Source organism: Mesorhizobium sp. CNPSo 4688, assembly GCF_057784295.1.
Window position 1 is genome coordinate 1 of sequence record NZ_JBWLUY010000010.1, and the last position, 56,447, is coordinate 56,447.

Sequence of the window (56,447 nt, forward strand, 5' to 3'; positions counted from 1 at the left end):
TCCGAGTGTCGCTTACGCGGCTCTCTTGAATTTCACAAGGGCTTATTCAGAAGCAAACTGCTTCGCCGCCTGCGGCGCACCGCCCTCGTTCGTGAGGCGTATATAGTCGCCACCCCGACAAACTGTCAACTGCCTTCGGAGATGTTTTTGAACTTTTTGCGACAGAAGTTTTGGAGCCTGCAGACTGCCCCAGGGGAACATAGGCGTCGCCAAAAAGGAGCCCTATTGCCGCCGCATTGCCGTTCGACACCAAGGCCAACAAGGAAGGCGTCGCGCGGCCCCGCGCGACGCCTTCCTATAAGAGATCAAGGCGGCGTCTGCACACCGTCGGTTCGGCCTCTCATAAGAGCGTAAAGACGCCTCTTTATAAGGGGCTGTAAAACAGAGCGTGTGAGTGGGGATTTCGCCGCTTCGTTGACTTCACCCGCCGTGACAGGCAAATGTCATGGCCCAACAAGAGCCGACAAGCCGTTCCGCCCGGGGAAGAAGCAGCCTTTCTGGATGCCAGATACGGAAGATGTCATAGCCGAACTCGGCAATGAGCCGCCGCTGATCGCGGATGGCCGCAGCGGACCGCCCGACCGGCGCGAGGTTTCGGCGCGCTGGCTGTCGGGCACCTTCCTTACTGGCGTGACCTCTAGCGTGCTGATGGGCGTGGCGCTGTTTGCCGCCCTTGACGGCCGCCAGCAACTGGCAACCCCGCCTGAAATCGCCGAACTGGCCCAGCTCGCAAACGGCGGCGATTCCGGCGAGGTCGCCAAGACCACCAGGCTGGTGGCACCGCGCCAGATCGCCAAGGCCAAGGACCGCCGGCGCATGGAAGTGTCGATGGTGACCAAGGTCGGCGACCGCGACGTTATCCACACCATGCCGTTCGTGCAGATCAAGATGGCGCTGGCCGCCGGCCACACCACCAACCGCGCCTACCCGCCCTTCGATCCGATGCAGGTGTTCGGCGACGATGGCGACTCAACGCCGACGCAGCCGGCGACGGCTTCCGCGGTTGGCGGCCAGATCTACGGCGCCAAGGTCGAAAGCGAGATGAGCCTGAAGACGGTCGATTTCCCGATCGAGACGGCCTCCTTCGATGAAAAGAGCGACCTATCCGCCGACGAGGTGGAAAAAGTGGTGCGCGAGGCCGGCACGGATCTCAGCGACGGCGCAATCCAGGTTGCCTCGCTGCATTATGTCGACCCGCAGCGATTCGGCGACGCCTTCGCCGAATCGATGGCCGGCTCCTACGACGTCAAGATCGTGCCGGAAAACGTTTCGGTGGCGCCGCGCGTCGCCATCGACGACCAGACCCCGGCTTTCGCCGAGGAAATCATCCCCTTTACTAGGGACCGCGACATTGCCGAGGCCTTTGCCGATTCGGGCTATACGGGCGATGACGCCACCGGCATGGCCGAAGCGATCGGCAAGTTGCTCAACGCACCGGCGCTGAAGGCCGGAACCGTGCTGCGCGTCGGGCTCGAAGTGCATGGTGACGCCGCCAAGGTGGTCCGCACCAGCGTCTATGACAAGACCACGCACATCGTCACCATCGCGCTCGACGATCACGGCCAGTATGTGCCGGCGCAGGAACCGGAGCCGAATCCCGAATTGCTGACCGCTTTCGATGATTCGTCGGCGCCAGTGGTGGTGCGCGGCAATCTGCCGAACGTCTATGACGGCATTTACCGCGCCGCCTATTCCTATGGCATGTCTAAGAAGCTGACCCAGCAACTGGTCAAGCTTTTGGCCTCCGGCGTCGACTTCCAGTCCAGGCTCAATCCGTCGGACCGCATCGACGTGCTGTTCTCGCAGCCGGATGGCGACGACCAGGCCTCCGACGAATCGGAACTTCTCTATGTCTCGTCGACCTTCGGCGGCCAGACGCGAAATTTCTACCGCTTCCAGATGCAGGACGGCTCGACCGACTATTTCGACGAGGATGGTTCGAGCGCTGAGCAGTTCCTGCTGCGCAATCCCCTGCCCGCCGGGAAATTCCGCTCCGGCTTCGGCGCCCGCCGGCATCCGATCCTCGGTTATGTCCGCATGCACACCGGCGTCGACTGGTCAGCCCCCATCGGAACCCCGATCATTGCCGCCGGCAACGGCGTCGTCGAAAAGGCCGGCTGGGCCGGCGGCTACGGCAAGCAGATCATCATCCGCCACGCCAATGGCTACGAGACCTCCTACAATCACCAGAGCGCCTTTGCCAAAGGCATCGAACCCGGCGTTCATGTCCGCCAGGGCCAGACCATCGGCTATCTCGGCCAGACCGGCCTCTCGACCGGCCCACATCTTCACTACGAGCTGATCGTCAACGGCACCAAGGTCGACCCGATGCGCGTGCGCCTGCCGGTCGGCAAGGTGCTGAAGGGCGACGACCTCGTCGCCTTCAAGCGCGAACGCGAACGCATCGACGACCTGCTCAAGCAGGAAGACAGCAATTCGCTGAAGGTCGCGAGCGCCAAGATCGAAGGCTGAGCCTTCCCAGCCGACGCCACAGAATCAGAATCACCTCGAAACAGAGCATTTCGATTCGGGTGCCGCCCTAATCAGGTCGGCTGATTCTCTTCGGCTCGTGACCAGGGCAGCTTTTGCCCCGAAACGGTCGCCCAGGCGATAATGGCAGCAAGCAGGCAAAGCAGCGCCGTCACCGTCGACACGGCCGCAAACGCCGCATCGCTGGCGGCGAGCCGTGTTGCATCAAGTTCGGGTGCCAGGCCGGCCAATGCCGGTTCGCCGAAGCCCGGAATGCCCGGCCTGACGCTGGTGTCGAGCATCGTCGAATAGACCCAGGCCGCCAGCGACCCCATCGCCGCCACCGCGATTAACCCGCCAATGCGCGAAACCGCATTGTTGATGCCTGAGGCCGCACCCGTATCCTTGTCCTCGACCGCCGTCATGATCGCAGTCGACAGCGGTGAAACCACCAGCGCCATGCCGAGCCCCATCACCGCCATCAGCGGAAAGGTGCCGGTCCAGAAATTGTGCATGCCGGCATGGGTGAGCATTGCAAGCCCGGCAAAGGCGATGGCCACGACCAGGCAGCCGCTGGCGATCGGAAAGCGCGGACCGATCCGATCGGACCATTGGCCAACGGGACCCGACAGCAGCGCGATCGACGCCGACAGCGGCAGGAAGATAAAGCCCACCTCTTTGGTGCTCAGTCCCCATCCGGCAATCAACAGCATAGGCAGGTAGAACAAATTGGCCGAGAGCGCGAAATAGAGGAAGAAGGTCGCGACGTTGGCGCCGGCGAAGGCGCCGATCCGAAACAGCTTGAGATCGATCATCGGCTCGCCCTGTCGAAGCTCGAAGATGATGAAGACGACGAGCAGCAGCGCGCCCGCGGCGATGCTCGGCCCAGACATCAGTCCTCCGCCTTCGGCACTCATCGCGGTCAGTCCGTAGGCAAGCGCCCCGAAGGCAAGAGTGGCCAGAGCGGCGCCGCCGAGATCGAGGCTTCGCTTCTCCGTCGGCGCGTCGGCGGGAATCTTGGCCAACAGGAGATAGATCGAGATCAGCCCAAGCGGCAAATTGACGGCAAAGATCGCTCGCCAGATGCCGCCGCCAAAGGCCGCCAGGACAAAGCCGCCCAGCACCGGACCGAGCGCCGTCGTCAGCGCCGAAGCAGCGGCCCAGATGCCGATCGCCCGGCCGCGCTCGTTCTTCGGATAGGACTTGGCGATGATGGCGAGGCTGCCCGGAACCATGATCGCCGCGCCGATGCCCTGAACCGCGCGAAAAGCAATGAGCACCAGTGCATTCGGCGCCACCGCGCAGGCAAGCGATGCGACGATGAACAGTGCAATGCCGGCGACGAAGGCGCGTCTGAGGCCAAATCGGTCGCCGGCCGCACCCCCGGCCAGGATCAGCGCTGACAGTGTCAGCGCATAGGCATTGGAAATCCACTGCGCCTCGGCCAGGCTGGCGCCGAGGTCGACGCGCATGGCCGGCATGGCGATGGCCAGGATCGAGCCGTCGATGAAGCCGAGCGCGGACGCCAGGATCGCCGCGACCAGCACGAATTTGCGCTGCACCGGCGGACAAAACGAACCATTGGCAAGTGAGCCGGTCAGGGGGATTGCTGCAGCTTCGCTCGGAGACTTCATGAGAGCCTGCTTAGACTTCCGATGCCCTGGCAACAACCAGCCAGAGCTTCGCAGTCCTTGAAACCAGATCGACCTGACCGCATGGGCAGGAACCACGCCTCGATGAATGCAATCGGCACATGGCGTGTTAAGTTTCTTGTAACGCGCAAAGCAGGGGGAAGCCGCATGAAACGACCGCTCGAACCATCAGTAGAGGCGCGCGGGCGCGTTGTCGGCATCACCGATGGCGTCTTTGCCATTGCGCTTACCCTGATCGTGCTTGAGATTCGCGTGCCGACGCACGAAATGGTCCACTCCGAGGGCGAGCTCCTTTCGGCAATCGCCGGACTCGCGCCACGCTTCCTGACCTATGCGCTGAGCTTCCTGACACTGACCATCTTCTGGTTCGGCCAGCAGGCGCAGCACGGGCTGATCGCCAGGTCCGATCGGCGGCTGGCAACGCTGAACTTGTGTTTCCTCGCCTTCATCGCCTTGCTGCCGTTCTCGACCGACCTGCTGGCCGATTTCCTCGAGTTCCGAACCGCGGTGATCGTCTATTGGCTGAACCTGTTGATGCTGGGCGTGACGCTGTTCGCCAGCTGGTGGTATGCCGACAGGAACGGCATGATCGCCGAGGATGTGGACGCTGAAGCGCGGCGCAAGGTCTACAATCGTATCGTCAAGGCACAGGCGCTGTGGGCGGCCGGCGCGGCGCTGTGCTTGATCACGCCGCTGCTCAGCATCGGTTTCATCCTGGTGGTGCAGCTGATCTATGCACTCGCGTTGCGCAGCTCACTGCTGCGTAAACTCATCGGTTGAGGTCCCGCCGACATCCGCGATTGTTGGTCCGCCGACGAATTCGACGGTGACCCCCGGCGACACGAGTTTGGCCAGTTCGCGCGCATCCCAATTGGTCAGGCGCACGCAGCCATGGCTTTCGGTCTTGCCGATCTTGGAGGGATCAGGCGTGCCGTGAATGCCGTAAGTCGGCTTGTCCAGCGCAATCCACACCGAGCCGACCGGACCGTTGGGACCGGGCGGAATGGTCAGGATCTTGTCGTTCTGGCCCTGCTTGAAATTGATGCTGGGGTTGTAGGTGTAGTTCGGATCGAGCGCGACGCGCGACACCGTATGGGTGCCGGTTGGCGACGGCGTGTCGGCTGAACCGATGGTGGCGGGATAGGCCGCAACCAGCTTGCCAGCTGCATCATAGGCGAACACCTGCTTCTTGTCCTTGTCGGCGACGATGCGGGCAACCGGCGTTGCGACCAGCCTGCCGAAATTGGCGACCTTGATGATGGTGCCGGGACGATTGAAGTCGGCCTCGGGATTGAGCCCCTTCAGGTAGCTCTCGTCCATGTGGAAGCGTTCGGCCAAGGCTTCGGTGACGGAGGTGTAGGCCATACGGTCGAGCTGCGCCTTCTGGCTGTAATCTTCCGGTATCGAGGCGACATAGGGGCCGGCCGCGTCCTCCGGCGTGATCGTGTAGTTGGCGAAAGCATCGCCGCCGGTTTGCGCCAGCGCGGCCTGGATGCCGACCGCGTCGGTCGAGCGCAGATTGCTGCCGGTAATCTGGTTGTAGGCGGCAAGCGCCTTGTCGACATTGGAGCCGAAGCGCCCGTCGATGACGCCGGGCGAAGCGCCGGCACGGTCGAGCAGCACCTGCAGAGCAGCCACATCCTGGCGCGCACCGAGCGAAAGCGAAGGGTCGACGACGGTCTTGCCGCCCTCTGTCCTGGGCGGCAGAGCGGCCTGGTCGCCGGGTGCCGCCGGTTCGGCGGGGTCGATCGAGGCTTCGTTCAGCGGTTGGCGCTTGATGGGGCGCGGCTCGGCAGACTTCGGTGCTTCCGGATAAATGTCGCCATCATTGGCGTCATCCTGTGGCGCCGCCGGATAGGCGTCCACCGAATCGCCGCTGTCAGGATCGTACTCGTCGGCCGGCGGGACGATGACCCTGCCTTGCTCTTCCAATTGCCTGCGGCGGAAACGCGCCATGTCCTCGGGATCGTCGAGATAATAGCGGTCGTCATCCTCGACCGGTGCGCGTCCGAGTTCGCGCGCCCGCATCTGGCGGCGCAGCGCACGGCGGTCGAGCCTGGTCTGCGGCGGCTGGATAGCGATGACCTTGCCGGTGTCGGCATCGACGATGACGCGGTTGCCCCTGGCGTCGTAATAGATGTCGAGATTGCCGTCCTGGGCAAGCACGATTCCGCCGCTATCGGCAGCGCGAACAACCGGCAATGCACTATCCACCGTCGGCGATGCCATGGCGCTGGACGCAAGCAGCCCGGCGGCGAGCACCGAAAAGGCAAAGATCGTGCGGAACATGGTGGTCAAACTCTCCGGTCGTAATTGCCGCAGCCCCGGCAGTATCCCTTCAGAACGCTCTCGCCACCGTTTGGATGCGCAAGCAACGCCCTGACCGTCAAAAAGCCTGCAGGCAAACCCCTTCGCCAGCAAACCAGAACATAAGCTTTCCAACATGAACCGGGCATGAAGATGGCGGATTTCAGGGTCGCTACAGGCCCAATTCCTTGCGCGTCTGTTTCGTCAGCTTGAGGACAACGAGGCGATGGCTTTCGCCGAGATAGTCCTTCAGCGCATCATCATCCATGCTCTGGCTTGTCTGACGCTGGATCCATTTCATGCCGCGCGAGGCCAGATAGGGCGCCGGCCGGCAGCCGGGCTGGTCCTTCAGAATGTCATAGGCCATTTCAGAACATTTGAAGGTGACGAAAAGCTGCTCGCCATCATTCCAGCCGCCGATGGCAAAGACCTTGCCGCCGACTTTCCAGACATGGGCGCCGCCCCATTGCACGACATGAGTCGTTTGCGGCAGCGAGGCGCAGAGGCTGTTGTAGTCGTCCAGCGTCATGTGCGCCCCCCGCGAATTCACAAGAAAACGCCGCGCGTCCATTCGGGACGCGCGGCGTATTGATCAGGCTGCGGCTTCAGTCGCCACCACGCTGGGCTTCGACCGGAAATTCAACCGGTCGGAGCCAGCGGTGACCTTGACGGTCGAGCCGTCGAGGATCTCGCCGAGCAGGATCTTTTCCGCCAGCGGATCCTGCAGGTCCTTCTGCATCACCCGCTTCAGCGGCCGCGCGCCATAGGCCGGGTCGTAGCCCTTGGTCGCCAGCCAGTCGATCGATTCCTGGTCGAGCGACAGCGTGATCTTGCGGTCGACAAGCAGGCTTTCCAGCCGCTTGAGCTGGATCTCGACGATGCGGCCCATATCCTGCCGGCGCAGCCGGTGGAACAGGATCACCTCGTCGACGCGGTTGAGGAACTCTGGCCGGAACGAGGCTCTCACCACGCTCATCACCTCGTCACGCACGGCATCGACATCCTGGTCTTCGCCGAGATTGACCAGATATTCGGCGCCGAGGTTCGACGTCATGATGATCAGCGTGTTGCGGAAGTCGACCGTACGGCCTTGGCCGTCGGTCAGCCGCCCGTCGTCGAGCACTTGCAGCAGCACGTTGAAGACATCGGGATGCGCCTTCTCGATCTCGTCGAACAGCACGACCTGATAGGGCCGGCGCCGCACCGCTTCGGTCAGCGCGCCGCCTTCTTCATAACCGACATAGCCAGGAGGTGCGCCGATCAGCCGGGCGACCGAGTGCTTCTCCATGAACTCCGACATATCGATACGCACCATCGCGCTCTCATCGTCGAACAGGAAGCTCGCCAGCGCCTTGGTCAGCTCCGTCTTGCCGACGCCGGTCGGCCCGAGGAACATGAACGAGCCGATCGGCCGGTTCGGATCCTGAAGCCCGGCACGGGCGCGCCGCACAGCTTTCGACACCGCCTGCACCGCCTCGCCCTGGCCGACGACACGCTTGCCGATCTCGTCTTCCATGCGCAGCAGCTTGTCGCGTTCGCCCTGCAGCATCTTGTCGACCGGAATACCGGTCCAGCGCGACACGATATGGGCAACGTGGTCAGGCGTGACCACCTCTTCGACCATGCCGGCCTTGCCGTCCTGGGCTTCGGCTTCCCGGAGCTTCTTTTCCAGCTCCGGGATCTTGCCATAGGCAAGCTCGCCGGCGCGCTGGAATTCACCCTTGCGCTGGGCAATGGCAAGCTCGTTGCGGGCTTCGTCGAGCTGCTTCTTAAGATCGGCGGCGAGCCCAAGCTTCTGTTTCTCGGCCTGCCATTTGGTCGTGATCTCGGTCGATTCCTCCTCGAGGCCGACAAGTTCTTTTTCCAGGCGGGCGAGCCGATCCTTCGAGGCGTCATCCGTCTCGACCTTCAGCGCCTCGCGCTCGATCTTGAGCTGCATGATGCGGCGGTCGATCTCGTCCAGCGCCTCGGGCTTGGAATCGACCTGCATCCTCAGCCGCGACGCGGCTTCGTCGACGAGGTCGATCGCCTTGTCCGGCAGGAAACGGTCGGCGATGTAGCGATTGGACAAGGTTGCCGCCGCCACCAGTGCCGAATCCGAGATGCGCACCTTGTGGTGCTGCTCGTATTTCTCCTTCAGGCCGCGCAGGATCGAAACCGTGTCTTCCACGGTCGGTTCGTCGATGAAAACCGGCTGGAAACGGCGAGCAAGGGCGGCGTCCTTCTCGACATGCTTGCGGTACTCGTCGAGCGTGGTCGCGCCGACGCAGTGCAGTTCGCCGCGCGCCAGCGCCGGCTTCAACAGGTTCGAAGCGTCCATCGCGCCATCGGCTTTGCCGGCGCCGACCAGCGTGTGCATCTCGTCGATGAACAGGATGATGCCGCCGGCGGCAGCGGTGACTTCGTTGAGCACGGCCTTCAGCCGCTCCTCGAACTCACCGCGGTATTTGGCACCGGCAATCAGCGCGCCCATGTCGAGCGCCATCAGCTGCTTGTCCTTCAGCGATTCCGGCACGTCGCCATTGACGATGCGCAGCGCCAGGCCTTCGGCGATCGCCGTCTTGCCGACGCCGGGTTCGCCGATCAGCACCGGGTTGTTCTTGGTGCGCCGCGACAGCACCTGGATGGTGCGGCGGATCTCGTCGTCACGGCCAATGACCGGGTCCAGCCTGCCGGCGCGGGCGTCGGCGGTCAGGTCGCGCGCGTACTTCTTCAGCGCGTCGTAGCTCTGCTCGGCGCTCGCCGAATCGGCGGTGCGGCCCTTGCGGACGTCGTTGATGACCTGGTTCAGCGCCTGCGCGGTGACACTGGCCTTGGCCAGGATGTCGGCCGTCTTGGCCGACTTCTCCATGGCCAGCGCCTGCAGCAACCGCTCGACGGTGACAAAAGAGTCGCCGGCCTTCTTGGCCAGTTCTTCCGCCGTCGAAAACACCTTGGCCAGCGGCTGCGCCAGATAGAGCTGGCCGTTGCCGCCTTCCACCTTGGGCATGGCCTCAAGTGCGGTTTCGACGCCGAGCTTGACGTCGCGGACGTTGCCGCCGGCGCGCTCGATCAGCGAGGCGGCCAAACCCTCATCGTCATCGACGAGGACTTTGAGCATATGTTCGGGGGTGAATTGCTGGTGATTGCGCGAGAGCGCCATGGTCTGGGCGGATTGGATGAATCCGCGGACGCGCTCGGAGTATTTCTCGAGGTTCATATCTGTCTCCTTCCATCACCGGCCCGCTTTGCGGCACCGGATCCGATTGCGGTGACGGACCCGCTCATCGGAGCCGGGTCCAGTTCACGCCAGATATGGGGCGCAAGCCATTGCCGCTCAAGACTTGCCGCACAGGATATTGCATACCTAAGCAAACGAAAACGGCGGAGATTTCTCTCCGCCGTTTCAGGGATTACCGTCTTGCTCGGTCAGTTGTTGGCGTCGACGACGAACGGGTCGACGGCAGGAGTTTCAGCCGGCGCCGCATCCACCACCTCGGTAGCTGCAGCGGTCTCGCTGGCGCCATCCACCTGCTCACCACCAGACTGATCGTCACTGACCTGATCGGCACTGGTGCGCGGGCGGCGCGGGCGCCGCGGGCGGCGGGCAGCGCCGTTCTCGGCGGCGGCCTCATTGAGTTCGGCACGAGCGGCAAGAGCCGCCGGCGACAGGTTTTCGTACAGCGGCGCCGGCTCGGAGAAACCGGTCTCGGCTTCGGGTTCAACCGCGGAAACGGCCTCCGTCTGCACCGGGGTTTCGGTAAAGCGCTGCTGGTCGCCGCGCGGGCCGTTCTGCTCGCCGCGCGGGCCGTTCTGCTCGCCGCGCTGGGCAAAGTCGCCACGCTGCTCGTTCTGGCCATAACCGCCATTGGGGCGGCGGTCACGGTTGCGGCCGTTGTTGTCGCGCCCGTTATTGTTGCGGCCATTATTGTCACGACCGTTGTTGTTCTCGCGGCCGTTTTCCTGGCCATATGCCAGTTCGGCCGGCGTGCCTTCGATCGTCGGCTGCGGACCGTTGCCGTGGTTGGCCTGCGGAGCTTGCGTCTCGCCGCCATTGTTGTTGCCGGCATTGTCGAAATCGTCGCGATCTTCATCATCGTCGAAATCGTCGCGGTTTTGCTGGGCATTCTGGATCGGCAACTGCGCCTGAGCGGCAGCGATGATGCGATTGTAGTGCTCGGCGTGTTGGAGATAGTTTTCCGCCATAACCCGGTCGCCGGAGCTTTGCGCGTCACGGGCCAGAGTGGCGTATTTTTCGGCGATCTGCTGAGCCGATCCGCGGATCTTCACGTCCGGGCCGTTGCTCTCGTAGTTGCGCGTCAGGGGATTTGGGCCCTTGCGGTTGTTGTTGTTATTGTTGTTGCCACCGCCGCCGCCATTGTTGTTGCGACCGCGCATGCGCCTGTTCTGCTGTTGTGGCCTCATTAGACTCTCTTCATTTTGAAATTTTCGAAAAACGTTTCACGTACGGAGGCGCTCATGCAGCCAGCCGTTTCGTTTCTTCACCGGCGTTCGCCCGCATCAATTGCGTTGGCGCCACGTGTCATCCTGTTCCGGTTACATCACTTGCCGGACGATTCCCGCACGAAGCTTGGGCGTCGTTTGCGCAAGAAGGCAGCTATTTCCAAGGAAAACCGAATCGCTAAGAGCACTGCCTGCTTCGTCTCATCCGGTTAAGGCGGACCCTAGCCGCATTCCCCGGCATTGCCAAGCGCTTTTTTGCACTGCGTCAAGGCTTTCCCTGTTCAAACATAAGAACCCTGTCGTTTCCGCCAAGATCGACAAATACCTCGGCCAGCCTGTAGCCGGCTGCCGCGAATATGTCTTTGACCTCATTGCGCTGCGTGTGGCCGATCTCGACCGCAATCTTGCCTTGTGCTTCCAAAAACCCTGCCGCTTCGGCGGCGATGATCCTGTAGGGGCCAAGACCGTCCACACCGCCGTCAAGGGCTCTGCGCGGATCGAAATCGCGGACCTCGTCCTGCAGATTTCCAATGTCTTCAGATGGTATATAGGGAGGGTTTGCGGCAATTACATGGTACCGACCGCAAACTTTTGCGAACCAGTCGGAGTGCAGCGCCTCAAACCGGCCGGCCAGCCCGAGTTGCCTGGCATTGCGGGTCGCGGTCGTGAGCGCATCTTGTGAAATATCCACGCCGGTGGCTGTCGCGGCCGGAACGGCGCTGAGCAGGGCCAAGGCAATGGCGCCGGTGCCGGTGCCAAGATCGAGGACGCGGCATTCCCCCAGCCTTTCGGCCGTTTCGCTGGCAAAGGGCAGGATCGCCTCGACCAGCGTTTCGGTATCCGGCCGCGGCTCCAGCGTTTCCAGCGACAGCGCAAGACGCAGGCCGTAGAATTCGCGATAGCCCAGAATGCGGTGCACCGGCTCGCCGGCAAGCCGCCGCCGCAAGGCAGCATCGATTGCGGCGAGCGCATCGGCATCGAGCGCCCATTGCGGCTCGGCGATGGCCTCTGTACGGGTCGTGCCGGAAAAATGTTCGACGATCAGCCTGGCGTCCAGTGCCGGATCGGCGACGCCGGCCGCGGCAAGCCGCTCCCGCGCTGCTCGCAGCAGCGGCCCGAGCGTGCCGGGCAGGATGTCAGCCATCGAGGCCGATATCGGCGAGCAGCTTCGACTGGTGGTCGGCGATCAGCGCGTTGATGACCTCGTCCAGCTCGCCCATCATCACCCGGTCGAGCTTGTAGAGCGTCAGGTTGATGCGGTGGTCGGTAAGGCGCCCTTGCGGGAAATTGTAGGTACGGATGCGCTCCGACCGGTCGCCGGACCCGACTTGTGATTTGCGCGCCTCGGAGCGCTCCTCGTCGGCTTTGCTGCGTTCCATGTCATAGAGCCGCGCGCGCAGGATCTGCATGGCTTTGGCCCGGTTCTGGTGCTGCGACTTTTCCGCCTGCACCACCATAATGCCGGTTGGCAAATGGGTGATGCGCACCGCAGAATCGGTGGTGTTGACGTGCTGGCCACCGGAACCCGAGGCGCGCATCGTGTCGATGCGGATGTCTTCGGCGCGAATGTCGATATCGACCTCTTCGGCTTCCGGCAGTACGGCCACCGTCGCCGCCGAGGTATGGATGCGCCCGCTGGCCTCGGTCGCCGGCACGCGCTGCACACGGTGCACGCCGGATTCGAATTTCAGATGGGCAAAGACCCCCTTGCCGGAAATGGTGGCGATGATTTCCTTGAAGCCGCCGGCGTCGCCGTCGCTGGCCGACACCGTCTCGAAGCGCCAGCCGCGCTCGGCGGCATAGCGCTCATACATGCGAAACAGGTCGCCGGCGAAAAGCGCTGCCTCATCGCCGCCGGTGCCGGCGCGGATTTCGAGGATGGCGTTCTTGTCGTCGGCGGCATCCCTGGGCAGCAGCAGAATCTGGATGTCCTTCTGCAGTTCCTCGATACGCTCCTCGACCCCGGGCAGATCGGCCTCGGCCAGCGCCCGCATCTCGGCATCGGTGCTTTTATCGGCGAGCATCGCTTCGAGGTCCGCCTGTTCATGCTCGGCTGAACGCAATTCCCTGACCTTGGCCACCATGTCCTGAAGCTCGGCATATTCCGAGGCCATCTTCACATAGGCGTCGGCCGCCGGCCCGGCCGACATCTGCGCCTCGAGCATCTCGAAACGCTTGACGACCTGATCCATACGCTCGCGAGGAAGATTGACCATGGCTGATGCTATAGCGGGATGGAGCGGTCGTCGGCAAAGGCCTGCAGCAGTGCCCGCATCGGCAGGCCATGCGCCGGCGCCATCAGATTGTCGTCGAAAAAGGCCTGCAATTCCTCAAGCGGTAGTTCGGTCAGCATCGCCTTGACCGGGCCGATCGAGGCCGGCGACATCGAGATCGAGCGGTAGCCAAGGCCGATCAGCGCCATGGCCGAGATGGGTTTTCCCGCCAGTTCACCGCACAGCGTCACCGGCGTGTGGTTGCGTTCGCCGGCATCGGCAATCTGCTTCAGCACCCTGAGGAACGGCGCCGACAGCGTGTCGAAGCGGTTGGAGAGCTGCGTGTTGCCGCGATCGACCGCCATGACGAACTGGAACAGATCGTTGGAGCCGACCGAGACGAAATCGACTGCCTTCATCAGTTCGTCGAGCTGGAACAGCAGCGACGGCACTTCCAGCATGGCGCCGAGCTTGAGGCTGGTCGGCAGATGATGGGCAAAGCGCGAGAGATGCCTGACCTCGCGGTCGATGATCTCACGCGCCTGAGCGATTTCGCCGAGTTCCGTCACCATCGGCAGCATCAGCTTCAGTTCGCGCCCGCCGCAGGCTTTCAGCAGAGCGCGGATCTGGGTCCTGAGCAGGCCCGGCCGGTCGAGCGTCAGGCGGATCGCCCGCCAGCCCAGCGCCGGGTTTTCTTCCTGGATGGCGCCCTTGAAGTAGGGCAGCACCTTGTCGCCGCCAATGTCGATGGTGCGGAAGGTGACCGGCTTCCCCCGCGCGGCGTCGAGCACATCGCGATAGAGCTTCTCCTGCGCCTCGGCGCGGGGGAAGGTCGAGGCGACCATGAACTGCAATTCGGTGCGGAACAGGCCGATGCCGGCCGCACCCGCTTCGGCCAGCTGCGGCAGGTCGACGGCGAGACCTGCATTCATCAACAGATCGACCTGGACGCCATCCTTGGTCACAGACGGCTTCTTGCGCAGTTCGCGGTAGACCTCCTGCCGGCGCGCCCGGAAGCGGACTTTTTCGGCATAGGCGGCTTCGAGGTCCGGCTGCGGCCGCAAATGGATCGTGCCTTCCTCGCCGTCGACGATGATGGCATCGCCGTTTTCCGCCATGGAAACGGCGCCCTTCATCTGGCCGGCGACCGGAATGCCCATGGCGCGCGCGACGATGACGACATGGCTGGTCGCGGCGCCGTCCTCCAGCACCACGCCGCGCAATTTGTCCCTGGGATAGTCGAGCAATTCGGCCGCACCCATCGAACGCGCAACCAGGATGGCGTCCTTCGGCAGCGACGCCGCGACATCGTCCGGCCCGCGCCCCATCAGCTGGCGCAGCAGCCGGTTGGCGAGATCGTCGAAATCGCTCATCCGCTCGCGCAGATAGGGATCGGTCATGTGCAGCATGCGGGCGCGCATGTCGCTCTGTACCTTCTCGACAGCTGCTTCCGCCGTCAGGCCGTTGCGGATCGCCTCTTCCAGCCGGCGCACCCAACCGCTGTCATTGGCGAACATGCGGTAGGCCTCGAGCACCTCACGGTGCTCGCCCTCGAAGGCGACCTCGCGCCGCTCCAGCATGTCGTCGATGGACAGCCTGAGCGAGCCGAGCGAGGACTGCAACCGGCGGATCTCCTCCTCGCTGTCCTCGTTGAACAGATTGGTGACGACGATGCGCGGCTCGTGCAGCACGACATGGCCGAGCCCAACGCCTTCGTTGAAGGACAGGCCGGTGAAGCTGACGGGACGGCGCAGGTCGAGTTCGAGGCCGGGCCGCGTCAGCCGGGCAAGATCGCCGGTGGCGATCATCTCGGCGATGACCATGGCGGTGGTTTCCAGCGCCTCGACCTCGTCGTCGCGGTAGTGGCGCATGGTCTTGTTCTGCACGACGAGCACGCCCAGCGTGCGCCCTGCCCTGAGCACCGGCACGCCGAGGAAGGAATTGTAGATCTCCTCGCCCGTTTCCGGCAGGTAGGCGAAGGCCGGGTGTTCCTGCGCATTGGAGAGGTTGAGCGGCCGCGCGCTGGCGGCAATCGTGCCGACCAGGCCTTGCCCCAGCCGCAGCTGCGCCAGATGGACGGCGTTCGGGTTCAGACCCTCGGTGGCGTAGAGTTCGAGCACCGAATCGGCGCGCAGCACGTAGAGCGAGCAGACCTCGGCGACCATGTTGGAGGCGATGTCGCGCACGATCCGGTCAAGCCGCTCCTGCGGCTCCAGCGGCTCCTGCATGAGCTCGCGGAGCCGTTTCAGCAGAACGCGCGGGCCACTGGCCGTATCACGCATCGCGGCTTCTTCTCCAATGGGCATTTTGCCCGCCGCAGTTTCCACTGCGACCGGCGCACACGCAACAACTCAAATCGTTCTCGCTACTGCTTATCCAGACCGTAGACGGAATGCAAAGTGCGAACCGCCAGTTCGGTGTAGGGACCGTCGATCAGTATCGAAATCTTGATCTCGGAGGTGGTGATGGCCCGGATATTGATGGCCTTGTCGGCCAGCGCCTTGAAGGCGGTGGCCGCCACACCCGCATGGCTGCGCATGCCGATGCCGATGACCGAGACCTTCGACATGCCGGCCTCGGACTGCACGACGTCATAGCCGATCGGAGCCTTGAGGCGCTCAAGCACGGCCAGAGCCTTGTCGACGTCGCCGGATGGCACGGTAAAGGTCATGTCGGTGAACTTGCCGTCCTCGGAGATATTCTGGACGATCATGTCGACATTGATGTTGGCCTCGGCCAGCGGGCCGAAAATGCCGGCGGCAACGCCCGGGCGGTCGCCGACGCGGCGCAGCGAAATCTGAGCTTCGTCCTTGGCGTAGGCAATTCCGGTGACGACCTGCTGTTCCACGATCTCTTCCTCGTCGCAAATAAGCGTTCCCGGAGGATTGAGCAAATCCCCCATTCCGGGCGCATCGGGATCGTCGAAGGACGACCGCACGAAAGTACGCACCCTGTGCACCATGGCAAGCTCGACCGACCGCACCTGCAGCACCTTGGCGCCGAGCGAGGCCATTTCGAGCATTTCTTCGAACGAAATCTTGTTAAGCCGCCGCGCCTTGGGTTCGATACGCGGATCGGTGGTGTAGACGCCGTCGACATCGGTGTAGATGTCGCAGCGGTCGGCCTTGACCGCGGCGGCGATGGCCACCGCACTCGTATCGGAGCCGCCACGGCCGAGCGTGGCGATGCGGTTGTCCGGACCGATGCCCTGGAAGCCGGCGACGACTGCCACCTGGCCCTCGCCGAAGCGCTTGATCAGAAACGCACCATCGATGTCCAGGATGCGCGCCGCGCCATGCGCGTTGTCGGTCTTGATCGGGATCTGCCAGCCCTGCCAGGAGCGGGCGTGCACGCCCATATTCTGTAGCGTGATCGCCAGAAGGCCGGCGGTGACCTGTTCGCCCGAGGCCACGACGGCGTCATATTCGCGCGCGTCATGCATCGGCGAGGCTTCGCGGGTCCAGCCGACGAGCTCGTTGGTCTTGCCGGCCATCGCCGAGACCACCACGGCTACTTCATGACCGGCATCGACCTCGCGTTTGACGTGACGCGCCACGTTGCGGATGCGGGCGATGTCGGCGACGGAGGTTCCGCCGAATTTCATCACGATGCGCGCCATGGAAGCGAAATGCCTTTGACTGAAGCCGGCCCGGAGCCGAAAGGGGAAGAAACGTCCGGCAGAAGCCGGCCGCTGAATGCGCGGCCTCCTTAGCCAAATGATCACCGTTTCGCAAGGCTGGCCACGGATTGCCGGCTTCAGGACAGCGGCATATTGCGTTCCGCCCCGCCGCCGCTTACCAAATGCTGCCCGCGGGGAACTCCTTTTGGTCCAGCATATCAAATGATTGCTCGTCTTCGACGTGCCATGCGATGGCAATCGCTGCCGCTTTTCATCGGCTTCGCCGTGCTGGCGTTGATCGTCGGCACGCGCGCCGTCCTGGTCGAGGGCCAGAGGGCCAATCGCGAAGCGGCGCGCGAGGCAATCGAGTACCAGGAATCGCTGTCCGGCCTGCTTTCGCTGGCGCAGGACGCCGAAACCAGCCAGCGCGGCTACCTCCTGACCGGGGATAAATCCTACCTCCAGCCCTATCGGCAGGCGGTCGAGGCCATTCCGGGCCAGCTTGCCCGCATCGACAGCATGACCGCCCCGGACGACGAACTCGTCCAGCAGATCAATCGCATCAAGGACGCGCTTTCGCTGAAGCAGGCTGAACTGACGCAGACGATTGCGCTTTACGATCACGGCGACGCGGCGAAAGCGCTGGAACTGGTTCGCAGCGGCCAGGGCAAGGCCGCCATGGACCAGATCAGGGCCAGCATGGACACGATCCGGCGCATCAGCGGCGCGGCAATCGCTGCCCGCGACGAACATACCGACCGGGTCGAGAGCTGGCTGCGTATCGGCTCATTCGCAGCGCTGCTGGCGATTTTTCTGCTTGGCGCCTACACGATCCGCCTATCGCGCCGCCGGTTTCGCGAGGTCGCTGTCGCCCAGGAGGAGCTGATGCGTAAGAACATCGAGCTCGGCAACGAGATCCGGACGCGCGAAACGGCCGAATCGCAGATCCGCCAGATGCAGAAGATGGAAGCGGTCGGCCAGCTGACCGGTGGTATCGCCCACGATTTCAACAACATGCTGGCGGTGATCATCAGTGCCATGAACCTCGCCCAGCGCAAACTCGCGCGCGGCGAGCACGACATCGCGAAATTCATCGAGGCGGCGGCCGACGCGGCGACGCGGGCCGCCAATCTGACTGCCAGGCTGCTCGCCTTTTCGCGCCAGCAGCCACTGGCCCCGCAAGTGGTCGACACCAATCGTCTGGTTACAGGGATGTCGGACCTGTTGCGGCGGGCGTTGGGCGAAACCATCCGCATCGAAACCGTGCTGGCCGGCGGCCTGTGGAAGACCCGTGCCGATCCGAGCCAGCTCGAAAACGCTATCCTCAACCTGGCGGTCAACGCCCGCGACGCCATGGACGAGGACGGCAAGCTGACCATTGAGACCGCCAACAGCCATCTCGACGACAGCTACGCCGTCACCCATCCCGAGGTCAAAGCCGGCCAGTATGTGATGATCGCGGTCAGCGACACCGGCGCCGGCATGCCGGCGGACGTCATGGAGAAGGCCTTCGAGCCGTTCTTCACCACCAAGCCGGTCAACAAGGGCACCGGCCTGGGCCTTAGCCAGGTGTTCGGCTTCGTCAAACAGTCGGGCGGCCACGTCAAGATCTATTCCGAACCGGGCGAAGGCACGACGATCAAGATCTATCTGCCGCGTTTCTTCGGTGCGGAAGAGGCCGTCCTGCCCACTGGCCGAGGCGACAATCCCGCTGAAGTCACCGAGACAATCCTCGTTGTCGAGGACGACGCCCGCGTACGCGCTTCAACCACGGACGCCTTGCGCGAACTCGGCTATACCGTCATCCATGCCGGCAGCGGCCAGGAAGCATTGCAGAAACTGGCGGACAATCCGGGCGTGGCACTTATGTTCACCGACATCGTCATGCCGGTAATGAACGGCCGCAAGCTCGCGGAGGAAGCGCTGGCGCGCCTGCCGCAGCTGAAGGTGATCTTCACCACCGGCTTCACCAAGAACGCCGTGGTCCACAACGGCGTGCTCGACCACGACGTGCATTTCCTGGCCAAGCCCTTCACCATCGAGCAACTGGCTACGAAACTGCGCGACGTGCTGGACGCGAAATGACCGAGACCCTGGAAATCGTCAATTTTCGGCTCAAACCCGGGACCGAAGCGGGCTTTGCCGCCAGCAACAGCCTGGTCAGCGACTGGCTGGCGCGCCAACCGGGTTTCGTAAGCCGCTGCCTGGCCCGGCGGGATGATGGCGGTTGGGTCGACGTGGTGCGCTGGCGGAGCCGCGAGCAGGCTCTCGCCGCCGCCGGGCGGATCATGGCCGAGATCGGCGATTGCGAGGCGATGCGCGCCATCGATGCCGCCAGCGTCGACATGCGACATGCCGAGGTCGCCCTGTTTCGCCCGCTTCATGGCCGAACGTGTCGTTGAATTGCTTGAAATGATCGACGTCGAGCATGATCACCGCCATAGACTGCCCGGAACGTTGCAGGCGCCTTAAGGGAGCGGGCCGGCTGCGCTTCGCCACAGGCCGGGATAGTCAAGAACAAACCCGGCAGCCGACACCTCCAGCACAGCATTGTAACCGAACATCGGCGCGGCATAGGCATAGCGGCCTTCATCCAGCCGCTGGTAGCTCTGCTCAAGACGCGTCAGCCTGAGCTCGGGGAAGGTCAGATAAGCGGCCGGCGCGGGCCCTGCCTGGCCGACGCCGAGGTCGATACGGCGGATCGCCAGCAGGTTCGATGCCGGCGTGAAACCGAGATCGACATCAACAAGGCCGGCGACGTCTCCCTGGATTTCACCGTTCAGCGTCCACTGGCCGGTGGCATCTCGTTCAATGACATAGTCGCGCATACCGAGAAAGCCATCGACCCGCGCCGCCCTTGTCCGCCAGACGGCATCGCAGATCACCTCACAGGCAAGGCAGCATGGCTTGTCGTCCTGGACGAAAATGGCCTGCCCCCTAAGGCAGTAGCCGTTCTTGATCTGTAAAAGCAGGCAGGAATCGTGGCCCTCCACATCCAGCCGACGCCAGAGAATCGACGCTAGCGTTAATGTCATGGAATCCACTCCGTCGAATTCGAATTCAAAAACGATGCTCCTCTTTCGCCCGCCAGGCCAACCGTGTTTCATCGCAGCGTTCGGCAGCTGACATGCCCCTGACAGAGTGTGCCGCCGTGTCAGCTCGAAAAATTGTTGCCTTGACATTCGCGGCCTCACACCCGACTTCCTAACGCTCCCAAGCAATTCCAGGAAAAGTGGGAACCGGTTTTCCGTCCGAAATTGCGCCCGAATAAAGAGCTCTAGGAGACCCGCCCCATGCCAGAGCCCCGTCGATCGACGATCGATGCCGGAGAAGTCGAGCGCTTCTCAGCCCTTGCTGCCGAATGGTGGAACCCGAACGGCAAATTCCGCCCGCTGCACAAGTTCAATCCGGTCCGGCTGGCCTATATCAGGGACCAGGTGGCGGCGCGTTTTGGTCGTGACCCGCGGGCGGCGCGACCCTTCGAAGGCCTGCGCTTCCTCGACATAGGCTGCGGCGGCGGGCTGTTGTGCGAGCCGATGGCCAGGCTTGGCGCTGAAGTGGTCGGCGCCGACGCATCGGCAACCAACATCGAGGTGGCGAAGCTGCACGCGGCCGAAGGCGGGGTGACGGTGGATTACCGCGCAACGACGGCGGAAGACCTTGCCGATTCCGGCGAGAAATTCGACGTCATCCTCAACATGGAAGTGGTCGAGCATGTCGCCGACATCGACCTGTTCATCGGCAAATGCGGCGAGATGGTGAAGCCCGGCGGCATCATGTTCGTGGCCACCATCAACCGAACGCTGAAGGCTCTCGGTCTGGCCATCATCGGCGCCGAATACGTGCTGCGCTGGCTGCCGCGCGGCACCCACCAGTTCGGCAAGCTGGTGCGGCCCGAAGAGCTGGAAAAGGCGCTGGGCAACGCCGCCATGACCGTCATCGACCGCACCGGCGTCATCTACCACCCGCTCGCCGACCGCTGGCAGCGCTCCAAGGACATGGACGTCAACTACATGGTGCTGGCCGAGAAGGGGTCGGTCTGACCCCCTTACGCCTTCTGGCCCCTCACGCCTTCTGGTTCTGCGCCTTGGTGGTGATGATCACGCCGATGGTGATGATGACCGCACCGGCCCAGGTCAGCAGCTGATAGTGCTCACCGAGGAAGATCGTGCCGGCGAAGAGGCCGACGGCCGCCGCCACATAGCCGATCTGGCTGAGATAGACCGGGCCGCCCACCGCCTGCAGCCGGAAGAAGAAGGCAAACATCGCCGAAGCTGACGCAACCTGCGCCACGACGACCAGCGGCACAGTGCCGAGCGGGGCGAAGGCGCCGACGCCGAACAGGGCGAGAATCCCGACCAGCAGCAGCGTTGCCGAAGCCAGATGGCTGCCGACGGCAAGCTCGATCGGACCGGTGCCGTCGGGCCAGTCGACGGTGCGGTAGATGTTGCCGGCGGCAAGGCTGACCGGGATCATGAGTCCGACCAGCACCCAGAAGAAATCCGCCGGCTGGCCGGCCTCGCCGCGCGTCACCGCCACCATAACTGCGCCGATGAAGCCGACGGCGATGCCTGCGACGCCGAGCATGTTGGGCCGTCTGACGCCGAGCAGGATCGAAAACACCAGCGTGATGACCGGCGACAGCGTGAACATGATGCCGGTGTAGCCGGCGCCAAGATGCGGGATGGCCGAAAACATCAAAAGGTTTGGCGCGGCATAGGACACCGTAGCGGTGATGAAGAAATAACGCAGCCTGTGCGGAGTGAGCCGCATGCGCTGTCCGCTGGCGAGCAGCGCGCACAACAGAACGCCGCCCGCGCCGAACGAGATGACGAAGGCCCAGACCATGGCAGGAACACCGGCAGCTGTCGCCAGCTTGCCGAACGGCAGCGTCAGGCCGAGCAGGCCGCCGGTGACGACCAGCAAGCCGGGTGCCGATTCCCAGAGAAATTTCATCGGATGGTCCCGTCCAGTGACGTACGAAATTGGCACTTGCGGCACTCCGCCGGTCCTGTATCTTGAGGTAACATAGCGCAAAGATTCTTAACGTCAAGATATTTAACGGTGAGACAAATGGATCGCGCGGCAAAGGCGGTCGAGCAGTGGGCGCGGGAACGGCCGGACCTGGATGTTACGCCGATGCTGGTGCTCGGCCGATTGAACGAAGTCTCGTCGCTGGTCGCCCGCGAACGCCTCGCGCCGCTGTTTGCCCGCTTCGGTCTGCAAGCCGGCGAATTCGACGTGCTGGCGACGCTGCGCCGGTCCGGCCGGCCCTATGCGCTGACGCCGACCGCTCTCTACGAGGCGACGATGGTGACATCGGGGGCCATGACCAACCGACTCGACCGGCTGGAAAAGGCCGGCCTGATCCTGCGCGGCCCGCACCCCAACGACCGGCGCGGCATTGTGGTGCAATTGACCGAACAGGGGCTCGCCTTGATCGACGAGGCACTGACCGCCCACGTCGCCAACGAACACGAAATCCTCGCCGGCCTCAGCGGCGCCGAGCGGGAGACGCTGGCTCAGTTGCTCGAGAAATTGATAGCGAGTGCAGGCTGAACAGCCGAGCCAAGCGGCGATCGGCAGCAGCCTGGAAAGGAACAGTCAATTCGGCTGGTCGGAAGCCCGTTTGGCATCGCTCCGTCCAGACCGCCGTTCAGCCTTCCGGAGCCATTGCGGCCTGGTGATGGAACTTAGTTTCGTTCGTCGGGAAAGCTCGGTATCGGCATGAACTCCACGCCGTCCTCGGCGAGGCTCTTGGCTTCGTCCAGCGTCGCTTCGCCATAGATGCCGCGCGCATCGGTTTCACCGAAATGGATCTTGCGCGCTTCCTCGGCAAACTTGTCGCCGACATAGTCGGCATTCTCGCGCACCTTCTCGGCCATCGCCTTCAGCTGCGCCAACGCCTGCTTCTGGGCTTCGCCCATGGCCAGCGCGATTGTTTCCTGCTTGCGGGCGGTGGAGACGGCCGGCGCCATCAGCGCCTTTTGCACCTTGTGCGAACCGCAGGTCGGGCAATCGACGAAGCCACGCTTCTTCTGGGTGTCGAAATCGTCATTGCTGCGAAACCAGCCCTCGAACTCGTGCTCATGCTCGCAGATGAGGGCAAAGCGGATCACGAAGCTGCACCTCTGAGCCGGGGCGCCTCGGCCGTGCCGGCATTGACGACAAAATCGCGCGCGTTCTTGAGATTGGGGATTTTTTTGCGCGCAGCCAACGACTGCGCGGTATCGATCTCGGCGACGATCACGCCAGGCTCGGCATGCGCCGCCTCAGCAATGATGCGGCCCCACGGATCGACGATCAGCGAATGGCCGAACGTCTCACGGCCGTCCTCATGCAATCCGCCCTGGGCCGCGGCAACGACATAAGCGCCGTTCTCGATGGCGCGGGCCCGCAGCAGCACGTGCCAGTGGGCCTCGCCGGTCTGGCGGGTGAAGGCGGCGGGTACAGACAAAAGATCGGCGCCGGCCAGCGCCTCGGCGCGGAACAGCTGCGGAAAGCGCAGATCGTAGCAGACGGCAAAGCCGAGCCTCGCGCCGTCGATATCGGTGACGACGGCCTCGGTGCCCGGCTCATAGGCAGCGGATTCGCGCCAGCTCTCGCCATTGTCGAGGTCGACATCGAACATGTGGATCTTGTCGTAGGTGGCAAGCGTGGCGCCGTCCGGTCCAAACAGCAACGCGCGGTTGGCGAGCTTGCCGTCGGCGCGCAGGATGGCGGTCGAGCCGATATGCAGGAAGACGCCGAGTTCGCTGGCGAGCTCACGCGCCGTCGCCACGATGATGTCCTTGTCTTCCGAAGTGAAGGAGGCAGCCCGGGCTTCCTTGTCGCGGATCAGCGCGCCGGTCATTTCCGGAGTCTGGAGGTAGGTAGCACCCAGGCTTGCCGCCTCGCGCACCAGCCGTTCCAGATCAACCGCGTTGCGCTCAGGGCTTTCGCCCGAACGCATCTGGATCGCCGCCGTCTTGAAAACACCCATCGTCATGCCCTCTGTGTCGTCGAGTCGTTGGCAAGCAGCTTGTCCAGTTGCCCCCGCGCCTCCAGTTCGTGGAGTTCGTCGGAACCGCCGACATGGGTGTCGCCGATGAAAATCTGCGGAAAGGTGGTTCGCCCGTGCGCCCGCGAAATCATTTCCTGGCGCAGTTCCGGCGAGAAGGATGCGTCATGTTCGGTGTAGGCAACGCCCTTGCGGTCGAGCAGCCGCTTGGCCGCTGCGCAATAGCCGCACATCATACGGGTGTAGATCGTCACATCGAGCATCAGTCTGCAATCCTGCCTGTACCCAACCTTATATAGTCGCGGACTCGTCTGCCCGAAAGTCCCCCGGCAGGACACGCGCAAAGGTCAGCACGTCGACCGCTGCGGCGCCGCCCTTTTTCAATGCCTTGGCGACCGAGCGCACGGTAGCGCCCGTAGTGTAGACATCGTCGATCAACAACACCCGGCGGCCGGCGATCTCGATTTCTGCTTCCGTGGGCACACGGAAGGCGGCGCGCACATTGTCCTCGCGCTCCTGCCGCTCCAGCCCGACCTGCTGGCGCGTGAGCTTGACGCGCAGGATCGCCGAGGGCGAGAAAGACAGCCCGCTGAGCTGCGAAACAGCCCTTGCCAGTTCCGCCGACTGGTTGAACTGCCGCCTGAAAAAGCGACGCCAGTGCAGCGGCACCGGCACGACGACATCGGCGTCCGCGATCAGCTCAGCCCCGGCGCGCAGCATCCAGCGCGCCATCCATGGCGCAAGATCGGTGCGGTCCTGGTATTTCAGCCCTTGCACCATCTGGCGGGCAACCCCCGAATAGGCCACGGCCGCCCGCGCCCGCTCGAAAGGCGGCGGATCGGCGATCGCCTCGGCCGACAGGAAGCCCTCGCCCATGTCGTGGGTGAAGGGCGTACCCATCACCGCGCACCATGGCCGCTCCAGGAGCCTGAGTTTCGGCCAGCAGGCGCCACATAAAACGCCAGGCTGAGAGACATGCCTGCGGCAGCCGGCGCAGACAGGCGGGAACAGCACCCGCGCCGGCCAATCCAACATCGTTTGAGCGAGGCTCTTGATCTCCATCACCGGATCGGCCACGTGGTTTGTCGTCCGCGCCACGATATCACAAGGCGGACAGACAGGGATTGTTTGCCTTGCAGCCCATCATCGATACAGAGCTCTGGCTGGCACACAAGCGCCGGGCATTGGGCCATCCCGTCGCCGGCGCCGATTTTCTGATGCGGCGGGCAGCGGAAGATCTCGCTGACCGGCTCGGCGCGGTCGAACGCCGGTTCGGCAAGGCCGCCGTGCTGTTTTGCCAGACGCCGGCCGCGACGGATGTGGTTGCTGCAAGCGGCAAGGCAGCAGAGATTGTGCGCGTCGAGGCCGACGCAGCGTTTCTGGACGGCCGGCCAGGGCTGGTGGCACCGCTGGAGACCGTGCCGTTCCAGCCCGAAAGCCTCGACCTCGCCGTCTCACTTCTGTCTTTGCAGGCGATGAACGACATTCCCGGCATGCTGGTGCAGATCCGCCGTGCTTTGCGGCCCGACGGGCTTTTCCTCGGCGCCTTCGCCGGCGCCGACACACTTTCCGAACTGCGCGAAAGCCTGCTCGCCGCCGAGACCGAGCTTTATGGCGGCGCCAGCCCGCGTGTCATCCCCTTCACCGATGTCCGCGACGCCGGCGCACTGCTGCAGCGCGCTGGCCTTGCACTGCCGGTGGCCGACGTCGAAACGGTGACCGTGCGCTACGACACGCTGTTCGACCTCACCGCCGATCTCAGGGCGATGGGCGAAACCAGCGCGCTGACCGATCGCAGCCGGCGGCCGGGTGCACGAAAACTGTTTGCCCGTGCAGCTGAAATCTATGCCGAACGTTTTTCGGACGCCGACGGCCGGATCAGGGCAAGTTTCTCTGTTGTCTGGCTGTCGGGCTGGGCACCCGATGCCTCGCAGCAAAAGCCTTTGAAACCGGGCTCCGCGAAGGTCTCGCTGAAGACCATACTGGAAGATCCCGGCGGGCGGTGACGCCGCTCCGGATCAGTGCTCGGCGAAGGCGTTGGCTAGCTTGCTGTTGGTGTCGCTGAACAGAAACTGGATCGCATTGCTGACCTTGCCGATGCCGCCGACGATGGCAAGCGACAGCACTGCGACAATCAGGCCATATTCAATGGCCGTAGCGCCTGTTTCGTCTTCCAAAAATCGTTGCAACAATGTCTTCATGATCGTCGATCCCTCTTGCCACGACCATACCGCCGACCTGTTAAGAAAGGTTAACGGCACAAGCTTAACAGGCAGTGAAACGGGGCCTGCGTTAAGGAAATCAATAAGCTTTTGTTGACCTTCTTCTTCAGCAGTCACCGCTGCGCCGGCCATCGGCACGGATGACGCAGACCGAACTGGGTGAGGGCTGCAGCACACTTCTGCGCAGTGTATAGGTGGCGCGCGAGCCGACCGAACCGGTGCTCATCGTGTCTAGGCCGGTTGTAAGGGTATCGCGGCTGGACGATCGCGTCTGTTTGTCGAGGACGGGGACCGCAATCAGGGCCAGCGCCACCGCGGCCGAGCCGAACAGCAGCGTGATGCGCAATATGCTCATACCGGCATTGGCGGCGCGAAAGCTGCGATCCGGCCGGATCGAGTCCCATTCCCTGTCGAGGCTCATGCAATCGCTCCCGGCGAATCCGCTTTACCGCAATTTTTCACGACGAGATAAATCTTCGATTAACGCTGGCTAAATCAGGCCGGCGAAAATGGCTTCTGCTCACAACAGGTCGATGAGGAACTGGATCAGCGGGGCGTCGGCCGGCGGCATCGGATAGTCGCGCATTTGCTTTGGCCGCACCCATTTCAACGCCTGCCCCTCGTTCGGCTGCGCGATGCCGCGAAAGCGACGGCAGACGAAGAGCGGCATCAAGAGATGGAAATCATCGTAGGAATGGCTGGCGAAGGTGAGCGGCGCCAGGCAGGGTAGGTCGGTCTCGATGCCGATCTCTTCCTGCAGCTCGCGGATCAGGCATTGTTCCGGCGTCTCGCCGGGCTCGACCTTGCCGCCGGGAAACTCCCACAGGCCGGCAAGCTGCTTGCCCTCGGGCCGCTGCGCCAGGAGCACGCGGCCATCGGTATCGACCAGCGCGCAGGCGGCGACCAGGAGCAGGCGTTTGCCTTTGGCAATCTCGCTCATGCGCCTGGCGGCCGGCGATAGTGGTAGCGATAGACTTCCTCGAAGCCGAGCGAGCGATAGAGCGCCAGCGCCGGCGCATTGCCGGCCTCGACCTGCAGCCAGGCTTCCCGCGCCCCGCGCAGCCTGGCCCATTTCAGCGCCGACAGGATCAGGTTGCGGCCGTGACCCTTGTTGCGTGCCGATTTGTCGGTGGCGATCTCGAACAAGCCGGCGAGATCGCCGTCATGGACGCAGATCAGCACCGCCAGCGGGTCGGTCCCTTCCTCGAGCGCAAACAGCCCGACCTCCGGCTGGATGGCGCCGATGATTTCCGAAAGCCCCGGCCGCAGCGATGGATCCGAGCCGCTGACTTTGAGCGACGCACCAAGAAAGCGGCTGATGTCCTTCAGCGGAATCTGATCCATGGCCGGCGCCAGCTGCGCATCCGCCAGCGGCAGCCGCATCACCAGCGATTCGTCGAATGTGCTCCAGCCCTCATTGTCGAGATGCCTGGCCAGGTCCGGCCCCGACAGCGGTGAGATGCGGAAGGTCAAAGGCCTGCCATAGGCGTCGAAGCGCCGGCTGGCGCGGCCGATGCGCTCGGCAATGTGCTGGGTGTCGCCGGGATCGAGCGGGTTGACCGAGTTCAGGCGCTTGGCCGGATGGCCGGCCGTCAGCCGCACCACCCAGGTGCCGTCATAGTGGACAGCCGCCGCCGGCCAGGCGCGAAAACCCGCAGCCTCGTAGCGGCGCACGATGGCGAGCATGCTTGCCGGATGCCTGGAAGCCAACTCCATCAGCTCCGGTAATCGCCATTGATGGCGACATATTCCTTGGTGAGGTCGCAGGTCCACACCGTCGCCTTGCCGCGGCCGATGCCGATATCGGCGCGGATGCGGATGTCGTCGCGCTTCATATAGGCCGAGGTCGCTTCCTCGGAGTAGCCTGGATCGCGTTCGCCTTCATGCGCCAGACGGTTGTCGCCGAACCAGATCGACAGAAGGTCGCGGTCGGCCGGTTCGCCGGCCTTGCCGACGGCCATGACGACGCGGCCCCAATTGGCGTCCTCGCCGGCAACCGCCGTCTTGACCAGTGGCGAATTGGCGATCGACAGTGCGATGCGCTTGGCCGAGCGCGCCGATTTCGCGCCGGTAACGGTGACTTCAACCTGCTTGCGGGCGCCCTCGCCGTCGCGCACCACTTGCAGCGCCAGCGATTTCAGCACCTTGCCAAGTGCGCGGCGGAAGGCGCCGAGGCGGGCGTCCTTGGGATCGCTGATGGCAGGCGCACCACGCCTGGCCGCGGCGCCGGTGGCGAACAACAGCAGCGTGTCGCTGGTCGAGGTGTCGCTGTCGACGGTGACCGCATTGAAGGTCTTGGCCGTGCCGCGCGACAATAAATCCTGCAGCACCGGGGCGGCGATCGGCGCGTCGGTGGCGATGAAGGACAGCATCGTCGCCATGTCAGGCGCGATCATGCCGGCGCCCTTGGATATGCCGTTGATGATGACGTCGGCGTCGCCGAGCTTGACCGTCGCGGTCGCCACTTTCGGATAGGTGTCTGTGGTCATGATGGCCTTGGCCGCTTCGGTCCAAAGGTCCGGCTTGCTGTCCTTGACCAGTCCGGCCAGCAGATGGCTGAATTTGCTGGTGTCGAGCGGCTCGCCGATCACCCCGGTGGAGGCGAGGAACACCTCGCCTGGCGTGCAGCCTGCAGCCTTGGCCGCCGCCTCGCCGGTCAGTTGCGTCGAGGCGCGGCCCTTCTTGCCGGTGAAGGCGTTGGCGTTGCCGGAGTTGACGACCAGCACCCGCGCCTTGCCGGCGCCAAGGTTCTGCCGGCAGAAATCGACCGGCGCCGAGGGGCATTTCGATTTCGTGAACACGCCGGCGACAGCGGTGCCGGCATCGAAGACCATGGCCAGCAAATCGGTGCGGTTCTTGTATTTGATCCCGGCCTCGGCGGTGGCGATGCGCACGCCCTCAATGGCGGGCATTTTGGGATATTTCTTCGGCGCGAGCGGCGAAATCGTTGCGGACATTGGAGACCTCGGGCGACGGAAAAACGCTGGGGAAGGCCGGTTTGCCCGATACCACGGCCCGGCGCAAGGGCGTTTTCTTGGCCGCCGGTGCCGGCAAACCACCTTGGATTAAGCTCGCATTTCAAATCCGTTGGCGCCACCGGGGCCTCTGGCGTTATGATATCGGCCATGGGCAGGCTGGCTATCTTGGCAGTGGCGTTTATGGGGCTTTTGCTCCTGAGCGCCGATGCGCAGCCGGGACGGCGCGTGGCGCTGGTCGTCGGCAACGGCACCTATGCCCAGGCCGGCACGCTCACCAATCCGGTCAATGATGCGCTCGACATTGCCGGCAAGCTGCGCTCGATCGGCTTCGACGTCATCGAGGGCAACGATCTCGGCAAGCGTGAGCTCGAGCGCAAGATCGGCGAATTTTCCGATGCGCTGCAAGGTGCGGGCGTCGGGCTGTTCTATTATGCCGGCCATGGCCTGCAGGTCGAAGGGCGCAACTACATCGTGCCGGTCGACGCCCGGCTCGACATGCCGGTCAAGCTGCAACTTGAAGCCGTGCCGATCGACGAAGTCCTCGACATCATGGAACAGCAGACCAAGGTCAGCCTGGTGTTCCTCGATGCCTGCCGTAACAATCCCTTTGCCCGCAGTCTGAGCCGCACTGCCACCACCCGCTCGGCGACGGCGCTTGCCGGCCTGGCGCAGTTCGATTCGACGCGCGGCTCCTTCATCGCCTTTTCGACGGCGCCGGGTGCTGTCGCCATGGACGGAACGGGGCGCAATTCGCCGTTTGCCGCCGCATTGCTGCGGCACATGGCCGAACCCGGCCAGAGCATCAATGACATGATGATCGCGGTGCGCCGCGACGTGGTTTCCGAAACCCGCGAGGGACAGCGCCCCTGGGAACAGGGTTCGCTGCTCGAGCGGTTTGAGTTCGTGCCTGGCGGTGAAACGGTCGCGCAGCCGAAGCCCGCCGCCGCTCCGGCGCCCGAGACAAAGGTCGCGGCACTCGAACGCTCCGTCGGCGACGACAAGACCGCCATCGAGAAATTCCTGCGCGATGACTATCTCGCCCCCGATGCCGCGGCGATCGGCGAGACCGTCAAGCGGCTCTACGCCCCTTCCGCCACCATCTTCGGTACGCGCTATGACAGCGGTGCCGTTGTCAAGCTCAAGACCGACTGGTTCGCGCAATTTGCCTCCTGGTCGTTCAGTCTCGAGCCGAGCAGCCTCGAAGTGACGCCGCAAGGCGACGACCGCGCCGAGGCCGTGTTCGCAATGAGCTATGACTATGTGTCGAAAGACAAATCGGCGGCACGCATGACCGGCAAGGCACGAGTCACCCTTGGGCTGGTGAAGAGCGACGGCCAATGGCGGATCGCCTCGGAAACCTCGCAAGCGATGAACTGATCGCTGCCGAGGGCGAGCCTCAGGTGTGCGCCGCCCTGCCCCCAAAGCATATCTGCTGCGCTGCGATTCCCGACTTTCACAATATCGCTTGAAACGGGCCGTTTCGTTTGACTGTCGGCTCACCTATATTGCCGGCGAAAGTGTTGGCGAGGACAGACATGGGCGAGGATCCGGCGCGCAGATCGATCGGGGCGCGGCGCAATCCCGACAGCGCCGAGGCTATTCTCGAGGCCGCGGAGGCAGTGCTGGTCGAGGCCGGCTATGCCGGCTTTTCCATCGAAGCCGTCGCGCGCCGTGCACGCGCCGGCAAGCCCACGATCTATCGCTGGTGGCCGAGCAAGGCCGCCTTGCTGCTGGAGGTCTACAAGCGGCAAAAGCGCGTCGCCGTCCCCGATACCGGCAATCTCGAGGACGATCTCGTCGGTTTCCTTCAAAACCTCTTCTCGCACTGGCGCGATACATCCTCGGGCAGCGTGTTCCGCTCGCTCATCGCCGAAGCCCAATCGGATGAAGCGGCGGCCGTTGCCCTGACTGGCTATGCCGATGGACGTCGGTCCCACACCGCCCGGGTCATCGAGCGCGCCAAGGCGCGAGGCGAGGTTGCCGCCGATATCGATGCGGCGCTGGTCGCCGACCTCGTGGCTTCCTATGCCTGGAAACACCTTTTGACCAACCGTCTCGACGAAGAGGAGGTTACAATCCGCGCCACCGTCCGCTATGTGATATCAGGCATCTCTCGCTAATCGCCGACAACCGCCGGGGGCGACTTGACCAAAAACGCCTTACCGGTTCTGCCCGTCAGCCTGATCGTCGTTTCCGACTATCTGACGCCGGATGGCGACGAGGAACTGCGCCGGGCAGTGCGCGCCTATGCGCAGGATGCACGCGGCGTTCCGGCTGAAATCATCCTCATGCTGCCCGAGGGCCATACCGCCGAGATTGCAGCCGAGTTTGACGGGAAACCGGCCTTTTCCTGCCCTTCGGTGATCGTCGCGACGCATGACAGCGACGAGTCCTCGCAACTGAAGGACGCAGCACTAGCCTATTGCCGCCATGACCTCGTTGCCGTGGTCGAGGCCGATTGCCTGACGCGGCCCGGATGGCTGGCGATCCTTTACGAAGCTGTGGTGAAAAACCCGAAGATCGATGCGATTTCCGGCCGCACCACTTACGGTAAGGACACCATGATGATGCGGGTGATGTCGCTGCTCGACCGCGGCTTCATCGAACGCCGCAACCGCAACGGCCAGATCATCCATGTCAGCAACAATGGCGCTCTGTACCGGCGTCCGGTTCTCGAACGCTACCGCTTCGAGGCCGACCACGGACCTTTCGTCTCCTCGCATCTGCGGCAGCACGCGATGCTGAGGGATGGCGTGGCCATGGAGGTGGCCACAGAGGCAGTCTCGATCCACGCCTATGAGGGCCTGGGCTTCATCTGGGATGTCAGGCGCAACAAGGGCTACCAGTACGCGCGCATGGATCTGCTGACGAAGGGCCGGCGTTCGAGGCCGGGTCTCGCCTGGCGGGCGGTAAAAACGTCCTTCAAGGAAAACCGCCAGACGGCGCAGGCCGTCGGCACGGCGTTTTGCCGCTGGACGGACTGGCCGCTGTTCTGGGCGATGATGCTTCTGCTGCGTATCCCCGAATTCAGCGGCGCCCTTGCCGCCGGCGATCCGGCGGCGTTCAAGGCGTCCACCCACTATCGCTGACTTTCCGCCAACTAGGGCTCGAAACGAAAAGGGCGCCAAACGGCGCCCTTTTGCATGCTTTTCGATGCTGGCCTTATTCGATGCTGACTTACTTGCCAGCTTCCATCGTGTCGACGGCCTTCTTCAGGTTCGCGTCGGGGATTTCGACCTTCGCGGCGCCGCGCAGCTGCTTGACCAGCGCGAAATACTTGTCGCGGATCACCGCCTGCTTGGCCTGGTCCTTGACGTCGTCGAACGCCGGCGGCTGTTTGGTGCGCTTGTCCTCGAGCTTGATGACGTGCCAGCCGAACTGCGACTGCACCGGCTCCTTGGTGTATTTGCCAACGTCGAGCGCGAATGCCGCCTTGTCGAATTCCGGCACCATCTGGCCCGGGCCGAACCAGCCGAGATCGCCGCCATTGGTCTTGCCCGAGGGATCGCTGGTGTGCTCGTTGGCGAGCTTCTGGAAATCGGCGCCGCCGTCGAGCTGCTTGATGATCGCCTCGGCTTCTTCCTTAGTCTTCACGAGGATGTGACGGGCATGAACCTCATTGACCGGCGGCGTGCTGGCGATTTCCTGGTCGTAGCGGGCACGCACCTCGGCGTCGGTAACCTTGTCGACGACGCCCTTTTCGACCATCTCGCCATGCAGCGCGCGCTGCTGCAGGAACGCCATGCGGCGCTGGAATTCGGGATCCTTGTCGAGCCCGGTGGTGACTGCCTGGGCGGCCATGACGCGGATCTCGATGGCCGCGGAAAGGGCGGCGGCACGGCGCTGCTCGGGCGGCAACTGCGCGAACTGCTGCGACAGCTCACCCTCGGCAAGCCCAAGGTCCGCCTCGGTCAGCTTCTCGCCATTGACGGTGGCGACGACCGCATTGGGATCGACGGGTGCGGCGGCGGGCGCTGCAGCATCGGCCGGGGCGGGAGCGGCTTCCTGGGCCATGACAGGCGACAGCGAAAGAGCCGACAGGCCGAAGACCAGGCCAAGGCTGGCGAGCGACGCACGGCGAAACAGTAAGGACATCAGGATTAACTCCAAGGGGGGATTGGTCGGGCTTGCAGATCAGCCGGATTGTGGCGGAATTTGGCGCTGCCCATAGGGCTAACGCGGCGTTGACATCAGTTGAGCCCCCTCTTATCTGTCCAACGACTTTGCGTCCAGAACCGTTTTCCGGGCGCTTTTTGCGTTTGTCTGCGTTTCACGCGGAATTGATGGGGCCGGCCGGCGCTCGTCTCAAGATTGAGAATTCTATCGAAAGGACCATTGGATGGTCAGTCTCGGCGGTCTCGCCCGTAAGGTTTTCGGCTCCTCCAACGATCGCCGCGTCAAGGCGACCCGGCCGCGTGTCGAGGCGATCAACGCCATGGAAAACGAGATGCGGGCGTTGTCTGACGCCGAACTTCAGGCGCGCACGGAAAAATTCCGCCAGGATATCGCCAACGGCGCCACGCTGGATGACCTGCTGATACCGGCCTTCGCCACCGCCCGTGAGGCGGCGCGCCGCGTGCTCGGCATGCGCCCCTTCGATGTGCAGCTGATCGGCGGCATGGTGCTGCACAATGGCGGCATCGCCGAAATGCGCACCGGCGAGGGCAAGACGCTGGTCGCCACCCTGCCCGTCTATCTTAACGCGCTGGCCGGCAAGGGCGTCCACGTCGTCACCGTCAACGACTACCTCGCCACGCGCGACTCCGAATGGATGGGCCGCGTCTACAAATTCCTCGGCCTCTCGGTCGGCGTCATCGTCCACGGTCTCTCCGACGAGGAGCGCCGCGTCGCTTACGCCGCCGATGTCACCTATGCCACCAACAACGAGCTTGGCTTCGACTATCTGCGCGACAACATGAAATATGAGCGCGCCCAGATGGTGCAGCGCGGCCACAATTACGCGATCGTCGACGAAGTCGATTCCATCCTGGTCGACGAGGCGCGCACGCCACTGATCATTTCCGGTCCGCTCGAGGACCGTTCGGAAATGTACAACACCATTGACGCCTTCATGCTGCAGCTCGGCCCGGCCGACTACGAGATCGACGAGAAGCAGAAGACCTCGATCTTCACCGAGGAAGGCACCGAGAAGCTGGAAAACCTGCTGCGCGCGGCCGGCCTGCTCAAGGGTGAGTCGCTTTATGACGTCGAGAACGTCGCCATCGTTCACCACGTCAACAACGCGCTGAAGGCGCACCGGCTGTTCCAGAAGGACAAGGACTACATCGTCCGCAACGGCGAGATCGTCATCATCGACGAGTTCACCGGCCGCATGATGCCGGGACGCCGCTATTCGGAGGGCCTGCACCAGGCGCTCGAAGCCAAGGAGCATGTGGCGATCCAGCCGGAAAACCAGACGCTGGCCTCCGTTACCTTCCAGAACTATTTCCGCCTCTACAAGAAGCTGTCCGGCATGACCGGCACGGCGCTGACCGAGGCCGAGGAGTTCGGCAACATTTACGGCCTCGAAGTCACCGAGATCCCGACCAATCTGCCGGTTATCCGCAAGGATGAGGACGACGAGGTCTACCGGACGGTCGAGGAGAAGTACAAGGCGATCGTCAAGGAGATCAAGGAAGCGCGCGCCAAGGGCCAGCCGACGCTGGTCGGCACCACCTCCATTGAAAAATCCGAGCAGCTGGCCGAGCGCCTGCGCAAGGAAGGGTTCAAGGATTTCGAGGTGCTGAACGCCCGCCATCACGAGCGCGAGGCGGCCATCGTCGCCCAGGCCGGCAAGCCCGGCGCCATCACCATCGCCACCAACATGGCCGGACGCGGCACCGACATCAAGCTCGGCGGCAACGCCGAGATGCGCATCGAGGACGAACTGGGCGACATGCCTGCGGGCCCCGAGCGCGAGGCGCGCGAAAAGGAAATCATTGCCGATGTCGAGCGCCTGAAGGACAAGGCGCTGGCCGCTGGCGGCCTCTATGTGCTCGCCACCGAGCGCCATGAGTCGCGCCGCATCGACAACCAGCTCCGCGGCCGCTCCGGCCGCCAGGGCGACCCCGGCCGTTCGAAATTCTTCCTGTCGCTGCAGGACGATCTGATGCGCATCTTCGGTTCCGAGCGCATGGACGGGATGCTGCAGAAGCTCGGCCTCAAGGAAGACGAGGCGATCATCCATCCGTGGATCAACAAGGCGCTGGAAAAGGCGCAGAAGAAGGTCGAGGCGCGCAACTTCGACATCCGCAAGAACCTGTTGAAATATGACGACGTCTCGAACGACCAGCGCAAGGTGGTGTTCGAGCAGCGCATCGAATTGATGGACGGCGAAGGCCTGTCGGAGACGATCGCCGAGATGCGCGAAGGCGTCATCGAGGAGATCGTCACCAAGAACATCCCTGAAAACGCCTACGCCGAGCAGTGGAACGTCGCCGGCCTCAAGGCCGAAGTCGCCGAATTCCTCAATCTCGATCTGCCGGTCGAGGACTGGGTCAAGGAAGAAGGCATTGCCGAGGATGACATCCGCGAGCGCCTGACCGAGGCCGCCGACGCCGCCGCCAAGGAGCGCGCCGAGCGTTTCGGCCCCGACGTGATGAGCTATGTCGAACGTTCGGTGGTGCTGCAGACGCTCGACCATCTGTGGCGCGAGCACATCGTCAACCTCGACCATCTGCGTTCGGTCGTCGGCTTCCGCGGCTACGCCCAGCGCGATCCGCTGCAGGAATACAAGAGCGAGGCGTTCGAGCTGTTCCAGGCACTGCTCGGCAATCTGCGCCAGGCCGTCACCGCGCAATTGATGCGCGTCGAACTGGTTCGCCAGGCCGCCGAAGCGCCGCCGCCCGAAGCGCCCGACATGTTCGGCAGCCACATTGACGGCACCACTGGCGAGGACGACTTCCAGGGCGGCGAGACCGCACTTCTGGTCCGCCAGGAGAGCAACGCCATCGTCGCTCCCGAAGACCGCGATCCGAACAACCAGGCGACCTGGGGCAAGGTCGGCCGCAACGAAGCCTGCCCCTGCGGCTCCGGCAAGAAATACAAGCACTGCCACGGCGCGTTTGCCTGATCCCTCTTCCTTCTCCCCGTTCACGGGGGTGAGGCGTGGGCCGCGCAGCGGACGAAAAGCCAATTGCTTGGCTTTTCAAACGACGACCGCCCGGAGCGATAGCGAAGGGCCAGATGGCCCGCAGGGAGGGGCAGCGCCGCCATTCGCTAATCTGGCTCGCTAAACAACCCTTACAACAACCCGGAATCGCGCGCCGCCGCCGTAGCCTCGCCGCGCGACACCGCATCCAGCTTGCCCAGCACCGCCGAGACGTGGTGATCGACCGTTTTCGGCGAAATCGTCAACTGCTCGGCGATCCGCTTGTTGGACAAGCCGCGTTCGATCAGCTGCAGCACCTGCATCTGGCGCAAGGTAAGGCCGGCCAGATTGGCGCGCGTCGAGCGGCGCGGGCCGCGGGCGATGCCGCCAATGCCGTTCTTGCGCATGATATCGCGCAGGCGCTGAGCAGCCGGCCGTGCCCCCAGGCCATCGAAAATGTCGAGCGCCAGCCGCTGCCCCTCTTCGTCGCCAAGGGTGAGCGCCAGAGCGCGTTCGTATGGCGCATTCATTTCGGCCCACAGTGCCGAAGCCGAACGCCAGTCGCCGGTCAGAAGCAGTCGGTATGGTGTGGCCATATCGGCAGTATCACCGGCCGGCATGTCGGGAGCGAGCAATGTTCGCCACAGCGCCAGTTCACCGGCATGGGCGCGCGAGCGCACCGGCGTTTCGGCGCGCGCGATCAGCGCCAGTGCCTCTTGCCTGTCGGCCAGCCCCAGCCATGCCTGCTCCGCCATAAGCGCTGCGTATGAACTCAGCATCTGCAGGTCTGCACCACTTCCGACCAACCGCGCCATTTCGCCAAACAGCGGCTCGGCCGACGGATCGCCGCGCCTCAGGCGCAGTTTCGCCAGGGCGAGCAGCGCCGGAAACCGGCCCACCGTCGTTGTCCGCTCATTGTCGATGACGTCGGTTGCTGTTGCGGCGGCCTCGTCCCATTGGCCCTGGCGCAGCTGCACATCGGCCAGCATGCCCCTGAGATAATCGCGCCAGGTGCCGAGGTCGTTTTCGGTGCAATAGTGGATGCCGCTCTCAAGCACCGGTCGTGCCGCGTCGTAGCTCATCTGGGTGATCTCGAAGCAGGCGCGGTTGGTGAAGGCGCGCGCGGCGTGCTCCTGGAAATTGCCCTGCAGTGCAATTTCAAGGCTTTGGTCGAGGCGCAGGCGGCCGGCGGCCGGATCCAGCCACTGCTCGACGCAGCCGACATTGTTGAGGGCATGCGAGGCGATGTCGGGACGGTTCATGCGCTCGGCCAGCGCCGCCGCCTTCTCGCCATAGAACAGCGTGTCCTCCACCCTCTCCGACAGCATCGCCAGGTGTGAAAGGTTCGAATAGGCCATGGCCAGTTCCGGACCGGCGGGGGCCGCTTCCAGCATCGCCACCGCTTCGGCGCCGAAAGCGGCGGCGGCCTCACGGTCATCGCCCATTTCGCTCAGCCTGGAAAGCCATCTCAGGCTGTCGCCTTCCTTCAGCCTGTTGCCGTTGACCTGATGCAACCGGCGTGCCTGCCCCTGCGACGCGAGCGCGTCGGCGATCTTGCCGATGAGGTGGCATTCGAAGGCATGTCTTTCGTAGAGTTCCGCACGTTCCGTGGCAGGCAGGCTGTCGGCCTGCTGCAAGGCGATCTCGTAGTAGCCGGCGGCGTCGCGATGGGCGCCGACGCGCGACGCCTCGCGCGCGGCGATCGGCGCAAGTTCGCGCACCGCCGCCAGATTGTGCGCCTCGACCGCATGATGCACCAGGCGGCCGGTGGAGACGTCGCCATTTTCGAGCAGCGCAGCCAGGGCACGCTGGTTGAATTGCCGCCTGTGTGATGTCGTCAGCATCATTTCGATGGCCCGCCGCGCAATGTCGTGGCGAAAGGCATAGCCGTCGCCCAGATCGTCGAGCAGGCCATTGGCGACGCACTCGGCAAGTTGGCCGGCGCTGGCGACGCCGCACAGGCCCTGCAGGGCCCAGGCGTCGGCCCGCCGCGGAAACACCGACACCGCGTCGAGCATTGCGCGGGCTCCGGGCGACAATCGCTCGGCCCGCGCCAGCACCGCGTCGCGCACGCTTGCCGGCAACGCCGTTTCATTTTCGGCCGACAGCAATTCGGTGACGAAGAAGGCATTGCCCGCGGTTGCCCGGTAGATGGCATCGCCGTCGCGGCCGGCCGCATCGGCAAGCGACAGCACGGCTGCCTCGCTGAGCAGCGGCACGTCGATGCGCGCCACGCTGCCTGGCGGAATTTCGCCCAGCGCGCGGCGGACCCTGACCTGTGCTTCGCTGCGGTCGTTGCGCGCGGTCACCAGGAGCAGGATCTGGGTGTTGGCGATACGCCGGCCGAGGAAGCGCACGAAATCGAGCGTTGCATCATCGGCCCAGTGCAGGTCTTCGATCACAAGCAGGCTCGGCCCTTTCGCTGCGAAGGCGTCGAGCGCATCGGAAAACAACGGCAATCTCTGTCCATGCCGGGCGTCGATCGCGCGCGGCAGCGCCCATTGCGCCTCACGGGCCAGATCGTAGAGCGGCCCGAGCGGATCGGGAATCGACAGGTCCTCGCAAGCGCTGCGCAACGTTGCCGCGCTCTGCCCGACACGGGCTGCGAACGCCTCGACAAGCGCCGTCTTGCCGGCGCCTGCCTCCCCCGCCAATACCGCGACGCGGCCATGGCCACCTATCGCATCGCTAAGCAAGGTCTCTAGTTGCTGCAGCTGCGTCTGCCGTTCCAGAAGCATCATCATCGTCTCGTATGATCGGAGTTTTCCCACCATGGCGGGCCGCTCACGATAGCCCGTGAAGAGAGCGCCGCAATGTGACTTTGCATACATTGCCGTGCCTCTTTCCACAAAGAACGACGCCAACATAGGGAATCGTCCCGCCAAATATGGGGAATCGTTCCGATGCGCGGGCCGGGCCGGCGTGGTCAACGTCCAGCCGCGCTCGATCGAGCGTGAATCAATGAAAAAGGAAGCCTTCCATGCCTCGCTATCTGATTGAACGCACATTTCCGGACGGCCTCAACATACCGATGACCGACATCGGCGCCACCGCGGTGGGCGGCGTCGTCATGCGCAATGCCGAAAAGGGCGTCACCTGGATCCAGTCCTTCGTCACACCCGACAAGAAGCGCAGCTTCTGCATCTACGACGCGCCCTCGCCCGAAGCGATCCGCAGCACCGCCCAGAAAAATTCGCTGCCGGTCGACAAGATTACGGAGGTGCGGGTTCTTGACCCTTACTTTTACCTCTGACCCTGCGTTCGGTCGCCACAATGATGAGCATCAAACTGCCCTTCGCGGCCATGGCGAACTGCCTGATGGCCTGCCGGTCGGTGCAACCGAGCCTGTCCTGGGAAAGACAGGCCGGCCAACCTCCCTGCTCGGCCGTCTATGGCGGCTCGCGACGAAGCTGCCTGCGCATCTGTCTGAAAGGCGGCGCCTGCCCCCGGAGGGCGACTATCTGAGGCGCGACATCGGGCTCTTAGAACGGGAAGTTCCGCAGGAGTATTGGCAATACTACTTTTGGGATCGTTGATTTTGCTCAGGTTTTAGCGGCGACAGCCAGAAGCTCGGCTACCGGAGCTGCATGACCACCACATGAACCGGGACGGACAAGCACGTCCCACCAATCCTACGCCCCTGGCGTTTCGGCAGGCCCCGATCGGCCGCCATCGCCTCGAGCGTCAACAAACGGACGGAAAGACCATGACCACAACTCTTTGGACGACACGCTTTGCGGCCCTGGCCGCCATCTCGATCGCGGCCGGCGCCGCCCAGGCACATGACGCCAATCCGCTGGCCGAAAAGGTGCGCGCCGCCAACAGCCGCTTCGAGAATGTGGCAGCCGCCACAGCCGAAGGCTACGCGCCGATCCCTTGCGCCAGCGGCATCACCGGCGGCGCCATGGGCATCCACTACGTCAATGGCGCCTATCTCAAGGACGATGCCGTCGATCTCGCCAAGCCCGAGGCGGTAATGTACGAGCCGATGGCCGACGGCAACCTGAAGCTGATAGCGGTCGAATACATCACCTCGAAGGGTCCGGCCTCGCTCGAAGGCCAGCTGTTCAACTTCAACAGCGCCCCCAACCGCTACGGCCTCGGCCCATTCTACGAACTGCATGTCTGGGCCTGGAAGCAGAATCCGACCGGCGCCTTCGCCGACATGAACCCGAACGTGTCGTGCGACGCAATGAAGGGGATGTAACCTCCCCGTGTGACACCTCGGGCGCCGGACGCATCCGGTGCCCGGCCTTCCCCCTTGGCGGGGGGGAGGGGCGAGCGCAACGCCGACCCGGCTCCCCAAGCTTCCCCGGCGTTCGCTCGCCTTTCGTTTGCCACCGATATACGATTGACGCACCTTGCACACGCGGCTGTCCTTGGCCGCTCGGCGCACCCGCACCTGCCCACCCTTTCTTAAGGTGTTTCGGATACACCGAAAACCTTGGAAAGAGGCGGAAAACGGAGAGACATCGGGGTGCGCTTTTCCGCGGCGACGACGGCCGGGCGGTTCTTGCCGCAGCGCTTGGCGCTGCGCATGGGGCCGCTGCTTGGCCGCATCGATGCGGTGCTGTTCACGGCCGACGAGCGCGGCGAAGCCGGGCGCATGTCGCTCATCGCCTTTGCCATCCGCATCGTCAGCGCCGTCATCGCGTTCATCAGCCAGGTGCTGATGGCGCGCTGGATGGGCTCGTTCGAATACGGCATCTTCGTCCTCGTCTGGGTGACGATGGTCATCGTCGGCAACCTCGCCTGCCTCGGCTTCCACACCTCGGTCATCCGCTTCATCCCCGAATACCGCGAACGCAACATGCTGGCCGAACTGCGCGGCATTGTGGTCGCCAGCCGCCTGTTCGTGCTGATTGCCTCAACCGCAATCGCCGGACTTGGCGCACTGGGCGTCTGGCTGTGCGCGGACTGGATCGAAAGCTACTATGTCATCCCCTTCATCCTCGGCCTGTTCTGCCTGCCGATGATTGCCATGGGCGACCTGCTGCAAGGCCAGTCGCGCGCCAATTCCTGGGCGCTGTTCGCGCTGTCGCCGACCTATCTGGTGCGGCCGGTGCTGATCCTGGCGCTGATGGCGCTGATGCTGGCGCTGGGCTATGCGCCCGACGCCAGGACCGCGATCTTCGCCTCGATCGCCGCCACCTATGCCACCACGCTCGGTCAGCTCATCGGCGTCACCTCGCGCATGGGCAAGAACATCCCTACGGGGCCAATGAAGGTGCATTTTTCCGAGTGGTTCATCGTCTCGCTGCCGATCTTCCTGGTCGAAAGCTTCTTCTTCCTGCTCACCAACGCCGATGTGCTGATGGTCGGCGCCTATCTGCAACCCAACGACGTCGCCGTCTATTTCGCCACCGTCAAGACGCTGGCGCTGGTGCATTTCGTCTATTTCTCCGTCAAGGCCGGCGTCGCCCAGCGCTATGCGCAGTTCACCCATGGCGAGCCGGAAAAGCTCGCAGCCTTTGCCCGCGAGACGGTGTCGTGGACGTTCTGGCCGTCGCTGTTGATGGCGCTGCTGGTGCTGCTGCTCGGCGAGCCCATGTTGGTGCTGTTCGGCCCCGAATTCACCGCCGGCTATCCGCTGCTGTTTCTGCTGGTGTTCGGCGTCGTGGCGCGCGCCGCCGTCGGCCCTTGCGAAAGCCTTTTGACAATGAGCGGCAACCAGAACATCTGCGCCGCCGTCTATGCCATGACGCTGGCCTTCAACATCGGCCTCAACATAGTGCTGATCCCGCTCTTCGGCCTGTGGGGGGCCGCCATCGCCACCAGCCTTGCCATGGTCTTCGAGGCGAGCGCGCTGTCCTTCACCGTCTGGCGCAAGCTTGGTATCGTCATGCTGATCTTCATGCCCGCAGCCAAGAGAGCCGCCTGATGGCCGCCACCCCGTTGATCGAGGAAACCAGTGGCGGTCCGGCCGGCGCCATGGTGTCGGGCCTTGCCGGCCTGGCGCGCGACGCCGATCCGGCGCATCTCGAGATCCTCGCCAACAACCGGCCGCAGCGCAAGCTGGCGATCTATCCGGCCTCGGCCGGCTTCGAGCTGGTCGAAGAACTCGACTTTCTTTGCACCCGCACGATCGAACCGAACGTCTTCTTCAACCCACGCTTCCTGGCGCCGGCCATGCCCCGGCTGGAGGATCGCGAGGTCAAGCTGGCGGTGATCCGCGACGGTGACGAATATCGCAACCGCCTGCGCCTGCTGGTGCCGTTGTCTGTCGAACGGCCGGCCGTGCCGCTCGGCGTTCCGGTGATGCGCACCTGGTCGAGCCCGTTCGGCCCGATCGGCACGCCGCTGGTCGACCACGACGACCCCATTGGCGTCGTCGAGGATTTCTTCGGCATGCTGTCGCGGCCGCACCTGAAGCTGCCGAAGGTCTTCGTGCTGCCCGACATGCGGCTCGACGGCCCGTTGGCCAGCGTGCTTGCCACCGTTGCCGAGACGCGCGGCCTGACAATGGTCACCACCGGCAAGGCGGACCGGCCGGTGCTCGAAAGTACGCTCGACGGCGAGGCCTATCTGAAGGCGTCGCTGCGCGCGCATCACCATCGCGAATTCCGCCGGCTGAAGCGGCGCCTGGGCGATCTCGGCAAACTGGAACACATCGTGGCGCGCGGCCCGGACGAAATCCGCCATGCCATCGAAAGTTTTCTGACGCTGGAAGCCGCCGGCTGGAAGGGCCGCGAGCGCACCGCCATGGCCATCGACCGTTACCGCGCCGCCTTCGCCCGCGAGGCCGTGCACCGGCTGGCCGAACACGATATGTGCCGCATCCATTCGCTGACGCTGGACGGCCGCACCATCGCCTGCCTGGTCGTCTTCGTCGAAGCCGGCGTCGCCTATACCTGGAAGACCGCCTATGACGAGACGCTGGCGACCTATTCGCCGGGCACGCTGTTGATGATCGAGGTGACCAAGCAGCATCTCGACGATCCCAACGTCATGATGACTGATTCCTGCGCCGTGCCCGACCATCCGGTGATGAGCCGGCTGTGGAGCGAGCGCAAGCCGATGGGCTCGCTGGTGATCGGGCTGACGCCGGATGCCGACCGCCTCGCCCGCCAGGCCGCCTCGCAGCTGCACCTCTACCGAGAGACCCGCAACATGGCCCGCCTGCTGCGCAACCGCATGAAGAGTTTGCTGGGGCGGCGCTGAGCCGTGTACCCCGCGGGGGGCCTTGAGAAAAGCCACTGGATCAACGGCAAAACCCAAGCTATGGGTCGCGGCGGCAATTTCGGCCGGCCTTCACGACAAGCCATCCTGATGATCAGAACCTTTTTGCGTCACGCCAGTACCCGTGCGGCCTTGCTGCTGCTTGTACTGCTGCCCGTTCGCGCCTGGGCCGATAGCTGTCCCGAGGCTTGCAGCGAGCCTGCGCCGCCCGTCAACAACTACAGCCACACCGGCGCCGGCCATCTCGGCCCGGCCACGCTGGGCGCGCTGCCGCGCGTCTATGTGCCGAACCGCTCTTCCAACAGCGTCACGGTGATCGACACCATGACCCTCAAGGAAGTCGACAGGTTCTCTGTCGGCAGCAAACCGCAGCACGTCGTGCCCTCGTGGGACCTGAAGACGCTTTGGGTCGCCAACAATGGCACCGGCAAGAATGGCAGCCTGACGCCGATCGACCCGATGACCGGCAAGCCCGGCCCGCAGATCGCCGTGGACGATCCCTACAATTTGTATTTCATGCCGGACGGTAGTGCTGCCATCGTCGTCGACGAAGCCCTGGAGCAACTCGATTTCCGCGACCCCCACACCATGGCGCTGAAGTCGAGCCTGCCCACGCCCAACTGCCCCGGCATCAACCACGCCGATTTCTCGGTCGATGGCTCCTATGCGATCTTCACCTGCGAATACGGCAATGGCGGGCTGACCAAGATCGACCTGAAGAACCAGAAGGTGCTCGGCCATCTCGACTTCTCGAAAATGGGCATGCCGCAAGACATCAGGCTCTCGCCCGACGGCAAGGTGTTCTACGTCGCCGACATGATGAATGACGGTGTGTTCCTGGTCGATGGCGACAGCTTCAAGGAGATCGGCTTTATCCCGACCGGCATCGGCGCCCATGGCTTCGTCGTCAGCCGCGACGGCAAGCGGCTCTATGTCTCGAACCGCGGCTCGCACAAGATGCAGCAGGGCAAGGCAAAGGGACCAGGCAGCGTAACCGTGATCGACTTCGCCGCCCGCACGGTCGTCGCGCAATGGCCGATCCCCGGCGGCGGCAGCCCCGACATGGGCAATGTCAGCGCCGACGGCAGACAACTATGGCTGTCCGGCCGCTTCGACAGTGCAGCCTACATGATCGACACGACATCCGGCGCGGTCACCAAATTCCGCGTCGGCGCCGAGCCGCACGGCCTGACAGTCTGGCCGCAGCCGGGACGGTATTCGCAGGGTCATACCGGGAATATGCGGTAGGGTGCGTCTACGGGAAAAATAGTGCTCTTAGCCGGACCAGAAACACATGAAATCGAGCACCTACAAAAAGCGGAACAAGTGACGCGCAGGACAGGGCATCATTGCAACCGCGACGATCACTCCGGCACCCCGGCGATGCCCAGCGCCTCGACGTAACGCTCGGCGAACACCTTGTCCCGCCACGGGTTGATCTGTCTCTGCAGGGCGAGCGTGTAGGTTGGGAATGCCTCCATCAGCAGCCGCGCCGCCGCCTGCGCCTCGTCCAGCCGGTTGAGTTTAACCAGCGCCATGATCACCACCCGGTGGGAGGTGCCGTAGTTCGGCATCTCCTGCAGCGCGCGTGCTCCCCATGCCAGCGCTTCCTCATAGCGCTCTAGCATCAGGTAGCTCATCCCGATGCCGGAGAGCGCGATGCCCTTCTCCGGGTCGACCGGGCTCAGCCGCATTGCCCTGTGAAAGTGCTCGATCGCGACGAGCGGGCGGCTGGAATGTGCGTTCACCCAGCCGCTGCTCGTATGGCCCTGCGCCGAATTGGGGTTGAGCAGCAGGGATCGTTCTATCGTGCCCAACGCCATCTCGTAGTCCTTCGCGCTGTAGGCGAGCACCTGCGCGGCGAAGCGTAGGCTCGTGGGGTCGTCGCGCGCTTCGGCCAGCACCTCGCGCGCCATGCGCACGGCGACCCGGCCATCGTCGGGCTCATGCCAGCACTGGCTCACGGATACGCTGCGGATATAGGCGCCGAGCCCCTTTGCCAGGTTGAAGCCAGGGTCGATGCTGAGCGCCTCGTTGGTGAGCCGGCGCACGTCGGCAAAGCCTTCGCGCGTCATGCTGTAGAAGCGCGGCAGCGCGCGAAGATAGAGGTCGTAGGCGCTCATGTAGTCGGTCGGCTTCATGCGCGCCTGCTTGATCTGCTCCAGCCGGATGCTCGGCTCGACAGCGCCGACGACGCTCTCGGTCACCTTGTCCTGCAGGTCGAAGATGTCGCTCACGTCGCCCTCGAAGCGGTCGGCCCAGACATGGTGTCCGCTGATCGCGTCCACCAGCTGCCCACTGATGCGCACCCGCGATCCTGCTCTGCGGATGCTGCCTTCGAGCACGTAGCGGACGCCCAGCTCGCGCCCGACCTGGCGCAGGTCCACCGCCCGGCCCTTGTAGGTGAAGGACGAGTTTCGGGCGATCACGAAGAAAGAGTTCACACGGCTCAATCCCGTGATGATGTCCTCTACCAGCCCATCGGCAAAGTATTCCTGGTCGGGGTCTCCGCTCATGTTGGTGAAAGGCAGAACCGCGATCGAGGGTTTCTCGGGCAGGGGAGGCGGCGCAGCCACCGAGGCGCTGGCGTCGGTCTCGACACGATAGGCGCGCACAGGCCGCTCGATGTTCTTGAGGCGCAATTCGCCGAGCGGTGTGAAGCCGAAGTCGAGCTTGCCCTGAAGGTGGTCGTAGGCCGTGCCCGAGACGATCACAGTGCCGGGATCGGCGATGCTTTCGAGGCGGGCGGCGATGTTGACCCCGTCGCCGTAGAGGTCGCCGTCCTCCTCGCAGACCACGTCGCCGAGATTGACGCCGATGCGGAAGCGAATCCGCTCTTCCTCGGGCGTCTCCGCCTCGTGCTCTGCCAGGGCCTGCTGGATCGCCATCGCCGAGGTCACCGCGTTAACGACGCTCGCGAACTCGCACAGCATGCCGTCGCCGGTGAGCTTGACGATCCGACCCTGGTGCTCGGAGACCAGCGGCTCGAGGAGATCCTTGCGGTAGATCTTCAGCCGCTCGAGCGTGCCGCGCTCGTCGCGCTCCGTCAGGCGCGAATAGCCGACCACGTCGCAAGCCATGATCGCTGCGAGGTGGCGCTGCGTGGTCATCGCGCCGCTCGGCAAAGCGCCTGCACCCGGGCCGCCCCGCGTCCATGTCCGGCCAACTTCCAGACGCCTCACCTGCATCGTATCCATCTCTCCCAGTCTCCGCCGGTCGCCGATACAGAACGGAGAACGCAGCTTGACGTTGCCTTCACCAGATTTCGCTATGCGCTTGCCAGGCGTGGAGCGTTCCAGTCGAGGCGCTAACAGCCAACCGACGACACGCTCACGCAGTCTCTAGGGACGCAGATACGCCACTCCCAGAAGGCTGGAGATATTTCCTGTTTTTGTAACCGGCTGACGTCACCGTGACGGTGTTTTTGTATCAGGCATCACCCCAGACGCTTGTGCTTAGAGGGTGGTGAGGCCGGCAAGTTGGCTAAGCGGGACTGGTCAATCTGATGACTGATGCCTTCGCCCTGTCGGCCAAGGCACAGGCTGGACGCGACCCCGTACAGTGGGTGCCAACACTGGAAATAAAGCATTTCCAGGAGAGATTTGGTGCCCCTAGCCGGAATCGAACCAGCACTCCTTGCGGAACTCGATTTTGAGTCGAGCGCGTCTACCAATTCCGCCATAGGGGCTCAGGCCTGAGAGCCTGGATGGGCGCGGACTATACGGCTGGAGGCCTGTTCGTCAACTGGCCAAATGCGCCGCCCTGCCCTGCTTGCGGCAAAAGCCCGCCTTTCGGTTTCGTGTAGCTCCTGCCATTGTGCAGCGCAGAAAATCTTTCTAGACAGGCCGCGAGTGAAAGCGCGCGCCGGCCTGAGAGATCGACGTGGCGCGCTTCGATCATTGTTTGTGCATGCCGTTGTCCCGAAGCCGCTGCGCAGTTGGGCGACCTGCATCAGGAGAGCCGATGCTTCGCGGACTTTACGACTGGACCTTGTCGCTGGCGGCCCGCAAATCCGCCGAATGGTGGCTGGCCTTCATCGCCTTCGTCGAAAGCTCGGTGTTTTTCATACCTGCCGACGTCTTGTACCTGCCCATGGCATTGGCGCGGCCCGAACGCGCCTATCGCTACGCGCTGACCGCCACTGTTGCATCCGTGCTGGGCGGCATTGCCGGCTGGCTGATCGGTTACTATGCCTACGACACGATAGCACGGCCGATGTTGGAGCACTTCGGCGGCCTCGACACGTTTGAGAGGTGGCAGTCGTCCGGCACCGGGCTGATGCTGGTGCTGCTCGTCACATCCGGTGCCGCCCACCTGCCGCCGATGAAGGTGGTCACCATTCTGGCAGGCGCCCTTCACGTCAATCTCGTCGTCTTCATCGTCTCGGCCATCCTGGCGCGCGGCGCTCGCTTCCTGCTGCTCGCCTGGCTGCTGCGCCGCTATGGCGAGGAGATCAAGGAATTCATCGAGAAGCGTTTGGGATTGATCGTCGGCGCCGGCGCCGCCGCCCTGATTTCGCTCTATATCGTGGTCAAATACGCCTTCTAACCGCCCCACGGCGGGTAGTGTTTTCAGGACTATGCCGGCGGACGGCGAATTCAACGGACGAAGACCATGACAGCGACCATGAATGCCGATACCGGACGCCAGCGGACGCGCACGGCTTTGTTTCTCGCCGTCGCCATGGCCGCCACGGTCGGCTCCGCGCTCGCCTTCCAGTACATAGGCGGCTACATCCCCTGCCATCTCTGCCTGGAGCAGCGCACGCCCTATTACATCGGCGCGCCGCTGATGCTTCTGGCGGTGATCGCCTCAATGCTCAGCGCGCCGGCCTGGCTGACGCGCGGCCTGCTCGCCATTGGCGGCCTGCTGATGCTCTACGGCCTCTACCTCGGCGTCTATCACTCGGGCGTCGAATGGGCCTGGTGGCAGGGTCCGGCCGATTGCACGGCCGGCGCCGGCCCGGTCGACACCGGCGGCAAGGGCGTGCTCGACGCGCTCGACAAATTCGTGCCGCCGTCCTGCGACAAGGCAGCACTTCGCATCCTCGGCCTTTCGCTGGCCGGCTGGAACGCCATCGCCAGCTTCATCCTCGCCGCCGTCGCCTTCCGCGGCGCAATGGTTCGCGATTAGTCAGGCGCCAGACACCCACGCGAGATCGTTCACAGAATTCGGCAGGCTGAGTCGGATGGAGTGATTATCGAGAACCGAAGCGGAGCGTACTCGCTTCAGACGGCCAGCCTCCCGAATTCTCGAACGATCTCATGGTTCCAGTTCGACATCCCAGTAGAGATAATCCATCCAGCTTTCATGCAGATGGTTGGGCGGAAACAGCCGGCCATTGTTGTGCAGATCGTGCACGGTCGGCTGATAGGGCTTCTGCAGCGGCCACATCTTGGCGTGCGCCGGCATCATGCCGCCCTTCCTGAGATTGCAAGGCGAACAGGCGGCCACGACATTCTCCCATGTCGTTGCCCCGCCGCGATGGCGCGGGATGACGTGGTCGAAGGTCAGATCCTCGGGCGTGCCGCAATACTGGCACTGGAAGCGGTCGCGCAGGAAGACGTTGAAGCGGGTGAACGCCGGGTGCCTCGACGGCTTCACATAGGCCTTCAGGCTGACGACGCTGGGCAGCTTCATCGAGAAGGTCGGCGAAGACACCGCATGCTCGTATTCGGCGACGATGTTGACCCGGTCGAGGAACACCGCCTTGATGGCGTCCTGCCAGGACCAGAGTGACAAGGGGTAATAGCTGAGCGGACGGTAATCCGCATTCAGCACCAGCGCGGGAAGCCCATCCGGAGATACGGCAACCGTCACCTTGTTGACCTCCTCGTTCTAGAACCGATCGGCGCGGATACTGTAAGCCCGACATGACAGGGATGTGAAGCGGATTGTCGCTCGTCAAAAGCGGCAAAAATGCAGGATTTTCATGCTTTTTTGCGGTTTCAGGCCGGTGGGGCGGCGTCCCTGCCCCTGGTTTCACGATAATAGGACCAGAAAAGCCGCGATGCGACACCTCGCCACGGGCTCCATGATTCGGCCAGAGCGATGAGTGTTTTCTCCGGCGGACGCGGCTCGATGCCCAGCGCATGGCCGACCGCGCTCTGCAGCGCGACATCGCGCGCGGGGAAAATATCGGGGTGGCCGCCGGCGAACAGAAGATAGACTTCCGCCGTCCACGGGCCGATGCCCGGCACCGCAGTCATCGCCGCGATCGCCTCCTCGGCATCGAGCGAACAGAGGTGGTGCAGGTCGAGCCCGTCGGCCACGGCCTGGGCAACCGCGATCAGGCCGCGCTGCTTCGGCCGCGACAGCCCGGCCTCGCGAAACATGTCCTCGCCGGAAGCGAGGATCGCCTGCGGCGTCAGCGGATCGACCAGTTTGACCAGTCGGCCGAAAATGGCATCGGCGCTCGCGCGAGAGACCTGCTGTGAGACGATGATCGAGGCGAGGCTCCGGAAGCCGGGTTCGGACAGCCGCAACGGCACCTCGCCGGCCATGCCGCGCACCTTTTCCAGCCGCGGATCGATTGTGCAAAGCGCATCCAGCCCCCGCGCAATGTCGTCCAGCGTCGCGATGCGTTGCATGGTATCCTTGTCCGCCGATGAGCAGCAAAGTAGCAATTGGCAAAGCCGCTGCACAACCGACAAGCCGCCTTAGACATGACGCTCCTGACATTCCGCTTCGCGCCGAGCCCGAATGGCGAACTGCATCTCGGCCATGCCTATTCGGCGCTGCTCAACCAGCGGCTGGCGCGCGCTGCCGGCGGCCGCCTGCTGCTGCGCATCGAGGACATCGACACGACGCGCTGCACGCCGGAATTCGAGGCCGGCATTTTTCGCGACCTCGAATGGCTCGGGCTCGAATGGGAACGACCGGTGCGGCGCCAGGCCGGACATTTCGCCGACTATCAGGCCGTGCTCGACCGGCTGATCCGCGAAGAGCTCGTCTACCCCGCCTTCATGAGCCGTGGCGAGATCAGGGCCTTTATCGCCGACAGCGAAAAGCGCGGCCGCGACTGGCCGCGCGACCCGGACGGCGTGCCGCTCTATCCCGCCGCCGACAAGGCGCTGCCGATCAGCGAACGCAACCGCCGGATCGCCGACAATGCGCCCTTCGCCTGGCGCCTCGACGTCGATGCAGCACAGGCACGCCTCGGCACGAATTTGTCCTGGCGCGAGCTCACCGACGAGATGCTGTCGGCGACGCGTGCAGTCGAGGCGCGTCCGCAGGATTGGGGCGACGTCATCCTGGCGCGCCGCGACATCCCAACCAGCTATCACCTGGCCGTCGTCGTCGACGACGCGCTGCAAGGCATCAGCCATGTCGTGCGCGGCCGCGACCTCTATGCCGCGACCGGCATCCAGCGTCTGCTGCAGGAACTGCTCGGGCTGGCCCAGCCGGACTATTTCCACCACCGTCTCGTGCTTGGACCGGATGGGCGCAAATTGTCGAAGAGCCTTGGCGATACCGGCCTTGCCGCACTCAGGCAGGCAGGCGCTTCACCGGACGATGTCCGGCGGCTGGTCGGACTCTAGCTAAAGGCGGGCCAGCCCCGCCTTGAGCAGCGCCAACGCGGCGATAAACGCGAAGGCGCCGCCCAGTCCCCAGGCAACCGCGAGCTTCAGATCTCTAAGGACGATGCCATGCTCGTTCGCGACCATGATCGCGACGAAAAAGCCAAGCGTGAACAGCAACGTGTTGCCGGTCGACCCAAAACCGTCCTCCTGCATGATGGCATCGAGCGCTGAGCCGAAGAAGAAGCCGAACACGGCCACGCTCGCAACCGTCATCAACAGCCAGCTTGTGTCGAGATGCAACAGCATGCGCGCTCCAGTAAATGCCGAAACGGCGTGTCGCCGGATCGATCGACAGAAGCCGATTGCCCTGACGCCGCCCTTTGAGTTCGGCCACCCCTTACATTCCCATGAGCTTATGTATCAATTGTTTCGCTTTGCTTGCCGGATTGAACCGCATTAGAGCAATTGCCGTATTTGTCTCTTCACTCAATCGGCCTCCCCCGGAAACGGCTTCCCCGAAAAATGCACAGTCTCAAGCGGTTCATCCCCGCCTCCTTCGTCGTCCTTTGGGCGACCGGCTTCATCGGTGCGCGTTATGCCATGCCATGGGCGGAACCCTTCACTTTCCTGGCGGCCCGCTTTGTCATTGCCGCCTTGCTGCTCGCCGGCCTGATGCTCGTGCTTGGCTCGAAGCGCGCCACAGGGGCCGAAGCGCTTCACGCCACCGTCGCCGGCATCCTCATGCATGGCGTCTATCTCGGCGCGGTGTTCTGGGCGATCCACAAAGGCATGCCGGCCGGGCTTTCGGCGCTGATCGTCGGCCTGCAGCCGCTGATCACGGCGGTGCTTGCCGGCAAGTTCCTCGGCGAGGCCATCCTGCCGCGCCACTGGGCCGGCCTCGCGGTTGGCCTCATAGGTGTCGTCATCGTGCTGTGGCCGAAGCTCGGCGCGCTCGGTGGCGGCGTCACGCCGGAAACGCTGGTCGCTTCGCTCGTCTCGGTGCTGGGCATGAGCGCCGGCACCATCTGGCAGAAGCGCTATGCGTCGGGCGGCGACCTGGTGGCGGCGACGATGTGGCAATATGTCGGCGGCGGCGCGCTGATGATCCTGGCCTCGCTTGCCTTCGAGACGCATACGGTCGTCATCAACGGCGAACTGATCTTTGCCATGGCATGGCTGGTGCTGGTGCTGTCGATCGGCGCCATCTTCCTGTTAATGGTGATGATCCGCGACGGCGAGATGTCGAAGGTCGCGTCGCTGTTCTACCTGGTGCCGGCCGTCACCGCTGTGATCGCCTGGGCGCTGTTCGGCGAACAGCTCAGCCTCGTGCAGATAGTCGGCATGGCGATCGCGACACTAGGCGTCGGGCTGGCAACGGCCCGGCCGGCCAACGGAAAAACTGGGGAATTGAGGAACTGAAGAATTGGAGAATTGGAGAATTGGAGAAAAAAACACGCAGGGCCAGATATGGCCCTTTTTTCCTCAGTTCGTCAGTTCTTCAATTCCTCAATTCTCCAATTCCTCTCTCATCCGACCCGCGCCCTCGCTTCAAGATAGCGGCTGATCGCGGCGTTGAGTTCGCCGCCGAGGATGAAGATCGCCGATAACATGTACAGGAAAACCACCGCGATCATGATCGACGCCAGCCCGGCATAGGTCGTGACATAGGACGAGAAGTGATCGAGATAGGTGGCAAAGACGGTTGAACCGACAAGCCATGCGGCAAGCGTGAACAGGATGCCCGGTACGATCGAGACGAGGCGGCGCTTGCCCGCCGGCAGCCAGAAATGCACGGCAAACAGCCCGCCGACAATGACGGTCGAGGCGATGATGAACCGCCACAGCGTGATCGTGCCCATATAGGGCTTGATCCATTCGATATGGGCTTCGGCAAGCCGCGCGAGCAGCGGCGCGAACACCAGAAGCACGCTGATCGCGAGGAAGCCGGCCGTGGCGATCAGCACGAAGATGATGCTCTGCACCCGGCGGTAGATGATGCCGCGCGTCTCGGAGACGCGGTAGGCGCGGTTGAGCGAGGTGCGCAGCGCCTCGATGCCGTTGGAGGCGAAATAGGCGGCAAGCAGCACGCCATAGGTCAAAAGATCGGTGCGCCGCACGGTCAGCACGTTCAGCACCTCGCGCGCGATCGGCTTGGCGATCTGCTCGGGCCAAGTGTCGAAGACCAGATGCACGGCCGTATCGGCGAAGGCCTGCGCGCCGAGGAAGCTCGCCAGCGTTGTGGCAAAGATCAGGAACGGAAACAGCGCCATCAGCGACGTGATCGCCAGATGGCTGGCCATCGCCCAGCCGTCGTCGGTGTTGAAATGGCCAAGCGCGTCATAGAGCACGCGGCGCAGCACGACGATATTCCGCATCAAGAGCCGCGTTCCCTTCGATTGTCTCGACGCCGCGAATATGGGAAGGGATTGTGGCAAATGGCAACCCTTGCTCAAACCACGATCCCGCCGGCGAAAGCGTTGCGCACCATCATCGTCACCGGCGCCTCTTCCGGAATAGGCGCCTATTGTGCCCGGGCGCTGAAGGCGGATGGCTGGCGCGTATTTGCAACGGCGCGCAAGCGCGAAGACATCGCCGCGCTCGAGGCCGACGGCATCGAGGCCTTTTACCTCGACTACCGTGAGCCCGACTCCATCGCCGCCCTTGTGGCATCGGTACTGGAGCGGACAGGCGGACGCCTCGACGCCCTGTTCAACAACGGCGCCCATGCACAGCCCGGCGCCGTAGAAGACCTGCCGGTTTCGGCATTGCGCGAGCAGTTCGAGGCCAATTTCTTCGGCTGGCATGACCTGACCCAACGCATCGTGCCGGTGATGCGCCGCCAGGGCCATGGTCGCCTGGTCCATTGCTCCTCGATCCTCGGCCTGGCGCCGGTGCCCTTTCGAGGCGCCTATGCGGCCTCCAAGCACGCGCTCGAAGGCCTGATGCTGTGCATGCAGCAGGAACTCAGCGGCAGCGGCGTCCATGTTTCGCTGATCGAACCGGGACCGGTGACGTCGAAGATCGCCAGCAACGGGCTGTTCTGGTTTTTGAAAAACATCGACCACGAGAATTCCGTCCACCACGTCGCCTATGCGGCGCAACTGGCGCGGCTTCGGGCCGGAGGCAGCTCATCGCGGCTGAAAAAGGGGCCGGAGGTGGTCTATGCGGCCTTGCGCCATGCGCTTCTGTCGCGGCGCCCGCGCCCACACTATGTGGTAACAGTGCCGGCCAGAATCGGCGTCATGCTCAAGCGCATCCTGCCGGCATCGATGCTCTACCGCGTGCTTGCCAGGCGCGCCTGAGCGAAACGAACTGGAGCCGCTAGATGGTCACCGTCTTCAAAATCCTCGCCCTTGTGGCCATGGCCGCGGTCTTGATCGTGCTGGTCCGCGGCCTCATCAACATGATGCGCGGCGGCGACGGCGTCACCTCCAACAAGCTGATGCAGGCCCGTGTGCTATTGCAGGCCGTGGCCTTGGCGCTGATCCTGCTGGTGGTGTATTTCACCCGCAAGTGACGGCCGTTCGGGAGGCGACGTGGTCAAGCTCAACAAGATCTACACCCGCACCGGCGACGACGGCACCACAGGCCTCGGCACCGGTGAACGCAGGCTGAAATCCGACCTGCGCGTCGATGCCTATGGGACCGTCGACGAAGCCAATGCCTGCATCGGCATCGCTCGCCTGCACACCGCAGCTGGCCATCCCGCGATCGACGCGATGCTGTCCCGCATCCAGAACGACCTGTTCGATCTCGGCGCCGATCTCGCCGTGCCTGACGACGGCAAGCCGCTGGACTACGAGCCGCTGCGCATCATCGCCTCGCAGACCGACCGCGTCGAAAAAGACATCGACCTCCTCAACAAAGAGCTTAAGCCGCTGAAATCCTTCGTGCTCAACGGCGGCACGCCGGCGGCCGCGGCCCTGCATCTTGCCCGCACCGTGGCGCGGCGGGCAGAGCGCATCATGGTGGCGCTGGCGCAGGACCCGGCCGAGCACGTCAACCGCGAGGGGCTGAAATACATCAACCGCGTCTCCGACTTTCTGTTCGTCGCCGCCCGTGCGGTCAATGACAACGGAAATGCCGACGTGTTATGGGTGCCCGGCAAGAACCGCTGAATTTTCTCGAAGGCGGGAGAGGGCCTGGGGCATGTTCATCCCGCTTTACGACACCAACAGGCTGCGCCACATCCGTCTGCAATATGTGACGATCGGCCTGATCGCGGCCAACGCGCTGGTCTTTCTTATCACCACGATCGGCGGCGAAAATTTCAACAACGCAGCCGTGCTCGGCCTCGGCTTCATTCCTTCGGTGGTCCACAACACGGCTGAGCTCTCGCCTGAATTCGTCGTCATTCCGGAGAGCCTGAGCTACCTGACCTACGCCTTCCTGCACGCCGATATCTTCCACCTCGGCGGCAACATGCTGTTCCTGTGGGTATTCGGCGACAATGTCGAGGACGCGCTGGGCCACATCCGCTACCTCATCTTCTACTTGCTGTGCGCCATCGCCGGAGCCGCTTTCCAGGGGCTCGTCGCCTGGGATTCGCAAGTGCCGCTGATCGGCGCCTCCGGCGCCATCGCCGGCGTCGTCGCCGCCTATCTGGTCCTCTATCCCCGGGTGAAAGTGTGGGTGCTGGTCTTCGCCCGCATTCCGCTGCGCATCCCGGCCTTCATCCCGCTGATCCTGTGGATCGGCTTCCAGGTGGTGATGTTTGCCGCCGGCGGCGAAAACCAGATATCCTGGGCCTGCCATATTGGCGGCATCATTGCCGGCGGCGTGCTGGTGCTGATTATGCGCAGCCGAGGCGTGCCGCTGCTTGCCGGTGACGACGGCGAGCCGCAACCCGCCGATCAGCCGGCCGTTTCCACCGCGCCGGCGCCAGCCGATCCCGCGTCCACGCAACCGGCGACGCGCTGGGGCCGCGGCGGCGCTTCCGGTCAGGACTGAACCGATTTGAGTGGTTTGGCCGCTGCCGTGGCATATTGACGTGTTGCGCTGCCACAACTACGGAGGACGCCACCGTTAGGCGGCAGAAGACAAGAATTACGTCCGGCCAGAATTCCGTGATGCCGGAATTCAGTCAGGAATGTCGGCTTTCGACAACTCTGCAGTGGCGCACGCTGCTATAGCGCGCCCGAATATCTCAGGAGAGGTGACAGGCAAATGAAGATCCTTGTGCCCGTGAAGCGGGTTGTGGATGCGAACGTCAAGGTTCGCGTGAAGGCTAATGGTTCGGCGGTGGAACTCGCCAACGTCAAGATGGCGATGAACCCGTTCGACGAGATCGCGGTGGAAGAGGCGATCCGGCTGAAGGAAGCTGGCAAGGCCGAAGAGATCATCGTCGTTTCGATCGGCCCGCAGCAGGCGCAGGAAACCCTGCGCACCGCGCTCGCCATGGGCGCCGACCGCGCCATCCTGGTCAAGACCGACGAACAGACCGAGCCGCTGGGCGTCGCCAAGGTGCTGAAGGGCGTTGTCGAGGCAGAACAGCCCGGCCTCGTCATCCTCGGCAAGCAGGCGATCGACGACGATTCCAACCAGACCGGCCAGATGCTGGCCGCCCTGCTCGGCTGGGCACAGGGTACCTTCGCCTCCAAGGTGGTGCTCGACGGCGACAAGGCCAAGGTGACGCGCGAAGTCGATGGCGGCCTGCAGACGGTCGAGCTGAAGATGCCGGCGATCGTCACCGCCGACCTTCGCCTCAACCAGCCGCGCTATGCCTCGCTGCCCAACATCATGAAGGCCAAGA

The 56,447-nt window shown here is 63.9% G+C and carries 52 protein-coding genes and 1 tRNA gene (1 of these 53 running past the window's edge); 25 read left to right on the top strand and 28 right to left on the bottom strand.

Translation table 11 applies throughout. From position 1 onward, the window contains the following. Positions 1-501 precede the first annotated feature (501 nt). Complete coding sequence (locus AC04SH_RS19690) at positions 502-2,472, top strand: M23 family metallopeptidase (RefSeq protein ID WP_477236127.1); 1,971 nt, start codon at positions 502-504, stop codon at positions 2,470-2,472. Between the two features lie 71 nt (positions 2,473-2,543). On the opposite strand, the gene AC04SH_RS19695 is transcribed toward AC04SH_RS19690, so the two are convergent. Next, a complete protein-coding gene (locus AC04SH_RS19695; protein WP_488576310.1) occupies positions 2,544-4,103 on the bottom strand; it encodes an MFS transporter in 1,560 nt (519 codons plus the stop codon). Positions 4,104-4,268: 165 nt separating this feature from the next. On the opposite strand from AC04SH_RS19695, the gene AC04SH_RS19700 reads away from it, so the two are divergent. Further along, positions 4,269-4,901 (top strand): TMEM175 family protein, encoded by a 633-nt coding sequence (locus AC04SH_RS19700; RefSeq protein ID WP_477236123.1) that lies wholly within the window; start codon positions 4,269-4,271, stop codon positions 4,899-4,901. Here the strand turns inward: AC04SH_RS19700 and AC04SH_RS19705 are convergent. The 8 genes from AC04SH_RS19705 to AC04SH_RS19740 form a co-directional block, all read right to left on the bottom strand. Continuing rightward, positions 4,875-6,410 (bottom strand): L,D-transpeptidase family protein, encoded by a 1,536-nt coding sequence (locus AC04SH_RS19705; protein WP_488576311.1) that lies wholly within the window; start codon positions 6,408-6,410, stop codon positions 4,875-4,877. The two genes, AC04SH_RS19700 and AC04SH_RS19705, sit on opposite strands and share 27 nt — an antisense overlap. Before the next feature lie 190 nt (positions 6,411-6,600). After that, positions 6,601-6,957, bottom strand: coding sequence for an MmcQ/YjbR family DNA-binding protein (locus AC04SH_RS19710; RefSeq protein ID WP_488576312.1), 357 nt, complete (start codon positions 6,955-6,957; stop codon positions 6,601-6,603). A gap of 63 nt (positions 6,958-7,020) precedes the next feature. Beyond that, a complete protein-coding gene (gene clpB / locus AC04SH_RS19715) occupies positions 7,021-9,627 on the bottom strand; it encodes an ATP-dependent chaperone ClpB (protein WP_477236117.1) in 2,607 nt (868 codons plus the stop codon). Between the two features lie 209 nt (positions 9,628-9,836). After that, positions 9,837-10,832: a DUF4167 domain-containing protein gene (locus tag AC04SH_RS19720; RefSeq protein ID WP_488576313.1), complete on the bottom strand. Its 996-nt coding sequence runs from the start codon at positions 10,830-10,832 to the stop codon at positions 9,837-9,839. 304 nt (positions 10,833-11,136) lie between these two features. Continuing rightward, positions 11,137-12,015 carry a peptide chain release factor N(5)-glutamine methyltransferase gene (gene prmC, locus AC04SH_RS19725; protein WP_477236113.1) on the bottom strand — a complete coding sequence of 293 codons (879 nt, stop codon included), beginning with the start codon at positions 12,013-12,015 and terminating at the stop codon, positions 11,137-11,139. After that, the gene (gene prfA, locus AC04SH_RS19730) at positions 12,008-13,087 is read right to left on the bottom strand and encodes a peptide chain release factor 1 (protein ID WP_477236111.1); all 1,080 of its coding nucleotides are present in this window, start codon (positions 13,085-13,087) and stop codon (positions 12,008-12,010) included. Before prfA ends, prmC begins: the two co-directional genes overlap by 8 nt. A gap of 8 nt (positions 13,088-13,095) precedes the next feature. Beyond that, positions 13,096-15,366, bottom strand: a complete 2,271-nt coding sequence (ptsP, locus tag AC04SH_RS19735; RefSeq protein ID WP_477236109.1) for a phosphoenolpyruvate--protein phosphotransferase — start codon at positions 15,364-15,366, stop codon at positions 13,096-13,098. 83 nt (positions 15,367-15,449) lie between these two features. After that, entirely contained in the window at positions 15,450-16,703 is a 1,254-nt protein-coding gene (locus AC04SH_RS19740) for an aspartate kinase (RefSeq protein ID WP_203279181.1), read from the bottom strand. Positions 16,704-16,949: 246 nt separating this feature from the next. On the opposite strand from AC04SH_RS19740, the gene AC04SH_RS19745 reads away from it, so the two are divergent. Both AC04SH_RS19745 and AC04SH_RS19750 read left to right on the top strand, forming a co-directional pair. Then, positions 16,950-18,788: a CHASE3 domain-containing protein gene (locus AC04SH_RS19745; protein WP_488576314.1), complete on the top strand. Its 1,839-nt coding sequence runs from the start codon at positions 16,950-16,952 to the stop codon at positions 18,786-18,788. Further along, positions 18,785-19,105 carry an antibiotic biosynthesis monooxygenase family protein gene (locus AC04SH_RS19750; RefSeq protein WP_488576537.1) on the top strand — a complete coding sequence of 107 codons (321 nt, stop codon included), beginning with the start codon at positions 18,785-18,787 and terminating at the stop codon, positions 19,103-19,105. Before AC04SH_RS19745 ends, AC04SH_RS19750 begins: the two co-directional genes overlap by 4 nt. 66 nt (positions 19,106-19,171) lie before the next feature. Here AC04SH_RS19750 and AC04SH_RS19755 read toward each other — a convergent pair whose 3' ends face one another. Beyond that, the gene (locus AC04SH_RS19755) at positions 19,172-19,738 is read right to left on the bottom strand and encodes a putative glycolipid-binding domain-containing protein (RefSeq protein ID WP_488576315.1); all 567 of its coding nucleotides are present in this window, start codon (positions 19,736-19,738) and stop codon (positions 19,172-19,174) included. Between the two features lie 258 nt (positions 19,739-19,996). Here AC04SH_RS19755 and ubiG point away from each other — a divergent pair, with 258 nt between their 5' ends. Beyond that, positions 19,997-20,746 carry a bifunctional 2-polyprenyl-6-hydroxyphenol methylase/3-demethylubiquinol 3-O-methyltransferase UbiG gene (gene ubiG, locus AC04SH_RS19760; RefSeq protein ID WP_142866386.1) on the top strand — a complete coding sequence of 250 codons (750 nt, stop codon included), beginning with the start codon at positions 19,997-19,999 and terminating at the stop codon, positions 20,744-20,746. 22 nt (positions 20,747-20,768) lie between these two features. Here ubiG and AC04SH_RS19765 read toward each other — a convergent pair whose 3' ends face one another. Beyond that, positions 20,769-21,659 carry a DMT family transporter gene (locus AC04SH_RS19765; RefSeq protein WP_488576316.1) on the bottom strand — a complete coding sequence of 297 codons (891 nt, stop codon included), beginning with the start codon at positions 21,657-21,659 and terminating at the stop codon, positions 20,769-20,771. Positions 21,660-21,776: 117 nt separating this feature from the next. Between AC04SH_RS19765 and AC04SH_RS19770 the strand changes: the two genes are divergently transcribed. Beyond that, on the top strand, positions 21,777-22,262 hold the full coding sequence (locus AC04SH_RS19770; protein ID WP_477236101.1) for a MarR family winged helix-turn-helix transcriptional regulator: 486 nt from the start codon (positions 21,777-21,779) through the stop codon (positions 22,260-22,262). 134 nt (positions 22,263-22,396) lie between these two features. Here AC04SH_RS19770 and AC04SH_RS19775 read toward each other — a convergent pair whose 3' ends face one another. Genes AC04SH_RS19775 through AC04SH_RS19790 form a run of 4 tightly spaced genes read right to left on the bottom strand, consistent with a single transcriptional unit; the run spans position 22,397 to position 24,780 of the window. Then, positions 22,397-22,822: a DUF1178 family protein gene (locus tag AC04SH_RS19775; protein WP_181061955.1), complete on the bottom strand. Its 426-nt coding sequence runs from the start codon at positions 22,820-22,822 to the stop codon at positions 22,397-22,399. Continuing rightward, positions 22,819-23,685 (bottom strand): carbon-nitrogen hydrolase family protein, encoded by an 867-nt coding sequence (locus AC04SH_RS19780; RefSeq protein WP_488576528.1) that lies wholly within the window; start codon positions 23,683-23,685, stop codon positions 22,819-22,821. The genes AC04SH_RS19775 and AC04SH_RS19780 overlap by 4 nt, the downstream gene beginning before the upstream one ends. Before the next feature lie 2 nt (positions 23,686-23,687). Next, complete coding sequence (gene grxC / locus AC04SH_RS19785; RefSeq protein ID WP_488576317.1) at positions 23,688-23,966, bottom strand: glutaredoxin 3; 279 nt, start codon at positions 23,964-23,966, stop codon at positions 23,688-23,690. A gap of 28 nt (positions 23,967-23,994) precedes the next feature. Continuing rightward, positions 23,995-24,780 carry a ComF family protein gene (locus tag AC04SH_RS19790; protein ID WP_488576529.1) on the bottom strand — a complete coding sequence of 262 codons (786 nt, stop codon included), beginning with the start codon at positions 24,778-24,780 and terminating at the stop codon, positions 23,995-23,997. A 56-nt stretch (positions 24,781-24,836) separates the two neighbouring features. Here AC04SH_RS19790 and AC04SH_RS19795 point away from each other — a divergent pair, with 56 nt between their 5' ends. Next, positions 24,837-25,709, top strand: coding sequence for a class I SAM-dependent methyltransferase (locus tag AC04SH_RS19795; RefSeq protein ID WP_488576318.1), 873 nt, complete (start codon positions 24,837-24,839; stop codon positions 25,707-25,709). A 12-nt stretch (positions 25,710-25,721) separates the two neighbouring features. Here AC04SH_RS19795 and AC04SH_RS19800 read toward each other — a convergent pair whose 3' ends face one another. The 5 genes from AC04SH_RS19800 to argJ form a co-directional block, all read right to left on the bottom strand. Continuing rightward, positions 25,722-25,904, bottom strand: coding sequence for a Flp family type IVb pilin (locus AC04SH_RS19800; RefSeq protein ID WP_112562283.1), 183 nt, complete (start codon positions 25,902-25,904; stop codon positions 25,722-25,724). A 127-nt stretch (positions 25,905-26,031) separates the two neighbouring features. Then, complete coding sequence (locus tag AC04SH_RS19805) at positions 26,032-26,346, bottom strand: hypothetical protein (protein WP_488576319.1); 315 nt, start codon at positions 26,344-26,346, stop codon at positions 26,032-26,034. Positions 26,347-26,445: 99 nt separating this feature from the next. Continuing rightward, the gene (gene mutT, locus AC04SH_RS19810) at positions 26,446-26,865 is read right to left on the bottom strand and encodes an 8-oxo-dGTP diphosphatase MutT (RefSeq protein WP_488576320.1); all 420 of its coding nucleotides are present in this window, start codon (positions 26,863-26,865) and stop codon (positions 26,446-26,448) included. After that, a complete protein-coding gene (locus AC04SH_RS19815) occupies positions 26,862-27,611 on the bottom strand; it encodes a GNAT family N-acetyltransferase (protein ID WP_477236150.1) in 750 nt (249 codons plus the stop codon). The genes mutT and AC04SH_RS19815 overlap by 4 nt, the downstream gene beginning before the upstream one ends. Positions 27,612-27,640: 29 nt before the next feature. Next, positions 27,641-28,882 (bottom strand): bifunctional glutamate N-acetyltransferase/amino-acid acetyltransferase ArgJ, encoded by a 1,242-nt coding sequence (gene argJ / locus AC04SH_RS19820; RefSeq protein WP_488576321.1) that lies wholly within the window; start codon positions 28,880-28,882, stop codon positions 27,641-27,643. Between the two features lie 168 nt (positions 28,883-29,050). Between argJ and AC04SH_RS19825 the strand changes: the two genes are divergently transcribed. The 3 genes from AC04SH_RS19825 (at position 29,051) to AC04SH_RS19835 (ending at position 31,992) form a co-directional block, all read left to right on the top strand. Beyond that, complete coding sequence (locus AC04SH_RS19825; protein WP_488576322.1) at positions 29,051-30,280, top strand: caspase family protein; 1,230 nt, start codon at positions 29,051-29,053, stop codon at positions 30,278-30,280. Positions 30,281-30,438: 158 nt separating this feature from the next. Then, positions 30,439-31,023 carry a TetR/AcrR family transcriptional regulator gene (locus AC04SH_RS19830; protein WP_488576530.1) on the top strand — a complete coding sequence of 195 codons (585 nt, stop codon included), beginning with the start codon at positions 30,439-30,441 and terminating at the stop codon, positions 31,021-31,023. 24 nt (positions 31,024-31,047) lie between these two features. Next, entirely contained in the window at positions 31,048-31,992 is a 945-nt protein-coding gene (locus tag AC04SH_RS19835; RefSeq protein ID WP_488576323.1) for a glycosyltransferase, read from the top strand. Between the two features lie 88 nt (positions 31,993-32,080). Here AC04SH_RS19835 and AC04SH_RS19840 read toward each other — a convergent pair whose 3' ends face one another. Continuing rightward, positions 32,081-32,998 (bottom strand): peptidylprolyl isomerase, encoded by a 918-nt coding sequence (locus AC04SH_RS19840; RefSeq protein WP_112562277.1) that lies wholly within the window; start codon positions 32,996-32,998, stop codon positions 32,081-32,083. 244 nt (positions 32,999-33,242) lie between these two features. Between AC04SH_RS19840 and secA the strand changes: the two genes are divergently transcribed. Further along, on the top strand, positions 33,243-35,975 hold the full coding sequence (gene secA, locus AC04SH_RS19845; protein ID WP_477236083.1) for a preprotein translocase subunit SecA: 2,733 nt from the start codon (positions 33,243-33,245) through the stop codon (positions 35,973-35,975). Between the two features lie 170 nt (positions 35,976-36,145). Here the strand turns inward: secA and AC04SH_RS19850 are convergent, their stop codons facing one another. Beyond that, a complete protein-coding gene (locus AC04SH_RS19850; RefSeq protein WP_488576324.1) occupies positions 36,146-38,824 on the bottom strand; it encodes an ATP-binding protein in 2,679 nt (892 codons plus the stop codon). 149 nt (positions 38,825-38,973) lie between these two features. Here AC04SH_RS19850 and AC04SH_RS19855 point away from each other — a divergent pair, with 149 nt between their 5' ends. From AC04SH_RS19855 to AC04SH_RS19875, 5 genes are all read left to right on the top strand, one after another. Further along, complete coding sequence (locus AC04SH_RS19855; protein WP_192258254.1) at positions 38,974-39,246, top strand: DUF4242 domain-containing protein; 273 nt, start codon at positions 38,974-38,976, stop codon at positions 39,244-39,246. Between the two features lie 453 nt (positions 39,247-39,699). Beyond that, entirely contained in the window at positions 39,700-40,200 is a 501-nt protein-coding gene (locus AC04SH_RS19860) for a hypothetical protein (protein ID WP_477236078.1), read from the top strand. 270 nt (positions 40,201-40,470) lie between these two features. Next, entirely contained in the window at positions 40,471-41,874 is a 1,404-nt protein-coding gene (locus AC04SH_RS19865; RefSeq protein WP_488576325.1) for a lipopolysaccharide biosynthesis protein, read from the top strand. After that, positions 41,874-43,154, top strand: a complete 1,281-nt coding sequence (locus AC04SH_RS19870) for a GNAT family N-acetyltransferase (protein WP_488576326.1) — start codon at positions 41,874-41,876, stop codon at positions 43,152-43,154. The genes AC04SH_RS19865 and AC04SH_RS19870 overlap by 1 nt, the downstream gene beginning before the upstream one ends. A gap of 108 nt (positions 43,155-43,262) precedes the next feature. Continuing rightward, the gene (locus tag AC04SH_RS19875; protein ID WP_488576327.1) at positions 43,263-44,420 is read left to right on the top strand and encodes a YncE family protein; all 1,158 of its coding nucleotides are present in this window, start codon (positions 43,263-43,265) and stop codon (positions 44,418-44,420) included. Positions 44,421-44,536: 116 nt separating this feature from the next. On the opposite strand, the gene AC04SH_RS19880 is transcribed toward AC04SH_RS19875, so the two are convergent. Together AC04SH_RS19880 and AC04SH_RS19885 are read right to left on the bottom strand one after the other, a co-directional pair. Beyond that, the gene (locus AC04SH_RS19880; protein ID WP_488576328.1) at positions 44,537-46,369 is read right to left on the bottom strand and encodes an adenylate/guanylate cyclase domain-containing protein; all 1,833 of its coding nucleotides are present in this window, start codon (positions 46,367-46,369) and stop codon (positions 44,537-44,539) included. 406 nt (positions 46,370-46,775) lie between these two features. After that, a tRNA-Leu gene (locus tag AC04SH_RS19885) sits at positions 46,776-46,860 on the bottom strand. A gap of 275 nt (positions 46,861-47,135) precedes the next feature. Here AC04SH_RS19885 and AC04SH_RS19890 point away from each other — a divergent pair. Together AC04SH_RS19890 and AC04SH_RS19895 are read left to right on the top strand one after the other, a co-directional pair. Next, positions 47,136-47,720, top strand: coding sequence for a YqaA family protein (locus tag AC04SH_RS19890; RefSeq protein ID WP_203279172.1), 585 nt, complete (start codon positions 47,136-47,138; stop codon positions 47,718-47,720). Between the two features lie 66 nt (positions 47,721-47,786). Beyond that, a complete protein-coding gene (locus AC04SH_RS19895) occupies positions 47,787-48,305 on the top strand; it encodes a disulfide bond formation protein B (RefSeq protein ID WP_488576329.1) in 519 nt (172 codons plus the stop codon). Between the two features lie 129 nt (positions 48,306-48,434). Here the strand turns inward: AC04SH_RS19895 and AC04SH_RS19900 are convergent, their stop codons facing one another. Both AC04SH_RS19900 and AC04SH_RS19905 read right to left on the bottom strand, forming a co-directional pair. Further along, entirely contained in the window at positions 48,435-48,992 is a 558-nt protein-coding gene (locus AC04SH_RS19900; protein WP_008874122.1) for an HNH endonuclease, read from the bottom strand. Positions 48,993-49,120: 128 nt separating this feature from the next. Then, positions 49,121-49,762, bottom strand: a complete 642-nt coding sequence (locus AC04SH_RS19905; protein WP_488576330.1) for a DNA-3-methyladenine glycosylase family protein — start codon at positions 49,760-49,762, stop codon at positions 49,121-49,123. A 75-nt stretch (positions 49,763-49,837) separates the two neighbouring features. Here AC04SH_RS19905 and gluQRS point away from each other — a divergent pair, with 75 nt between their 5' ends. Continuing rightward, a complete protein-coding gene (gluQRS, locus tag AC04SH_RS19910) occupies positions 49,838-50,713 on the top strand; it encodes a tRNA glutamyl-Q(34) synthetase GluQRS (protein ID WP_488576331.1) in 876 nt (291 codons plus the stop codon). Here the strand turns inward: gluQRS and AC04SH_RS19915 are convergent, their stop codons facing one another. Further along, complete coding sequence (locus tag AC04SH_RS19915) at positions 50,714-51,001, bottom strand: hypothetical protein (protein ID WP_112562263.1); 288 nt, start codon at positions 50,999-51,001, stop codon at positions 50,714-50,716. Between the two features lie 216 nt (positions 51,002-51,217). Between AC04SH_RS19915 and AC04SH_RS19920 the strand changes: the two genes are divergently transcribed. Then, positions 51,218-52,114: a DMT family transporter gene (locus tag AC04SH_RS19920; protein WP_488576332.1), complete on the top strand. Its 897-nt coding sequence runs from the start codon at positions 51,218-51,220 to the stop codon at positions 52,112-52,114. Positions 52,115-52,221: 107 nt separating this feature from the next. Here AC04SH_RS19920 and AC04SH_RS19925 read toward each other — a convergent pair whose 3' ends face one another. After that, a complete protein-coding gene (locus AC04SH_RS19925) occupies positions 52,222-53,070 on the bottom strand; it encodes a YihY/virulence factor BrkB family protein (RefSeq protein ID WP_488576333.1) in 849 nt (282 codons plus the stop codon). 60 nt (positions 53,071-53,130) lie between these two features. Here AC04SH_RS19925 and AC04SH_RS19930 point away from each other — a divergent pair, with 60 nt between their 5' ends. The 5 genes from AC04SH_RS19930 to AC04SH_RS19950 form a co-directional block, all read left to right on the top strand. After that, on the top strand, positions 53,131-53,997 hold the full coding sequence (locus AC04SH_RS19930; protein WP_488576334.1) for an SDR family oxidoreductase: 867 nt from the start codon (positions 53,131-53,133) through the stop codon (positions 53,995-53,997). Positions 53,998-54,020: 23 nt separating this feature from the next. Then, the gene (locus tag AC04SH_RS19935) at positions 54,021-54,212 is read left to right on the top strand and encodes a twin transmembrane helix small protein (protein WP_477236057.1); all 192 of its coding nucleotides are present in this window, start codon (positions 54,021-54,023) and stop codon (positions 54,210-54,212) included. Positions 54,213-54,231: 19 nt separating this feature from the next. Beyond that, complete coding sequence (locus AC04SH_RS19940) at positions 54,232-54,813, top strand: cob(I)yrinic acid a,c-diamide adenosyltransferase (RefSeq protein ID WP_112562258.1); 582 nt, start codon at positions 54,232-54,234, stop codon at positions 54,811-54,813. A gap of 31 nt (positions 54,814-54,844) precedes the next feature. Continuing rightward, positions 54,845-55,645, top strand: a complete 801-nt coding sequence (locus AC04SH_RS19945) for a rhomboid family intramembrane serine protease (protein WP_477236052.1) — start codon at positions 54,845-54,847, stop codon at positions 55,643-55,645. 216 nt (positions 55,646-55,861) lie between these two features. Then, a protein-coding gene (locus AC04SH_RS19950) for an electron transfer flavoprotein subunit beta/FixA family protein (RefSeq protein WP_488576335.1) crosses the window boundary here: on the top strand, positions 55,862-56,447 show its 5' portion. 164 nt of this gene lie beyond the right edge of the window; the window shows 586 of its 750 coding nt (coding positions 1-586); it begins with the start codon at positions 55,862-55,864; its stop codon lies beyond the right edge, outside the window.

Bases quoted from the DNA above. Each gene is read 5' to 3' on its own strand.
- ubiG (WP_142866386.1), top strand. From the start codon at position 19,997: ATGCCAGAGCCCCGTCGATCGACGATCGATGCCGGAGAAGTCGAGCGC.
- AC04SH_RS19855 (WP_192258254.1), top strand. From the start codon at position 38,974: ATGCCTCGCTATCTGATTGAACGCACATTTCCGGACGGCCTCAACATA.
- AC04SH_RS19710 (WP_488576312.1), bottom strand. From the start codon at position 6,957: ATGACGCTGGACGACTACAACAGCCTCTGCGCCTCGCTGCCGCAAACG.
- AC04SH_RS19700 (WP_477236123.1), top strand. From the start codon at position 4,269: ATGAAACGACCGCTCGAACCATCAGTAGAGGCGCGCGGGCGCGTTGTC.
- argJ (WP_488576321.1), bottom strand. From the start codon at position 28,882: ATGTCCGCAACGATTTCGCCGCTCGCGCCGAAGAAATATCCCAAAATG.
- AC04SH_RS19755 (WP_488576315.1), bottom strand. From the start codon at position 19,738: ATGACATTAACGCTAGCGTCGATTCTCTGGCGTCGGCTGGATGTGGAG.
- AC04SH_RS19805 (WP_488576319.1), bottom strand. From the start codon at position 26,346: ATGAGCCTCGACAGGGAATGGGACTCGATCCGGCCGGATCGCAGCTTT.
- AC04SH_RS19875 (WP_488576327.1), top strand. From the start codon at position 43,263: ATGATCAGAACCTTTTTGCGTCACGCCAGTACCCGTGCGGCCTTGCTG.
- AC04SH_RS19690 (WP_477236127.1), top strand. From the start codon at position 502: ATGCCAGATACGGAAGATGTCATAGCCGAACTCGGCAATGAGCCGCCG.
- AC04SH_RS19840 (WP_112562277.1), bottom strand. From the start codon at position 32,998: ATGTCCTTACTGTTTCGCCGTGCGTCGCTCGCCAGCCTTGGCCTGGTC.
- AC04SH_RS19830 (WP_488576530.1), top strand. From the start codon at position 30,439: ATGGGCGAGGATCCGGCGCGCAGATCGATCGGGGCGCGGCGCAATCCC.
- prfA (WP_477236111.1), bottom strand. From the start codon at position 13,087: ATGGTCAATCTTCCTCGCGAGCGTATGGATCAGGTCGTCAAGCGTTTC.
- AC04SH_RS19780 (WP_488576528.1), bottom strand. From the start codon at position 23,685: ATGGGTGTTTTCAAGACGGCGGCGATCCAGATGCGTTCGGGCGAAAGC.
- AC04SH_RS19920 (WP_488576332.1), top strand. From the start codon at position 51,218: ATGCACAGTCTCAAGCGGTTCATCCCCGCCTCCTTCGTCGTCCTTTGG.
- AC04SH_RS19750 (WP_488576537.1), top strand. From the start codon at position 18,785: ATGACCGAGACCCTGGAAATCGTCAATTTTCGGCTCAAACCCGGGACC.
- clpB (WP_477236117.1), bottom strand. From the start codon at position 9,627: ATGAACCTCGAGAAATACTCCGAGCGCGTCCGCGGATTCATCCAATCC.
- AC04SH_RS19880 (WP_488576328.1), bottom strand. From the start codon at position 46,369: ATGGATACGATGCAGGTGAGGCGTCTGGAAGTTGGCCGGACATGGACG.
- AC04SH_RS19815 (WP_477236150.1), bottom strand. From the start codon at position 27,611: ATGCTCGCCATCGTGCGCCGCTACGAGGCTGCGGGTTTTCGCGCCTGG.
- AC04SH_RS19870 (WP_488576326.1), top strand. From the start codon at position 41,874: ATGGCCGCCACCCCGTTGATCGAGGAAACCAGTGGCGGTCCGGCCGGC.
- gluQRS (WP_488576331.1), top strand. From the start codon at position 49,838: ATGACGCTCCTGACATTCCGCTTCGCGCCGAGCCCGAATGGCGAACTG.
- AC04SH_RS19745 (WP_488576314.1), top strand. From the start codon at position 16,950: ATGCGATGGCAATCGCTGCCGCTTTTCATCGGCTTCGCCGTGCTGGCG.
- AC04SH_RS19825 (WP_488576322.1), top strand. From the start codon at position 29,051: ATGGGCAGGCTGGCTATCTTGGCAGTGGCGTTTATGGGGCTTTTGCTC.
- AC04SH_RS19895 (WP_488576329.1), top strand. From the start codon at position 47,787: ATGACAGCGACCATGAATGCCGATACCGGACGCCAGCGGACGCGCACG.
- secA (WP_477236083.1), top strand. From the start codon at position 33,243: ATGGTCAGTCTCGGCGGTCTCGCCCGTAAGGTTTTCGGCTCCTCCAAC.
- AC04SH_RS19800 (WP_112562283.1), bottom strand. From the start codon at position 25,904: ATGAAGACATTGTTGCAACGATTTTTGGAAGACGAAACAGGCGCTACG.
- AC04SH_RS19925 (WP_488576333.1), bottom strand. From the start codon at position 53,070: ATGCGGAATATCGTCGTGCTGCGCCGCGTGCTCTATGACGCGCTTGGC.
- mutT (WP_488576320.1), bottom strand. From the start codon at position 26,865: ATGAGCGAGATTGCCAAAGGCAAACGCCTGCTCCTGGTCGCCGCCTGC.
- AC04SH_RS19765 (WP_488576316.1), bottom strand. From the start codon at position 21,659: ATGAAATTTCTCTGGGAATCGGCACCCGGCTTGCTGGTCGTCACCGGC.
- AC04SH_RS19720 (WP_488576313.1), bottom strand. From the start codon at position 10,832: ATGAGGCCACAACAGCAGAACAGGCGCATGCGCGGTCGCAACAACAAT.
- AC04SH_RS19890 (WP_203279172.1), top strand. From the start codon at position 47,136: ATGCTTCGCGGACTTTACGACTGGACCTTGTCGCTGGCGGCCCGCAAA.
- ptsP (WP_477236109.1), bottom strand. From the start codon at position 15,366: ATGCGTGATACGGCCAGTGGCCCGCGCGTTCTGCTGAAACGGCTCCGC.
- AC04SH_RS19740 (WP_203279181.1), bottom strand. From the start codon at position 16,703: ATGGCGCGCATCGTGATGAAATTCGGCGGAACCTCCGTCGCCGACATC.
- AC04SH_RS19770 (WP_477236101.1), top strand. From the start codon at position 21,777: ATGGATCGCGCGGCAAAGGCGGTCGAGCAGTGGGCGCGGGAACGGCCG.
- AC04SH_RS19915 (WP_112562263.1), bottom strand. From the start codon at position 51,001: ATGCTGTTGCATCTCGACACAAGCTGGCTGTTGATGACGGTTGCGAGC.
- grxC (WP_488576317.1), bottom strand. From the start codon at position 23,966: ATGCTCGATGTGACGATCTACACCCGTATGATGTGCGGCTATTGCGCA.
- AC04SH_RS19695 (WP_488576310.1), bottom strand. From the start codon at position 4,103: ATGAAGTCTCCGAGCGAAGCTGCAGCAATCCCCCTGACCGGCTCACTT.
- AC04SH_RS19705 (WP_488576311.1), bottom strand. From the start codon at position 6,410: ATGTTCCGCACGATCTTTGCCTTTTCGGTGCTCGCCGCCGGGCTGCTT.
- AC04SH_RS19850 (WP_488576324.1), bottom strand. From the start codon at position 38,824: ATGTATGCAAAGTCACATTGCGGCGCTCTCTTCACGGGCTATCGTGAG.
- AC04SH_RS19930 (WP_488576334.1), top strand. From the start codon at position 53,131: ATGGCAACCCTTGCTCAAACCACGATCCCGCCGGCGAAAGCGTTGCGC.
- AC04SH_RS19945 (WP_477236052.1), top strand. From the start codon at position 54,845: ATGTTCATCCCGCTTTACGACACCAACAGGCTGCGCCACATCCGTCTG.
- AC04SH_RS19860 (WP_477236078.1), top strand. From the start codon at position 39,700: ATGACCACAACTCTTTGGACGACACGCTTTGCGGCCCTGGCCGCCATC.
- AC04SH_RS19905 (WP_488576330.1), bottom strand. From the start codon at position 49,762: ATGCAACGCATCGCGACGCTGGACGACATTGCGCGGGGGCTGGATGCG.
- prmC (WP_477236113.1), bottom strand. From the start codon at position 12,015: ATGGCTGACATCCTGCCCGGCACGCTCGGGCCGCTGCTGCGAGCAGCG.
- AC04SH_RS19935 (WP_477236057.1), top strand. From the start codon at position 54,021: ATGGTCACCGTCTTCAAAATCCTCGCCCTTGTGGCCATGGCCGCGGTC.